This is a genomic window from uncultured Clostridium sp. (assembly GCF_963527835.1).
In the GTDB taxonomy this organism is placed as follows: domain Bacteria; phylum Bacillota; class Clostridia; order Clostridiales; family Clostridiaceae; genus Clostridium.
Genome location: NZ_CAURTC010000031.1, coordinates 1 through 47,697, shown reverse-complemented (window position 1 = coordinate 47,697; position 47,697 = coordinate 1). Strand labels below are relative to the sequence as shown.

General features: G+C 26.6%; 50 protein-coding genes, 1 tRNA gene, 1 other RNA gene and 1 riboswitch. Of the genes, 13 read left to right on the top strand and 39 right to left on the bottom strand.

The window, feature by feature from the left end; translation table 11 throughout:
• Nucleotides 1-429 precede the first annotated feature (429 nt).
• Together RYM86_RS13995 and RYM86_RS13990 are read right to left on the bottom strand one after the other, a co-directional pair.
• Complete coding sequence (locus tag RYM86_RS13995; protein ID WP_315081237.1) at nucleotides 430-1,131, bottom strand: XkdQ; 702 nt, start codon at nucleotides 1,129-1,131, stop codon at nucleotides 430-432.
• Between the two features lie 7 nt (nucleotides 1,132-1,138).
• Nucleotides 1,139-1,258, bottom strand: coding sequence for a hypothetical protein (locus RYM86_RS13990; protein ID WP_315081242.1), 120 nt, complete (start codon nucleotides 1,256-1,258; stop codon nucleotides 1,139-1,141).
• Between RYM86_RS13990 and RYM86_RS13985 the strand changes: the two genes are divergently transcribed.
• Nucleotides 1,242-1,382 carry a hypothetical protein gene (locus RYM86_RS13985; protein WP_315081235.1) on the top strand — a complete coding sequence of 47 codons (141 nt, stop codon included), beginning with the start codon at nucleotides 1,242-1,244 and terminating at the stop codon, nucleotides 1,380-1,382. The two genes, RYM86_RS13990 and RYM86_RS13985, sit on opposite strands and share 17 nt — an antisense overlap.
• A gap of 83 nt (nucleotides 1,383-1,465) precedes the next feature.
• Here RYM86_RS13985 and RYM86_RS13980 read toward each other — a convergent pair whose 3' ends face one another.
• The 5 genes from RYM86_RS13980 to RYM86_RS13960 all read right to left on the bottom strand — a co-directional run bounded on the left by RYM86_RS13980 (nucleotide 1,466) and on the right by RYM86_RS13960 (nucleotide 4,166).
• On the bottom strand, nucleotides 1,466-1,828 hold the full coding sequence (locus tag RYM86_RS13980) for a hypothetical protein (protein ID WP_315081233.1): 363 nt from the start codon (nucleotides 1,826-1,828) through the stop codon (nucleotides 1,466-1,468).
• A 133-nt stretch (nucleotides 1,829-1,961) separates the two neighbouring features.
• Nucleotides 1,962-2,783 carry a tetratricopeptide repeat protein gene (locus RYM86_RS13975; RefSeq protein WP_315081232.1) on the bottom strand — a complete coding sequence of 274 codons (822 nt, stop codon included), beginning with the start codon at nucleotides 2,781-2,783 and terminating at the stop codon, nucleotides 1,962-1,964.
• A gap of 39 nt (nucleotides 2,784-2,822) precedes the next feature.
• Nucleotides 2,823-3,062: a hypothetical protein gene (locus RYM86_RS13970; protein WP_315081230.1), complete on the bottom strand. Its 240-nt coding sequence runs from the start codon at nucleotides 3,060-3,062 to the stop codon at nucleotides 2,823-2,825.
• Between the two features lie 6 nt (nucleotides 3,063-3,068).
• Nucleotides 3,069-3,890 carry a hypothetical protein gene (locus RYM86_RS13965; RefSeq protein ID WP_315081229.1) on the bottom strand — a complete coding sequence of 274 codons (822 nt, stop codon included), beginning with the start codon at nucleotides 3,888-3,890 and terminating at the stop codon, nucleotides 3,069-3,071.
• A gap of 15 nt (nucleotides 3,891-3,905) precedes the next feature.
• On the bottom strand, nucleotides 3,906-4,166 hold the full coding sequence (locus tag RYM86_RS13960) for a hypothetical protein (protein ID WP_315081228.1): 261 nt from the start codon (nucleotides 4,164-4,166) through the stop codon (nucleotides 3,906-3,908).
• 7 nt (nucleotides 4,167-4,173) lie between these two features.
• Here RYM86_RS13960 and RYM86_RS13955 point away from each other — a divergent pair, with 7 nt between their 5' ends.
• Nucleotides 4,174-4,989, top strand: coding sequence for a site-specific integrase (locus RYM86_RS13955; protein WP_315081227.1), 816 nt, complete (start codon nucleotides 4,174-4,176; stop codon nucleotides 4,987-4,989).
• A gap of 149 nt (nucleotides 4,990-5,138) precedes the next feature.
• On the opposite strand, the gene RYM86_RS13950 is transcribed toward RYM86_RS13955, so the two are convergent.
• Nucleotides 5,139-6,140: a GGGtGRT protein gene (locus RYM86_RS13950; RefSeq protein WP_315081225.1), complete on the bottom strand. Its 1,002-nt coding sequence runs from the start codon at nucleotides 6,138-6,140 to the stop codon at nucleotides 5,139-5,141.
• A 25-nt stretch (nucleotides 6,141-6,165) separates the two neighbouring features.
• Complete coding sequence (locus RYM86_RS13945; RefSeq protein ID WP_017826199.1) at nucleotides 6,166-6,858, bottom strand: iron-sulfur cluster assembly scaffold protein; 693 nt, start codon at nucleotides 6,856-6,858, stop codon at nucleotides 6,166-6,168.
• Nucleotides 6,859-7,283: 425 nt separating this feature from the next.
• Here RYM86_RS13945 and RYM86_RS13940 point away from each other — a divergent pair.
• A tRNA-Leu gene (locus tag RYM86_RS13940) sits at nucleotides 7,284-7,370 on the top strand.
• A gap of 553 nt (nucleotides 7,371-7,923) precedes the next feature.
• Nucleotides 7,924-8,709, top strand: a complete 786-nt coding sequence (locus RYM86_RS13935; RefSeq protein ID WP_315081223.1) for a hypothetical protein — start codon at nucleotides 7,924-7,926, stop codon at nucleotides 8,707-8,709.
• Between the two features lie 685 nt (nucleotides 8,710-9,394).
• On the opposite strand, the gene RYM86_RS13930 is transcribed toward RYM86_RS13935, so the two are convergent.
• On the bottom strand, nucleotides 9,395-10,903 hold the full coding sequence (locus RYM86_RS13930) for a DUF1846 domain-containing protein (protein WP_315081222.1): 1,509 nt from the start codon (nucleotides 10,901-10,903) through the stop codon (nucleotides 9,395-9,397).
• A 392-nt stretch (nucleotides 10,904-11,295) separates the two neighbouring features.
• On the opposite strand from RYM86_RS13930, the gene RYM86_RS13925 reads away from it, so the two are divergent.
• On the top strand, nucleotides 11,296-11,457 hold the full coding sequence (locus RYM86_RS13925; protein WP_315081221.1) for a hypothetical protein: 162 nt from the start codon (nucleotides 11,296-11,298) through the stop codon (nucleotides 11,455-11,457).
• 98 nt (nucleotides 11,458-11,555) lie between these two features.
• Here the strand turns inward: RYM86_RS13925 and RYM86_RS13920 are convergent, their stop codons facing one another.
• Nucleotides 11,556-12,065: a metallophosphoesterase gene (locus RYM86_RS13920; protein WP_315081219.1), complete on the bottom strand. Its 510-nt coding sequence runs from the start codon at nucleotides 12,063-12,065 to the stop codon at nucleotides 11,556-11,558.
• A 222-nt stretch (nucleotides 12,066-12,287) separates the two neighbouring features.
• On the opposite strand from RYM86_RS13920, the gene RYM86_RS13915 reads away from it, so the two are divergent.
• Nucleotides 12,288-14,093, top strand: a complete 1,806-nt coding sequence (locus tag RYM86_RS13915; RefSeq protein WP_315081218.1) for a thiol-activated cytolysin family protein — start codon at nucleotides 12,288-12,290, stop codon at nucleotides 14,091-14,093.
• A 481-nt stretch (nucleotides 14,094-14,574) separates the two neighbouring features.
• Here the strand turns inward: RYM86_RS13915 and RYM86_RS13910 are convergent, their stop codons facing one another.
• The 5 genes from RYM86_RS13910 to RYM86_RS13890 form a co-directional block, all read right to left on the bottom strand.
• On the bottom strand, nucleotides 14,575-15,573 hold the full coding sequence (locus RYM86_RS13910) for a stalk domain-containing protein (protein WP_315081217.1): 999 nt from the start codon (nucleotides 15,571-15,573) through the stop codon (nucleotides 14,575-14,577).
• Between the two features lie 178 nt (nucleotides 15,574-15,751).
• Entirely contained in the window at nucleotides 15,752-15,916 is a 165-nt protein-coding gene (locus RYM86_RS13905; RefSeq protein ID WP_315081216.1) for an aspartyl-phosphate phosphatase Spo0E family protein, read from the bottom strand.
• A 121-nt stretch (nucleotides 15,917-16,037) separates the two neighbouring features.
• Nucleotides 16,038-16,847, bottom strand: coding sequence for an EcsC family protein (locus RYM86_RS13900; protein WP_315081214.1), 810 nt, complete (start codon nucleotides 16,845-16,847; stop codon nucleotides 16,038-16,040).
• Nucleotides 16,848-16,991: 144 nt separating this feature from the next.
• The gene (locus RYM86_RS13895; protein ID WP_315081213.1) at nucleotides 16,992-17,495 is read right to left on the bottom strand and encodes a GNAT family N-acetyltransferase; all 504 of its coding nucleotides are present in this window, start codon (nucleotides 17,493-17,495) and stop codon (nucleotides 16,992-16,994) included.
• Nucleotides 17,496-17,599: 104 nt separating this feature from the next.
• Entirely contained in the window at nucleotides 17,600-17,827 is a 228-nt protein-coding gene (locus tag RYM86_RS13890) for a hypothetical protein (RefSeq protein ID WP_315081211.1), read from the bottom strand.
• A 476-nt stretch (nucleotides 17,828-18,303) separates the two neighbouring features.
• On the opposite strand from RYM86_RS13890, the gene RYM86_RS13885 reads away from it, so the two are divergent.
• Nucleotides 18,304-18,780 carry a hypothetical protein gene (locus RYM86_RS13885; RefSeq protein WP_315081210.1) on the top strand — a complete coding sequence of 159 codons (477 nt, stop codon included), beginning with the start codon at nucleotides 18,304-18,306 and terminating at the stop codon, nucleotides 18,778-18,780.
• A 312-nt stretch (nucleotides 18,781-19,092) separates the two neighbouring features.
• On the opposite strand, the gene RYM86_RS13880 is transcribed toward RYM86_RS13885, so the two are convergent.
• Nucleotides 19,093-20,007 (bottom strand): DMT family transporter, encoded by a 915-nt coding sequence (locus RYM86_RS13880; protein ID WP_315081209.1) that lies wholly within the window; start codon nucleotides 20,005-20,007, stop codon nucleotides 19,093-19,095.
• 493 nt (nucleotides 20,008-20,500) lie between these two features.
• On the bottom strand, nucleotides 20,501-21,031 hold the full coding sequence (locus tag RYM86_RS13875; protein WP_315081208.1) for a hypothetical protein: 531 nt from the start codon (nucleotides 21,029-21,031) through the stop codon (nucleotides 20,501-20,503).
• A 351-nt stretch (nucleotides 21,032-21,382) separates the two neighbouring features.
• Here RYM86_RS13875 and lepB point away from each other — a divergent pair, with 351 nt between their 5' ends.
• Nucleotides 21,383-21,922 carry a signal peptidase I gene (gene lepB, locus RYM86_RS13870; protein ID WP_315081240.1) on the top strand — a complete coding sequence of 180 codons (540 nt, stop codon included), beginning with the start codon at nucleotides 21,383-21,385 and terminating at the stop codon, nucleotides 21,920-21,922.
• A gap of 278 nt (nucleotides 21,923-22,200) precedes the next feature.
• On the opposite strand, the gene RYM86_RS13865 is transcribed toward lepB, so the two are convergent.
• A complete protein-coding gene (locus RYM86_RS13865) occupies nucleotides 22,201-23,937 on the bottom strand; it encodes an oleate hydratase (protein ID WP_315081239.1) in 1,737 nt (578 codons plus the stop codon).
• Between the two features lie 312 nt (nucleotides 23,938-24,249).
• Nucleotides 24,250-24,468 carry a DEAD/DEAH box helicase gene (locus tag RYM86_RS13860; protein WP_315081207.1) on the bottom strand — a complete coding sequence of 73 codons (219 nt, stop codon included), beginning with the start codon at nucleotides 24,466-24,468 and terminating at the stop codon, nucleotides 24,250-24,252.
• Between the two features lie 219 nt (nucleotides 24,469-24,687).
• On the opposite strand from RYM86_RS13860, the gene RYM86_RS13855 reads away from it, so the two are divergent.
• Nucleotides 24,688-25,734, top strand: a complete 1,047-nt coding sequence (locus RYM86_RS13855; RefSeq protein ID WP_315081205.1) for a serine hydrolase — start codon at nucleotides 24,688-24,690, stop codon at nucleotides 25,732-25,734.
• Between the two features lie 333 nt (nucleotides 25,735-26,067).
• Here RYM86_RS13855 and RYM86_RS13850 read toward each other — a convergent pair whose 3' ends face one another.
• The 10 genes from RYM86_RS13850 to RYM86_RS13805 form a co-directional block, all read right to left on the bottom strand.
• Nucleotides 26,068-27,339, bottom strand: coding sequence for an ABC transporter permease (locus tag RYM86_RS13850; protein WP_315081203.1), 1,272 nt, complete (start codon nucleotides 27,337-27,339; stop codon nucleotides 26,068-26,070).
• Nucleotides 27,330-28,067: an ABC transporter ATP-binding protein gene (locus tag RYM86_RS13845; RefSeq protein WP_315081201.1), complete on the bottom strand. Its 738-nt coding sequence runs from the start codon at nucleotides 28,065-28,067 to the stop codon at nucleotides 27,330-27,332. The genes RYM86_RS13850 and RYM86_RS13845 overlap by 10 nt, the downstream gene beginning before the upstream one ends.
• Complete coding sequence (locus RYM86_RS13840) at nucleotides 28,060-29,484, bottom strand: efflux RND transporter periplasmic adaptor subunit (protein WP_315081199.1); 1,425 nt, start codon at nucleotides 29,482-29,484, stop codon at nucleotides 28,060-28,062. The genes RYM86_RS13845 and RYM86_RS13840 overlap by 8 nt, the downstream gene beginning before the upstream one ends.
• Before the next feature lie 18 nt (nucleotides 29,485-29,502).
• On the bottom strand, nucleotides 29,503-30,666 hold the full coding sequence (locus RYM86_RS13835) for a TolC family protein (RefSeq protein ID WP_315081197.1): 1,164 nt from the start codon (nucleotides 30,664-30,666) through the stop codon (nucleotides 29,503-29,505).
• A 379-nt stretch (nucleotides 30,667-31,045) separates the two neighbouring features.
• Nucleotides 31,046-31,561 carry a biotin transporter BioY gene (locus tag RYM86_RS13830; protein WP_315081196.1) on the bottom strand — a complete coding sequence of 172 codons (516 nt, stop codon included), beginning with the start codon at nucleotides 31,559-31,561 and terminating at the stop codon, nucleotides 31,046-31,048.
• Between the two features lie 476 nt (nucleotides 31,562-32,037).
• On the bottom strand, nucleotides 32,038-32,580 hold the full coding sequence (locus RYM86_RS13825) for an NADH peroxidase (RefSeq protein ID WP_315081189.1): 543 nt from the start codon (nucleotides 32,578-32,580) through the stop codon (nucleotides 32,038-32,040).
• Nucleotides 32,581-32,773: 193 nt separating this feature from the next.
• The gene (locus RYM86_RS13820) at nucleotides 32,774-33,469 is read right to left on the bottom strand and encodes a CbiQ family ECF transporter T component (protein ID WP_315081195.1); all 696 of its coding nucleotides are present in this window, start codon (nucleotides 33,467-33,469) and stop codon (nucleotides 32,774-32,776) included.
• Entirely contained in the window at nucleotides 33,453-33,728 is a 276-nt protein-coding gene (locus RYM86_RS13815) for an energy-coupling factor ABC transporter substrate-binding protein (RefSeq protein WP_315081193.1), read from the bottom strand. Before RYM86_RS13815 ends, RYM86_RS13820 begins: the two co-directional genes overlap by 17 nt.
• Before the next feature lie 3 nt (nucleotides 33,729-33,731).
• Nucleotides 33,732-34,451, bottom strand: coding sequence for an energy-coupling factor ABC transporter permease (locus RYM86_RS13810; protein ID WP_315081191.1), 720 nt, complete (start codon nucleotides 34,449-34,451; stop codon nucleotides 33,732-33,734).
• 152 nt (nucleotides 34,452-34,603) lie between these two features.
• A riboswitch (cobalamin riboswitch) is annotated at nucleotides 34,604-34,800 on the bottom strand.
• Nucleotides 34,801-34,941: 141 nt separating this feature from the next.
• Nucleotides 34,942-35,484, bottom strand: coding sequence for an NADH peroxidase (locus RYM86_RS13805; protein ID WP_315081189.1), 543 nt, complete (start codon nucleotides 35,482-35,484; stop codon nucleotides 34,942-34,944).
• Between the two features lie 318 nt (nucleotides 35,485-35,802).
• On the opposite strand from RYM86_RS13805, the gene RYM86_RS13800 reads away from it, so the two are divergent.
• The gene (locus tag RYM86_RS13800; RefSeq protein WP_315081187.1) at nucleotides 35,803-36,696 is read left to right on the top strand and encodes a DUF5685 family protein; all 894 of its coding nucleotides are present in this window, start codon (nucleotides 35,803-35,805) and stop codon (nucleotides 36,694-36,696) included.
• 548 nt (nucleotides 36,697-37,244) lie between these two features.
• Here the strand turns inward: RYM86_RS13800 and RYM86_RS13795 are convergent.
• On the bottom strand, nucleotides 37,245-37,367 hold the full coding sequence (locus RYM86_RS13795; RefSeq protein ID WP_315081185.1) for a hypothetical protein: 123 nt from the start codon (nucleotides 37,365-37,367) through the stop codon (nucleotides 37,245-37,247).
• Nucleotides 37,357-38,376, bottom strand: coding sequence for a pyruvate kinase (locus RYM86_RS13790; protein ID WP_315081183.1), 1,020 nt, complete (start codon nucleotides 38,374-38,376; stop codon nucleotides 37,357-37,359). Before RYM86_RS13790 ends, RYM86_RS13795 begins: the two co-directional genes overlap by 11 nt.
• Nucleotides 38,377-38,587: 211 nt before the next feature.
• Here RYM86_RS13790 and RYM86_RS13785 point away from each other — a divergent pair, with 211 nt between their 5' ends.
• Both RYM86_RS13785 and RYM86_RS13780 read left to right on the top strand, forming a co-directional pair.
• Nucleotides 38,588-39,073, top strand: a complete 486-nt coding sequence (locus RYM86_RS13785; RefSeq protein WP_315081181.1) for a DUF4883 family protein — start codon at nucleotides 38,588-38,590, stop codon at nucleotides 39,071-39,073.
• 217 nt (nucleotides 39,074-39,290) lie between these two features.
• The gene (locus RYM86_RS13780; RefSeq protein WP_315081179.1) at nucleotides 39,291-40,124 is read left to right on the top strand and encodes a PHP domain-containing protein; all 834 of its coding nucleotides are present in this window, start codon (nucleotides 39,291-39,293) and stop codon (nucleotides 40,122-40,124) included.
• A 269-nt stretch (nucleotides 40,125-40,393) separates the two neighbouring features.
• Here the strand turns inward: RYM86_RS13780 and RYM86_RS13775 are convergent, their stop codons facing one another.
• The 3 genes from RYM86_RS13775 to RYM86_RS13765 all read right to left on the bottom strand — a co-directional run bounded on the left by RYM86_RS13775 (nucleotide 40,394) and on the right by RYM86_RS13765 (nucleotide 43,080).
• The gene (locus RYM86_RS13775) at nucleotides 40,394-41,785 is read right to left on the bottom strand and encodes an aminopeptidase (RefSeq protein ID WP_315081178.1); all 1,392 of its coding nucleotides are present in this window, start codon (nucleotides 41,783-41,785) and stop codon (nucleotides 40,394-40,396) included.
• A 176-nt stretch (nucleotides 41,786-41,961) separates the two neighbouring features.
• The gene (hprK, locus tag RYM86_RS13770) at nucleotides 41,962-42,876 is read right to left on the bottom strand and encodes an HPr(Ser) kinase/phosphatase (protein ID WP_315081177.1); all 915 of its coding nucleotides are present in this window, start codon (nucleotides 42,874-42,876) and stop codon (nucleotides 41,962-41,964) included.
• 15 nt (nucleotides 42,877-42,891) lie between these two features.
• The gene (locus RYM86_RS13765) at nucleotides 42,892-43,080 is read right to left on the bottom strand and encodes a DUF896 domain-containing protein (RefSeq protein WP_315081175.1); all 189 of its coding nucleotides are present in this window, start codon (nucleotides 43,078-43,080) and stop codon (nucleotides 42,892-42,894) included.
• Nucleotides 43,081-43,514: 434 nt separating this feature from the next.
• Here RYM86_RS13765 and RYM86_RS13760 point away from each other — a divergent pair, with 434 nt between their 5' ends.
• Complete coding sequence (locus RYM86_RS13760) at nucleotides 43,515-43,730, top strand: hypothetical protein (RefSeq protein ID WP_315081173.1); 216 nt, start codon at nucleotides 43,515-43,517, stop codon at nucleotides 43,728-43,730.
• A gap of 424 nt (nucleotides 43,731-44,154) precedes the next feature.
• On the opposite strand, the gene ssrS is transcribed toward RYM86_RS13760, so the two are convergent.
• The 4 genes from ssrS to helD form a co-directional block, all read right to left on the bottom strand.
• Nucleotides 44,155-44,339, bottom strand: a non-coding RNA gene (gene ssrS / locus RYM86_RS13755) — 6S RNA.
• Nucleotides 44,340-44,406: 67 nt separating this feature from the next.
• The gene (locus RYM86_RS13750) at nucleotides 44,407-44,805 is read right to left on the bottom strand and encodes a hypothetical protein (RefSeq protein ID WP_315081172.1); all 399 of its coding nucleotides are present in this window, start codon (nucleotides 44,803-44,805) and stop codon (nucleotides 44,407-44,409) included.
• Between the two features lie 13 nt (nucleotides 44,806-44,818).
• Nucleotides 44,819-45,070 (bottom strand): DUF1292 domain-containing protein, encoded by a 252-nt coding sequence (locus RYM86_RS13745; RefSeq protein ID WP_315081170.1) that lies wholly within the window; start codon nucleotides 45,068-45,070, stop codon nucleotides 44,819-44,821.
• Nucleotides 45,071-45,173: 103 nt separating this feature from the next.
• Nucleotides 45,174-47,456 (bottom strand): RNA polymerase recycling motor HelD, encoded by a 2,283-nt coding sequence (helD, locus tag RYM86_RS13740; RefSeq protein ID WP_315081169.1) that lies wholly within the window; start codon nucleotides 47,454-47,456, stop codon nucleotides 45,174-45,176.
• Nucleotides 47,457-47,697 lie beyond the last annotated feature (241 nt).

Sequence of the window (47,697 nt, the reverse complement as noted above, 5' to 3'; positions counted from 1 at the left end):
TTTAAGTCCTGTAGTGGTTATTGTACCTAATACTAGACTATTAGAAAACATAGCTTCATTAATACCACTTTTAAAGTTATTATCCATTACTCTTTTTATATCTTCAAAAATATTATTCTCCATAAAACTTAGATTTCACCCCTTCCCAACTCATTAGTGTTAAATCCATTTTTCCACCTGTGCCTAACTCGTGTGTTATATCTGTAACGTAGTAAAAATCATTATACAAGCTTACTTTGTCACCTGGTCGTATAGTATTTATGTCTTTAATACAAGATACTGATATGCTATCTTCTCCACTGCTAAATAATGCATCAGCTTTACTTTTAGCTTTTGAATAATCGTCAATTTTTTCATCTTGAAATAACTTTTGTATAGTTTCATATCTCTCTGTATCTTTTTTAAATACACCAATTATAGGAGATAATATTAATTCTTTTTCTTCATTGCTGCCAGAAGTCTTATTTTTTTAGTACTTTTCTTTGTTTCTTCTTTGCCTAAAACTTTTACTTGTGTTACAGCTCCATTAAGACTTGATTTTGATTGAACGTCTTCTGCTATACTATCTAATTTATAAACCATACTATTACTTTCTAGCTCAACTAAATCTAAACTTTCTGACATTCTAAATTTATAAAGGCTTCCACCTTTTTGAGCTGTTTCTTTTAAATCTTTTTTCATCGTACTAAATAAAGATTCTTTTCTTAAATCTTTAGCTAGACCAATGCTTGTTTCACTAAAACTTCCTATTGGTATTCCCCAATCATTACAAATAATTTTAGCTCTTTGAGTAGCTGTTTGACCGTCTTTCCATAAATATTCATCTTCGCTTTCTTCTATAGTGACAGTTCTTTCTCTGCAAATAATAGATAGTTTTTTATTTTTTCTTGAACCATTTATATCTCTAACAGTACCATCGAATATTTTTTTATATTCATTACTATTAAGCATATAATCATATAACTGAATACTATCGCCTTTAACTAGTCCTATGTTTTTTAATTCATCAGTTTCAACCAAAGTTAAATTTAAAGTATATGCTATACTGTCTATGCTCTCTTTTAGTGTTCCTTGTTCTGAAAGTAGTTGTATTTTATATTTATTTTTTAAAACTAATTCTATAATAATCACCTACTTCTTAAACTTTTACTATATAATCCATATGAACATAACCACCATGATTACCATAATAAGTATGTAACCACTGTCCTTCAACTCTATAAGCTGTTACCATTTGTCCTTTGTATAATGTACCGATAATATTATGTTCAGTTCCTGGACCATTTCTAACATTTAATGCACTTGCAGTTACTTTTACTGTATCACCATCTTTAAATTTTGGTTCTTGTGAAGGTCTATTATCTTGTAAGCCACCACTATAACTATTTGTGCTAGTACTAGTTATAGTTTCTATCTTTGTTTCTCTATTAGTTCTAAAAGTTATACTAAAATAAATATCTTCTAATTATCCAGCAACAAATTCATAAGTAAATTTACTTATAAATACTAATTCATTTACATCTATATCCGTTATTATTAACCTTAATGGTTGTTCTATATCTTGCCAGTCTTCTATTAACTTTTTACTGTTCAAAGATGTATCTAAATACATTTCTCTGCAATAAGATTCATCATACTCTTTGGGAAATAAAGAATTAAATCTTATTCCTCTTATTTTTTCTCCTTTTTGAGTTATATCAACTTCCCCAAAGTCTAATATATCTGCTGTAATGTATCTTTTTTCTTTCGATAAAGATAAAGAATTTAAAGGATTAACAGGAAAATGAAATTTATAATTTTTAGCTTCATCTATTAGATAAATATCCATATAATCTGCTCCTTTTTCTACTTTTGAGCATATAAAAAGCACCTACAACTAATGTAAGTGCTTTAAAAATATTTCTATAATTATTATACTATATTTTAAACTTGTATTTTCTCAACTTTTTCTCAATTTTTTATCAAATTCCTAATGCAATCAATGTATTTACTCTTTGTAAATTTGTTTTTGCATATTGATTATTAGCATCCATTTCAATTGCTTTATTATAGCATTCAACTGCTTTAGAGTAATCTTTTTTTCCTTGATAATTTACACCTAAAACATTATAAGCATTTGATTTTTCAGAATTATCAATATCTTTATTTAAGAATATTTGAATATTTTCAATAGCTTCGTCATATCTTTCAAGCTGAGTTAATGAAGTCCCTAATAAATAATAACTTTGAGGAACATCTTTGCTGATATTAATCGCTTCATTCAATAGAGTAGCAGCTTGATTTATATCTTTATTTTTTCCAGCACCGTCATAATACATTCCCGCTAAGTTTGTCATAGATTCTGCTATATCTCTTTTTATATCAGTTTTTTCCTTATAAACTTTCCATTCGTTATTATCATTAACAACATACCTAGTATATTCTTCAGTTAAATCTTTATTATTATAATTATCGTGTAAATTTTGTTTAACATTAAACTCTACTACATTTTTATACTTTTCTCCATCTAACTCTTTTTCTTTATATTCTTTTACTTTTTCTACCTTTGCATCCTTTAATACACATGTTTCCATATGATAATTTTCCCATTTTATAAAATCATCTTTTTCAATATCTTCTTTATTTTTTGTTGATAATAACTCATATGAATTTTCTGAATCATTATTTTTTATACATTCATAAAAAGAGTTCAGAACCTCCGATGGTTCACCTTTTGGCGCACAGCCTATCAATAATACGCTTCCTACTACTAGTAAAATGGATAAAATAATATGTTTTTTCATTTATAATCACCCCTAGCTAAAATTATAACATATAATCCATTATTTTTTAATATTTGTAAGAACCTCTTTAAATTGAGATGCAAATTGATAAGTTGCTTCTTTAACTATTTCATCAATATTATCATTTCCACCTGCAATTATATCTCCCAAATTAAAGCTATATGAATTTCCACCGGTAGAGCCTTGTATTTGTGGTGTATAAACAGGTGCTTGACCTAAATTATTTAAGATTGATTTAGTTTCTGCATTATTAAGTACCTTTTCTCCACCTTTAAACAACCTAGTTTATTTACCGGCTAATATTTCTATTCCATTTTCAGCTACTTCATGATATCCTTGTGTAGCCGAATTAGTTCCACTAGCGTATCCTTTACCTAAAGTAGCTCTCTTAACTCCATTACTAGTAGATCCTAATAAATCTTTTTCTATTTCGCTTACAGGTTTTGTACTTTTTTTGCTGCTTGAATTATTTGTTTTTTGTCCTACCATTCCAACAATACCATTGGTTTGTATATCAGCAAATTTAGTACCAAAACTAGTATTATCCCACCATTGTTTTATTCTATCCCAAAAAGTTAAAATTTGTCCTGTGTTAATATCTACACTTGTTTCTAAATTCTCATAAGCTTGTTTTAACTTTCCTATTCCTTCTGACCTAGTCGCATCAGCTGCAGCTATTGTTTCATCTCTTTGCCTTTCTGCTTCTGTTATAATTTTATTTGCTGTTTCTTCTGCATATTCTCCCCTCATAGATTTTATTCGATCTGCAATATGCACTCTTTCAGCATATTCAGTATTAGCAGCATCAACTGTTTCTTGTCTTTGCGTATTCAATTGTTTTACTATTTCAGTAGCAGTTTCAGCTGTTATTCTTCTTGTTTGATCTTTAACCCTACCTAAAATAACAGCACTTTCTTTTTCAGTTTCAGATAAATTTGTAATAGCTGTAGTAGTCATTTGCGATCTTAGTTCATCTATTCTATTGTTTTCCTCTTCGGTTGTAGCTCTATTTGCTTGACTTGCCTCTCTCCAAATAGAACTTATTTCTTTTAAAGCATTTTCAGTTGTAGTTTTTTGTTTATTATAATGATTTTCTATTTGTGCCATAATATTATTTTGCTCTTATGTTGTTAACTTACTATTGTTATTAAACATTATCTGTATTTTACTTAAGTTTGATTTTAAATTCTCATCTAATTTGTTAGTAATAGTTTTATTCATATTGGTAAACTGTTCTATAACATTATTAGCAATATCACTTGTTATAGTAGTATTTTTATATTTTAAGTTCAACACTGTTCTTTGTACACTATTGTCCATTTCCATATAAGAACCTACAGCTTTTTTAGTGGCATCAGATATTTTAGTAATTTCTTGGCTCATTCCTCCCATGCCTGAAACATTTGTAGAATCTTTTAAATATTCTATTTTATCTGCAAATAAATCCACAGCCGGAACAACTTCTTTATTTAATTGTTTAGCTGCTACTACTCCAGCAATTTCTATTCTAGTTATAGCTAATCCTGTTGGAGATAATAAAGCTGGTATTATTTTAGATGCTAGTCCTAAGCCTTGCATTGCACGAGTAGTTTTCACAAATGCATCTGCGGTTGCAGCTGTTTTAAAGCCACCATATAGATGTGGCTTAAGACTAGGAGAAGCATTTTCTATTACATGGGATGATGTTGACTTAAAAAACGAAAAGCTAGATATAAATAAGCAAGTTCAGTATAAAAATAAGCAATGGTATTTTACTCCTCCCAAATATGATAGTTACAGAATAATAGATCTTGATAATACTATTATTAATATTCTAAAAAAATATAAACAACAGCAAAGAAAAGATAAAATTTATTATGAGGAATATTATGCTAAATTAAAAATTAATAATAAAAAACAAATAAATGAAACTGATGGCACTAAAATACATTTAATAAATGTACGAGAAAATGGCACTTATATTCAACCTCGTGTAATGCAACATTGCTTTCATATAATTCATCATAAGTTAGGAATTAAAAAATTAGACTATCACAGTTTAAGGCACACTCATGCTACTATGCTTTTAAGGGCGGGTGCAAATATAAAATCTGTGCAAGAAAGACTAGGACATAAAAAGATGGATATAACACTAGATGTATATGCTCATGTTACAGATGAAATGAGAAAAAAGACTTTAGAGATATTAAATAAAAAGAGCAACTAAAAAGTCACTCTTTTATCATTTGTCAACATAGACTGCCAACATGTAAAATACCGTTGACAATCCGTTGACAAAATACATTTTTCAATAGTTTTCATGATTATTTTATATAAATTAAAAACTTATATAAATCGCTGAAAGCATTGATATTACTATTTATTCATTCCTTCTTCAACAGCAACTGCAACAGCAACTGTACATCCTACCATTGGGTTGTTACCCATTCCGATAAGACCCATCATTTCAACGTGAGCTGGAACTGATGATGATCCTGCGAATTGTGCATCTGAATGCATTCTTCCCATAGTATCAGTCATACCGTAAGAAGCTGGACCTGCACCCATGTTATCTGGATGAAGTGTTCTTCCTGTACCACCACCTGATGCTACTGAGAAGTATTTCTTACCTTGTTCCATACATTCTTTTTTATATGTTCCTGCAACTGGATGTTGGAATCTAGTTGGGTTAGTTGAGTTACCAGTGATTGATACGTCAACGCCTTCCATATGCATGATAGCAACACCTTCTCTAACATCGTCAGAACCGTAACATCTTACTTTAGCTCTTTCTCCGTTTGAGTATGCTTTTTCTTGAACTACTTTAATTTCTCCAGTGTAGTAGTCAAATTTAGTTTGAACGTAAGTGAATCCATTAATTCTTGAAATTATAAATGCTGCATCTTTTCCAAGACCGTTTAATATAACTCTTAATGGTTCTTTTCTTACTCTGTTAGCTTTTTCAGCTATTTTGATAGCACCTTCAGCAGCAGCGAAACTTTCGTGTCCTGCTAAGAATGCGAAGCATTTAGTTTCTTCTCTTAAAAGCATAGCTCCTAAGTTTCCGTGTCCTAAACCAACTTTTCTATCGTCAGCAACTGATCCAGGGATACAGAATGCTTGTAATCCTTCTCCGATTGCCTCAGCAGCTTCAGCAGCTTTTTTGCAGCCTTTCTTTATAGCTATAGCAGCACCTAAAGTATAAGCCCATCCAGCATTTTCAAACGCGATTGGTTGAGTTTCTTTAGCTATTGTACATGGATCAATTCCTATTGATTCACAAACTGCTTTCGCATCTTCTATAGTTTTCATTCCGTACTTTTCTAGTACTGGAGTGATTTGATTAATTCTTCTTTCATAACTTTCAAATAGTGCCATAATAAAAATCCTCCTTTACAAATAATTATTTATGTCTTGGGTCCATTAATTCAGCAGCATCAGCAACTCTTCCGTATTGTCCCCTAGCTTCTTCTAATGCTTTATTAGCATCCATACCCTTGCCTATGTTCTCCATCATTTTTCCTAAATTAACGAATTTGTATCCGATAATTTCTTTGTCTTCGTCTAAAGCTACGTCTGTAACGTATCCTTCAGCCATTTCTAAGTATCTAGGTCCTTTAGCAAGAGTTCCGTACATAGTACCAACTTGTGATCTTAGACCTTTTCCTAAATCTTCAAGACCTGCTCCTACTGGTAGTCCACCTTCTGAGAATGCAGTTTGAGTTCTTCCATAAACTATTTGTAAGAATAATTCTCTCATAGCTGTGTTTATAGCGTCACAAACTAAATCTGTGTTTAATGCTTCTAATATAGTCTTTCCTGGTAATATTTCTGAAGCCATTGCAGCTGAATGAGTCATTCCTGAACATCCTATTGTTTCTACTAAAGCTTCTTCGATTATACCGTCCTTAACATTTAGAGTTAATTTACAAGCTCCTTGTTGTGGTGCACACCAACCTATTCCATGAGTTAATCCTGATATATCAGTTACTTCTTTAGATTGTACCCATTTTCCTTCTGCAGGAATTGGTGCTGGTCCGTGATTAGGACCCTTAGCAACTACACACATTTCTTCAACTTCTTTTGAATACATCATATAAATTTGCTCCTCTCCCTAATTAATAGATGATTACTATAATAAAACTTAAATTTCTTTTTTAATATAGTACCGGGCTTAAAATCATCCCGCCGGGATATCATTGCCCTATTCCTATTCTAGCAAATGATTTATTATGTAACAACCTTTATTTAAAAATTTTGATAAAAAAGTAATAAAAAAATCGCTAAGGCGACTGTGGAGCCGTCGATTTTTTTAGCCATGCACCCTTTCTAAATCCAATGCAGGAATAATGGTGCGGCATATGATTATTTTTTATTCTTTAGATGTACTTATCATGCCTCTAAAATACAGTATTCTATAAGTTATCCACAGATTTTCAGGCGATATAATTTCCTAAAGAATAAAAAATTCACTTGAATTATGTTTTATAATATGGTAGAATATAACTTGTTCAATAATATGCCGCTATGATGGAATTGGCAGACGTGGTGGACTCAAAATCCTCTGGTAGTGATATCGTGCCGGTTCGAATCCGGCTAGCGGCACCATTTAAAAACAGAAAACCCCTTGAAGTATTGAAACTACTAGGTTTCTTTATTTCAAGGGGTTTTGATTTTATTATGTTTTTTAGTAGTTTGTTGATATATACATAATCAAAGTGGACATTTCATATTTACTTACTTCCCCAGTCCCTAAATAATTCATTATTAGTTAACATATCCACATTATTAAGTTATCATTTCTTTTAAATTCTATTGATTCAATTTACATAACTTTGTTTATTGTGATTTTTTCAAATTAGCGTATGCAATAATTTCTTTTTACTTATTTGCCACACTCATAGACTTAAAATGGATTCTTCTTAAATTTTATTTTATAATTCTTCACCATTAGCTTCAATTACCCTCTTAGATATTTTGAACAATGTGATATTTACAAAATATGTTATAATCAATTAATCATAGTAAGATATTATTAAACAATAAAAAAGATATCTTTTATACAGATAAATCGATATACGGATAAATTGAGAAATAAACAATACCTAGTCTATCCTTGATAGCCATAAATCTATGAACAGAAATTTTTTAGGAGGAAAATATGTTTTATAAAGAAATAAAAGATTTATTAAATAAATTAAATAGTACAAATATTAAAGATTTAAAGCCAACTTTAACAAGAAAAGTTAATGAGCTTATTTTAAACATAAATGATGATAATATGTCTGATTGTGAGTTAGAAGAACTATGTGATTTCTTCATAACTAGAGAAACATTAAAAGAAGAAGCAAGACAGGAAGATTCCTTAAGTGAAGGATTACTTATAGAAAATTTCATTAAAGCATTTGATGCATTTATAGAAGAAATTAATACTAAAGAATATATTTCAGATGCTATTGACTTAACCAATACTGCCATAAGAAGTATTGGCGGAATCGCAAGAGGATTTAGATTACTAAAAAAATACGCTCCAAAAGAAGGCGTTATTAACAATGTTCAGTATTTAATAGAGTTAAAAGATGAGTTTTATAAGCAATTAAGAGCCTATGGTACTAAAGGAATTTATGAAGAACACTTTGTAATATGTGGTCTTATTAATACTATAAAATTTGAATTAGAAGAGCACTTACAAGAACATGGGCGATTTGTTATTTCCATGCTTACAGATTATAAGACACAAAAATTAAAGAGTTTTGAAGAATTTGAAAATGAACCTCATTTAGATGAATTAAAAGTTAAAATGAAAGGCGAGTTTGGAATAGAACTTCAAAGAAGAGTGTATTTATGGGATAACTTAACAAGAAAACTAACGGATCATTACTATTTAGAAAATTTATATGAAAAAGAATGTACTGATCAAATGCGCATTGCACAAGCAAATTCTTAAATTCTAAAATTTATTTATTCTAAAAATCTAAACTTCTTTTCTTCTTAAGAATTTTAGATTTTTAGAATTCAATACAATTACTACTATTTTAATATTTAATAAATTGAAGTGAAGTATATGATAAAAAAATTAAACACCTTAGTTTATCGTATCCTCTGAAAATGTAACTGTAACTGCATTCACTATATCATAATCTTTTAATTTATCAGTCTCATAAAAATTATTCATACTAACTCCTATTTCAGATATATTGGATATTATTTGGATTGCTAAAGGAATCTTCTTCTCACAAACTAGATCACACTCTTCATTCTACTCTATAACTCTTGCCATTTCTTTTGCATTTTCACATATAATTAATATAAAAATAAAAGACTGTAATAAGATTTATTTTTATACAAATCTCATTACAGTCTTTTGATATTTTAATTTTTAACTAAAGCTCTGTTTTAAATATGTGTTGATATCTGCAATAGGTGAAGTGGTATTGTAATTGGACTTTTAGAACTCTTAATAAGTATTGTCACATTTACTGCTTGTCTCAATTTTATATTGGGAGCAAGCTAAAATGGGACTATACTTATTTTAGTGTTCTTAAGTTCAATTACTCAGCCCACTTTGCTTATGCATATATCAACACTCCGATAAAACATAGCCTTAACTAAAATTACTTTAAATAAAGACTTTAGTTATTATAATAAAGACTTTCTGATGGATAATTAGGATCACATGTCACATCTATTCCTAATTTTCCTAAAGTTGTATCATCTACTCTTGATAGTATAGTTGTAGCGTGAGCTTGACAACCTCTTAATAAAGGTAATTTTTCCATAGCAACTTGTGCTGTTGGATTTGTTGCTGCTGAAATACTTAACGCTGTAAGAACTTCTTCACAATTTAATGATATATTCTTTTCATTAAAAGTCTTAGATTTTAAGTTCATTATTGGTTCTAATATAACAGGTGAAATTAAGTATATGTCATCTGAAATATTAGCTAAATATTTTATAGCATTGATTATTACAGCTGCAGCTCCATCCATTAAATCTGAACTCTTTCCTGTTAAAATTGTTCCATCATTTAATTCTAATGCTACTACTGGACAAATTTCATTTTCATCTGTAGCCATCTTTAATTTTGCAGATTTTTCTCTAGCTGGAAGAACAACTTTTCTATCAGCTTCTTTTAAGTCTACTTCTTCCATTATTAATTTGGATCTGTCAAAAGTTTCTTTATCTGCATATCCTTTTTTATAATCACAACCAGTTTTAAAATATCTTCTTATTATTTCTTGCTTTGATGCTTCTTTAACTGCATTATCATCAACTATTCCAAACCCAACTCTGTTAACACCCATATCAGTTGGTGATTTATAAATAGATTCTTTGCCTGTAATCTTTTCTATTATTCTCTTTAATACTGGAAAGCTTTCAATATCTCTGTTGTAATTTACAGTAACCTTATTATATGCATCCATATGGAATGAATCAAGCATATTAACGTCCTTTAAATCAACTGTTGCAGCTTCATATGCGATATTTAATGGATGTTTTAATGGAACATTCCATACTGGGAATGTTTCAAACTTAGAGTATCCTGCTGCATTTCCTCTTTTTGATTCATGGTATAATTGACTAAGACAAGTAGCAAGTTTTCCACTACCGGGACCTGGTGCTGTTACAACTACTATTGGTTTTGTAGTTTCTATATATGGATTTTGTCCGTAACCCTCATCACTAACTATTGTATCAACATCTGTTGGATATCCCTTTGTTGATTTATGCTTATAAACCTTGATGCCTCTTCTTTCAAGTTTATTTATAAATACTGTAGTCGCTGGTTGACCATTATATCTTGTAATAACTACACTATTAACTTCTAATTCATAAGTTCTTAAGTCATCAATAAGTCTTAAAACATCCATATCATATGTAATACCAAAGTCGCCTCTTATTTTATTTCTTTCTATATCTCCTGCATAAACACATATTACTACTTCAACTTTTTCTTTTAACTTATGTAGTAATTTAATCTTTGCATTTTCATCAAATCCTGGAAGCACTCTCATAGCATGTCTATCGTTGAAAAGTTTTCCACCGAATTCTAAATATAGCTTATCATAGCTATCAACTCTCTCTAAGATATACTTTGATTGTTCTTCTAAATATTTTTCGTGATCAAATCCTATTTTCATTATGTTACCTCACTCACTTCTTGCTTACTAAAAATTTATTATTACATAAAATAAGTTCCTTGTAAATTTAAATTTTTTAACTTTCTTAAATTTTTAACTAGTTCAATCTTACTCATATCACATTACCATAAATTTTCATTGACTATAAAAACACAATTCATCAAACAAAAGTAATAAATCTTTAATTTAATTACCGGTAAATTATTTTTTATATACAGTTTCTAGAATTTTTTATTTATAATCTTATATTCTCCTATAATTCTTCACATAATTTATAAAAATAAAAAAATATATTTAATATAAAGAAGGACCTAGAGTTGGTTTAATGAATATAAATGATATTCAGGATATTGAGATGTTTAAACAAATTAGATTAAATATTACAAATTCACATGACATTGAACTTAGATGATATAAATATTAGGCTTTGGACATGGTATATCTCTAATAATGGAGGTGATTCAAATTTGAATGATATGATGGGAAAATGGGGTTTACGTAACAATGATGAAGATGATGAAAAAATGGTTGAATATGCAAAAAAAATATTATAAAGAAAAAGTAAAAACTAGAGCTAAAGCTTATAAAATTTTATATCCAGAACTTACTTTTTAAATAAAGTATATGAATTTTCAACTATTTAGTATTTAAATTAAAAGAAAAGATTCATCTTTTCTTTTATTTGTTCCCAAGAAATAGGGGTATAATTTATACGTTCTACACATGCACAAAATGATTGTTTTGAATAATCAACATACATTTCATTTCCATGTACATGACCATAAATATTGGCATAAGGCATATTTTTATTTAAGTATAATGGTTTATGTGAAATCATCCAGAACTCATCCAAAATTATTGGATATTGATATACATTATTAAATCCACACTCATAATAATATTCTTCTGAATTACTGTCATGATTTCCAGCAATCAATATCTTTTGCCCTTTTAATTTATTACATATCTCTGTAGTCTTTTCCTTAGAATAAAGAGAAAAATCACCTATCATAAAAACCGTATCATCATCTGTTACAACAGAGTTCCATCTATTAACTAATTCTCTATCCATTTCTTCTACATTTTCAAATGGTCTTTGTTCATAATCAATAATATGACTATCCCCAAAATGAGTATCTCCTATAAAAAATATATTTTTCATTGTATCTCCTTATAAAATAAAACTAGTAATTATAATTTTATTATAGCATTTTTATAAAATGAATGTTATGGTGCAACAAAAAAGACTAATCATTCTATACCGCATAATAATTGGTATTTATATTCTATTTTTTCTTTTTTTTCTAAAGTTTCTTGATTTTTGTTCGTATAAATATAATAAGCACCAAATATTACAACTAAATTAAACAAGGGGGAAAATAAAATGAAAACTACAAAAAAACTTTTAATATCATTAGCACAAGGATTATTAGTTGTTATGCTTCTAAATGGATTTGCATACACTTACAATGTAAAAGCTGAAAATAATGTTTTTCTAGCAAATGTAAAAGATGCTAATTCAGATGAAGAATCTATAACTGAGGATATAGTTGCTGAAGAAATTGACACAAAAGATAGCATAAAAACAGATAATAATTTATCTGAAAAAACTATTGAAAAAAATGTATTAGATGAGGGCACACAAACAGATGATGACTTACTAAATACAGATATAGTCCAAGCTATCGACCCTATTGATATTAAACCTATAGTTGATCCTATTAAATCTATTGAAGAACCAATTATAGAAGATATACCTCTTATAAGAGATACTTTAAAAAATGACATTAATGATATAGATAAAAATATCTATAGCTTATCTTACGACCCTAATAAAATTTTATCTTCTAATGGAGAAAGTATTGAGAGCTTTGTACCTGCTGAAGGTTTTGACACTCCAAATAAATACATTGTAGTAAAAAGAGAAAAAAAACGTATTTCAGACTCTACTTCAGATATTTCAATAATAGATTCAATAAATGATAGAACCTACCCTGGTGCTATACAACTTGCTAATAGAAATCTTATTGAAAATAAACCTGATATAATTTCTTGTAAAAGAAAACCAATCACTATAAGTGTTGATTTACCTGGTATGAGTGATGATGGCAGTAAAGTTGTTAATTCACCAACATATTCTACTATTAATGCTTCAATAAATTCTTTACTAGATACATGGAATACTAAATATTCATCTGAATATACTATTCCTACAAGAATGAGTTATACTGATGCCATGGTATATAGTAAATCTCAACTTTCTACAATGTTTGGTTGCAATTTAAAAGTTTTAGATAAAGCATTAAATATAGATTTTAATTCTATATTTAAAGGGGAAAAACAAACTATGGTTGTTGCCTACAAACAAATCTTCTATACAGTAAGTGTAGATGCACCTGAAAAACCTTCAGATGTATTTGGTGATAATGTAAGTTTTGAGGAATTAGCTTTAAAAGGTGTAAATAATGAAAATCCACCTGCATATGTTTCAAACGTTGCATATGGTAGAACAATTTATGTAAAACTTGAAACAACTTCTAAGAGTGCAAATGTTAAAGCAGCATTTAAAGCCTTAATATCTAACCAAGATATTAGTGGTAATACAGAATATGAAGATATTCTCGATCAAAGTTCATTTACAGCTACAGTTCTTGGTGGTGGTGCTGAGGAGCATAACAAAGTAATTACTAAGGATTTTAATGAAATAAGAAATATTATACAAAATAACTCAGTATATAGTCCTAAAAATCCTGGATATCCTATTTCATATACAAGTACATTTTTAAAAGATAATAGAATTGCCACTGTAAATAATAAAACAGATTATATAGAGACAACTACAACAGAATATACAAATGGTAAAATAGTACTTGATCATAGTGGTGCTTATGTTGCTCAATTTGAAGTAACATGGGATGAAGTTAGCTATGATAAAGATGGCAATGAAATAATAGAACATAAAGCTTGGTCTGGAAATGATAGAGATAAAACGGCTCATTTTAACACAGAAATATATCTAAAAGGAAATACTAGAAATATATGTGTTAAGGCATGGGAATGCACAGGCCTTGCATGGGAATGGTGGAGACAAGTTATAGATGCTCAGAATATATCTCTAGTAAAAGAAAGAACATTCTCAATATGGGGTACAACATTATATCCTAAAAAATCTGTTGAACCAGAAATTTAAATTTTAGTAGCGTGGTGATATATGCATAAGCAAAGTGGACTGAGTAATTGAACTTAGGAATGCTAAAATGAGTATAGTCCTATTTTAGCTTGCTCCCAATATAAAATTGAGATAAGCAGTAAATATGACAATACTCATTGAGAATTCTCAAAGTCCAATTACAATGCCACTTTACCTATTGTATATATTAACACATATTTAAAACAGATCCAAATTTTAAAATCTAACAAAATCAAATAATCATACTTTTTATTAAACACTCATAAAAAGAAGGTTAAAAAACTATATTTTTTGTAAACTTAAATTCATGTTATATTTTTTAATGTTTATTTTTTAATGTTTATTTTTAATATTTAGTTTGAGAATTGTAAATTGTAATCTTATTATACTAAAATTTTATATAAGCTGTGTTTTAATTGCTCGTCCAATTTGCTTATGCATATATGATATGAGCAAACTACTAAAACACATCCTTAATAAACTATTCTATTACTATTTTTGCATTTTCAGCTAAATTAAATAATTCTGAACTTACAAAAATAGTGTTATTCTTTACCATTGTTTTATTGCGTAAATAATAGCTAGTATCTTCTGACTCTAACATATCACTATCAACAGCAATAGTATAAGTCTTAGTGCCTTCTTTGGTAATTCTAAGCATTGATGTTTTATTGAACGGTTTAACATCATATCCAAGCTTTTCTGAAACTAAATTTACAGGAAGCATTAATGTTTCCCCTTCCATGAAAGGAGCTTCATTTGCTTTTAAGTTAATCTCTTCGCCATTAATACTTAATTTATCAGCAGAAGCTTTAATTAAACCACTATATTCATAAGGCATAAGTAAACACTTTTCTACATTTACCTTTTCTGGAAGTTCTAAAGTTTGAGGTTCATTTGGATTATACTTTGTCCATAAAAATAATTTTGATCCAACTTTAACATCATCAATAGTTACAATATTTCTTGTTAAATAAGGAGATATATTAGTATCCTTATTTAATGTAGCTTGTAATAGACCATCATCACTTGTAACAGTTATACTTCCATCATCATTTTCCTTTATATCCTGAACTTCCATATAATTAGGAACTTTAAAATCCTGGGGTATATTCACAATGATAGCTTTTGCACTAGTCATAGGTGGCAAACTCATTGTCATTATTGGACTAGTATAAGCATAAACGCTCTCATTTACATCTATATCATCAAGAGAAACTGGTAATCCGCTAACTGCATCTATTATCTTAGTTTCATCTGATATATTTAATATAACATCATTATTTATATTACTTGAGTTTGTAATATGAATTTGTTTATCCCCCTTCTCCTTTACACTCCCCCATGATGATGAAAATTTAGGCATCTGAAATACTTCTTGGTTTGAAGTTGTTACTACATTTGCAGATACATATTGGGGTATTCCTATAATCATTGTTAATGCTATTGCACTTCCTACAATTCTTTTTGTTATTTTCATTTAAATCAACTCCTTCACTTATAAAACAATTCTACTTAGGAAAATGTTGCATTTATTAGAAATTTATTATTGAAAAATTATTTTTTATTAAATAATTTTCTAATCCACATATATTTTTAGCATAAATATGTTCTTAAATTAAAGGAGGAATATTAAAATTCCTCCTCATTTTTTTACATTACTTTTTTAGTTCTTTGAGTAACTTATTATACTCATTTAGAACTTCATCAAGTTCTTGACTAGCTGCAATAACTTTAGGGTCTAATAAATTGTTTTCTTCACTTATAAGTTTTTGCAAAGCTTGTCTTAATTTTAAAATTTTGTTATTCATTTTTTCAACCATTGTAATATTACACCTCCTTTCGCTATCTAATTATCCGCGTCTGAAGGCCTTTTAATTTAAAATATTTTAAAATAAAAAGAACCCTATTAAATCAATAGAGTTCTTATATAGAGATATTTAACTATTTAAGTTTTTGTAAATAGCGCTTCTTATACTTAACTTTAGCTATCTTACTAATATCTTTTATAGTTTTATAATTAGTAAAACTACCTATAACACCTACTATAGGTAATCCTTGTATAAATTTGCTCGTTAACATTGAAGTTGCCATTTTTTTAGATGTTTCATTTATTAGTTCATCTACATTTTGTTCTATTCTAATTCCGCTATTTATTTGTTCTCCTATCTTGTCAATCTTATCAATATATTTTCTTTTTTCTTCTCCTGTAGTCATAGCACTACAAACAATGTGTAAAATATATATTCTTTCATCATCATTATCATAAGAAAATCCATATCCTAAGCTTATTTCATAAATAGTTTTTAATATAACACCTATAAAAATAGGGATATCTGGTAATCCTATACCCAAAACTCCTAGGATTCCTCCCTCTAATACACCTATTGATTTATTTAAAAATACTTTTCTATTGGTTTTTTTGTCAATTTTATTTATATTCTTTTTATTAGTTTGTAAATTAACAGCATAATCATCTATATTAAAGTTTTCATTTATTTTCTCTTTATCAAAACTTTTCTCAATAATTTTTACACCTTTTTTAAAAACAACATTAAATCCTTTTTGAAATGCTAATTGTAATGTTTCTTCAAGTTTATCTGGAATTTTTTCTTCCAGCTTATTTTTATATGGCGATATTTTTTTATTTAAAAAGCTTTCTTTCTTTTCTATTAATAGCTTATCTTCTTTTTTACTAATTATTTTTAATTGCTTTGTCAAAACTTTTTCTTTTTTTGATACAATTTTTCTCATAATTCTAATGCTCCCAATCAATACTAAATTTTATTTTGTATAAACTTTTATTTATATAATACTATAATAATTACCCATATTATAGTAAATTTATATAAATAAAAAGAATGACCTTTACATACATATCATTCTTTTTATAAATTTCTATATTATTTTTTCAAAAGCTATTCTTTTGCTCTTATCTTCTAAATATATTATACCGCAATACTGAAAATTATTTTTTTTAAGTAAATTTTGCATAGCCTTATTTTCTACATGTGTATCTATTTTTATACTATGTACGTCTTTTTCTAAACAAATTTTTTCTGTATTTTTAATAATTTCAGAGGCTATTCCACTTCCTTTATACATTTTATTTACAGCCATTCTATGAATAACTGCATATTTATAATTACTTATCCATTTACCATCATAAATTATGTCATATGTTTTCTCTCCATCAAAAGAAAGTGCTACTGTAGCAACAATTTGTTTATCTTTTAAAAATACATATGAATACTCATTTTTAATATCTTCTTTTATTGTATCTATATTTGGATAGTTATTTTGCCATTGATTTATTTTTTGTTCTTTAAAATATATTTGTGCCTCATTAATAACTTTCATTATATTACTTATATCTTCTTCAGTTGATCTTTTAAAATCCATATACACCCTTCTTTCATAAATAAAAATACATTTAAGTCACTTTAATTACTTAAATGTATTTTAATTTTCTAATTATAAAATTATGTGATTATATTATAATATTTCTATTCTAAAAGTTCCAAAACTTTTTTACCATTAACATTGTGTTTACTGCAAAATCTCATAAATTCTTCATTATATTTTTCATCTGTCATATTAGCAGTCTTTGTAAATTTATCTATTTCTCCACTTTCTGATTTGAAAATACAATCTCCATAAGATGTTTTTCTAAATAATCCATTTTTCAAAATTACATCCACACATCCTAATTGTTTATTAACCATGTACTCCATTCTTCTTCCCCCTATTTTTATTGTAAATTTATCTTACAGCTAACATTTATTCATATCTTTTAATAAAGTATATACTAGTTCTAAAATCTTATTTACTAATAACGTATAATTATTTTTAATACATATTTATAATCTCTCTTTTAAATTTAAATATATTCACTTTAAAATCAATTCCCATTTATTGGTATAATGAAATATTTTAACACAACTAAATATTTTTACAAGTATAGTAATCTGTCAAGACTATAAACATTATTCTTTAATATATAATATCATTGAAATCTTTTCTCTATTTCTATTCTACACTATATAACCTAACAACAATATAGATTAATAAAATCTATGAATTTTTAAGGTAAATTATGTAATATATTCTAAAGTTTTCTTAAATAAATTCGATAATAAAAATACAATCTTATGTTATCTTCTAAAGCATAGCCAATATTAAAAACTATTTATAGAAAGAAAGTGTTTGTATGGAATTTATAAATATGAAAACTACCAATTCTAATATTGATAATTCTTTAAATATTAATACTAAATTGAATACGCATAAAGATTCCAATTTTGTTGACTTTATAAATAAATCAAATAAAATATTAAAGCAACTAAAAACTCAAGATAACATATCTGCTGAAGCCAGAATTGCTATATCTACTATAGAAAAAACTTTAAGTATGAATATAAGTAGCTGTGACTATAAAGATAATGGTAAATTAGATATTATGGGTGTTATAAGAAAACATGGTGATAAACTTTCTACTAGAGATACTAAAGATTTTAGAGATAGTTTAACCACTTTATTAAATCAAGGTTTAATTGAAAGTCATGATTATTTTGAAGCTATAAAATGGATTTCCTTAAGATCAAGCTTCAAAAAAACAAATGATAAATGTGAAGATGAATTAATTAAAAGTGTTGGGGAAATAGATAAAAAATCTGAATATAAATAATCATTAACTAACTTATTTATAAAAAAATAGTAGCTTCTAACTATTAGAAACTACTATTTTTATTTAATTTAAAATTATGTTTTAGCAGAGTGTTGATATATGCATAAGCAAAGTGGGCTGAGTAATTGAACTTAAGAACACTAAAATAAGTATAGTCCCATTTTAGCTTGCTCCCAATATAAAATTGAGACAAGCAGTAAATGTGACAATACTTATTAAGAGTTCTAAAAGTCCAATTACAATGCCACTTCACCTATTGTATATATCAACACACATTTAAAACAGAGCCTCATTTTAAATTAGTATTATATTTTATGACAAATTAGTATTAGATTCTCGAGAAAATTTTATTAAATTGTTATTTTTTAAATTTACTAACTGTGGTAATGCAACCCCTATTAAAATTATAATAACTCCTACCCACTTTATCATAGAAACCTCTTCTTTTAGAATAACAATAGACGCTATAATAGCTACTGGCAATTCTCCTGCTCCAAGAATAGTTGATAGGCCTGTACTTAATTTAGGTGTTCCTATTGCAAAGAATAATACTGGTAACACAGCACCAAATACGCCTAGTATAATTCCATATTTCCATATTCCTTGTGATAAGCATCCATTAGAGAAATAGTTTGGGCAAATAGCAAATGCAACTAATAGTGCTCCTGTTGTTACACAAAAACTTCTATTAACTGATGGTATTTGAGTTTCTACTCTTCCACTAAAAAATACAAATAGGGAATATGAAAGCGCTGCCATAAGTCCAAATAATATTCCGCTAAAACTCCACTTAAAGTCATTACTATTAATTACTCCACTAGCTAATATAGTTCCCATAAATAATATCATAATAGATAATATTTTTATTTTTGATGGGAATTTTTTATCTACTACGGATTCAATTAATACTCCAATCCATGTAAATTGAAATAATAGTACAACAGCAAATGATGCTGGAATACTTTCAAGAGATAAGTAATAAAAAACAGTTGTTGCACATGTACTTATTCCAATTAATGCAAGTGAAATGAACTGTTTTATCGTAATATTTTTTCTAGAGAAGATTAGCATTATGATTAACATAGTTAACCATCCAAATAAAAATTGACTCATAACAACATCTTTAAATACAAACCCATCATTATATGCTAATTTTACTAGTGTCGATAATACGCCATAACAACAAGCCCCTAAAAATACAAATAAAGAACTTTTAAATAAATTCATAATAAACTCCTTTTTTAATTTCAGTAATATAAAATAATTACTTTAAATTTTTATCATTAAGTATAACTAATTATGTAAATATGTATATTCATCTCCTTTCATAAATAATAAAAAAATCGCTAAGTGACTGTGGATCGTCGATTTTTTTTAGCTATGCACCCTTTCCAAACGTAGTGCAGGAATAATGGTGCGGCATATGATTATTTTTTATTCTTTAGGGGACCTCATCATACTTTTAAAATACAGTATTCTAGAAGTTATCCACAGATTATTTAGTAATACAAATTCCTAAATAATAAAAAAAGCCATATATTCTCCCGTTTTGAAACCAAAAAACTGAAAAATATATGGCCATTAGGCAATGATTATTTAATTACTTAAATTATAATATTAATATATATTTTTTTCAAGTATTTATGTTAATGCTCTTCCATCATTTTTGTAACCATTTACAGAAATAGTTATAATATTAAACACACATTTAATGTCATAACTATTCATCATAACTTAAATTAGTATGAATAAGCGATACTACTTTAAATATTCTATACTTTTCTTTTATAGTAAACTCTTGAACTTTTTCTTCTCCTCCCCATAGCTTTACGTTAATTTTTAACTCATTGTTATTATTGCTATAAATAATAACTTCACCAATTATATTGTTAAATTTCATTAAATCTATTACTTTTTTATTAAATTCTTCATATGAATTCTTAACAAATTCTGCTTTTACATCCTTCGGTAAATTATGTGCAAGTATTTCTACAACTGTATCCATATTATCCTTAATTTCATTTGTTACTATATTATTTACCTTATTTTCTATATCTTCAGTTTTAACTTTTTCCTCATTTATATTTTCTTCTAATGCCATCATATCTTGCTTTATGGAATTCATTTCACCAATCACCATATTGATTCTTTTTGTTAATTCACCACTTACCTTGATTATTTTACTAAATTTCTCTATATTATCTTTTTCTTGTTTCAAAATTGAATAGAAATCAGAAACCTTTTTATCCATCACTCTACACCCTAACTTTACTTATTTTTAAGATCATATTTTAAAGATAAGCTATGTCTTAAATATGTATTGATATATTAAATTACTATATCTGGCTTTACTGATGCATATCTATCACTACTGTGCTAAAACATTAACTAAAGATATTATTAATTCACAATAACTATTATCAAATGTAAAATCTACTTTAAACTATACTTTTACATTACATTATTAAAATATATGATTACAAAACATAATTTAGCACAGTAACATAAACAATTTGACAATAACATTATGTAATGATATATTTTAGTTAAAATATGGAAAAATATTTAGAGCACTATACATAAAAATACGGGGGTACTTATGGTGGAAGAAACAAAAAAAGAAACTATATCGAGTAAAATTATTTTTTTAAAAGATTGGCTTATACCTATACTTATAGCTCTTATACTTGGAATTTTAATAAATAAATTTATGTTTTTTAGTGTTTTTGTTCCAACTGGTTCTATGATTCCAACTATAAATGAAGATAACAAGGCACTTGTAACTAGAGTTAATAATCTATCTAGTATTACAAGAGGAGATATAATAGTATTTCAATCTGATGAGCTTAATTTAACATTAGTAAAAAGATTAATTGGTTTACCTGGTGATAAAATAAAAATTAAAAATGGAGTTGTATTTATTAACGGTGAAGAATTAGTTGAAGATTATGTAAAGAATAAAGATTATTCCTATTCTGGTGAATTTGATGTTCCTGAGGGCAAGTATTTCTTTTTAGGTGATAATCGTCCTGATTCAAATGATGCTAGACTTTGGAAAAATCCTTATATTGACGGTTCTCATATAAAAGGAAAATTTAAATTCATTTTCTATCCTTTTGAAGATTTTGGATTTGCAAAATAGTTTTTAATAAAAAGCTATGTTTTAGCAAAGTGTGGATATATGTATACGCAAAGTGAACTGAATAATTGAACTTAGGAATACTAAAAATGAGTATAGTCCCATTTTAGCTTGCTCCTAATATAAAATTGAGACAAGCAGTAAATGTGACAATACTCATTAAGTATTCTCAAAGCTCAATTACAATGCCACTTTGCCTATTACATATATCCACACATATTTAAAACATATCTTAATATTTTATCATTTAAATATATAATTATTTTAAAGCAGAGCTAAATTTAACTATAAGATTTTTTCAATGCTTGCTTTAATATTCTAGGATCCTTTTTATATTGTGTTACCGGACAAATCTTTTTATGCTTTATATTAAATAAAGTATATACTGCCATCCTAGCTGCACGTACAGAATACTCTTCTGTAAACACCATATCTTCTGGTATTTCAACAAATTGACTAATCATTGCAAAATTTGTTGATCCATCTGGAACAACCTTAGGGCGATCACTCATCTTACGTGGTTGAAATTGTGAATCTATATATGGCATCATGCATGGAATAACATTAACTATAGATTCTTTTATTTCATCAAATTCATCTTCAAAATGTAGATGATGTAATAATTCTATTAAAATTTCTTCTCCGGTACAATCACGCATAGGCTTCTTTACATAGTCTCCTTCTCTGTCAGTGTATAAGCCATACCCCCAGAAAATAGTAGTATCTAATGGTTGATTTTTAAAGTGTGGTTGAGCCGCTATAACTATGCTCATTAACCAACTTGAGTTTTTAAAAGTCATTAGTGCTCCACTGCCAGGAATATTTCCTGAAAAACGTTCTATAAGCTTTAATAATTTATTTCCTTTACAAGTTACAGTAAAGCTTTCCCAATTTGTTTGCTCTGGGTGTTTAAAGAATGGTTCTGGATTTCCAAGACCAATTTTCTTTTTAGCTACCTTTTCCCAAAGTTCACTTGACATTGGGCTACCTGGTTTATACTCTGCAGGTGTATTATAATCCCCTAATGTTGCATTATCAGTCATACAACCATTGGTCATAATACATACATCATCATCTTTTAATTCAATTGTTTTTTCTCCTTCTGAATCTTTTATGTGTATTGCAGTAACTGTAATTTTTTCTCCTTCTTTAAAATCTAAATCTGTTACAGTTGCATTAATGCTAAAATCCACTCCAAATCCTTCTAGATAAGACTTTAATGGCATAATAACTGATTCATATTGATTATATGTTGTACGAGTTACTCCTTCTAAGGTTTCAATACGTGAAAATTCAAATATCATACGTTCCATATAACGTTTAAATTCAAATAAACTAGACCACTTTTGAAATGCAAATGTTGTTTGCCACATATACCAAAAATTAGTTTCAAAAAAATGTGGTGTATGTTTAAACCATTCTTCAATAGTCATATCATCTAGCTTTTCCTCTGGAGTTGCCATTAGTTTTCCAAGTGCTAATCGATCGGCATTATTAAACCCCATACTTTTTACATCTTGTATTACACCATCTTTATCAACTAACCTAGCTTGTGCATGTGTAGGATGTAAATGATCAAAATTTAAAATTTCCTCAGTAACGCTTTTTCCTGGAAACTCTAATGATGGAATACTAGAAAATAGTTCCCAGAAGTTTTCATATGTTTCTTCATTCAACATTCTTCCACCACGGCATATAAATCCATTAACTGGATTACCACCACCATCATTGCTACCTCCAAGTATTCTCATACCCTCTATAACATGAATATTTTCACCTTTAAAATTGCAATCTCTTATAAGATAAGCTGCACCGGCTAATGAACCTAAGCCTCCACCTACAAAATACACCTGTTTGTCTTCATTGCTCATATATTCAAATGATTCTGTAAAAATTTTATTTTTAGCTTTATTTCTAACTTTATTTAACCCTAATGTTGCTACTGTTGCTACTCCTGTTATTGCACCTAAAGTAAGTAATATATTGACATTATTATTTTTTTTCATCTTCTTACCCATATAGCATTCCTCAACTTTCATTTTTAACTTATTCATTTTTATCAATATTATATTTTAATCCAATTAAATTACAATTATACAAATTCTATTATAATTTAATTATAAATTATCTGTATAAAAAATACCATTGATTATAATTTTATTATTAAATAAAAGACTCTATTTAAAATATGTTTTAACTACTATCTCCACTTTAATTATACATATATAAATACGTTACTAAAGCATGGACAAATAAAAAATTTAAGCTATAAAAAATTTAAGTATTTTTATAGCTTAAATAAACTTTAGCATTTATTACATTATATTTTTTTAAACACCCTCAAAAATTATCATACCATCTTCTTGGGTTACTAATCCTTTTTGTTCTAACTTTTCTAATTCTATATCCAAATCAAATTTCTTGTTCATTTTATCATCTTTTTCATTCTCATATTTAGAAAAAATCTTTTTAAGTTCATAATAACTTATTTCTTTTGCCTCACTTATCTTATTAATTAATTTTAAAGAATAACTAGAATATTTATTCACAATATCACTCCTTATTATAAATTTAGTATATAATTTATGTAATTAAGTGAGATTACCGAAAATTTCCTTTTGTTGTTATATTATACTAAATATGGTGAGTCAATTATTACTATATTATTAATATTACTTACTATATTAATAATATATAAAAATTTATTGACATCATTTTATATATTTCATACAATTTTTACAACAAACATTTTTAATAGGAGATAAAATATGAGGATTTTAAAGGATTATTTTGTAACATTTTTAATTTTAACTGTATTAATTATCACATTGTTTTTTTGCGTTTATTATTTTCCACAACAATCCGAGGATATAGTACAAGCTAAAAACATTGAATCAAATGAAAATTATGATAAAGTTCATGTTGATGATGATAGTTCTCATAGCTCCGATACAGAAAATATTGAAAATGTTAAAACAGTGGAACCTACAAAACTAATTACTGGCACTAAAATAAGTGAAGATTTATTTAAATCAACTTTAAGTTATAATGAAAAATTAAAAATTTTAAATGATAGTAGATACAATCTTGAAGATAGAATACTTTGTTACTTAGGATATGATAGCGATGGTGTTGGTTTTATATACTATGATTTAAACTCTAATAAATATATTAATCTTAATAAAAATAATACTTTTGTTGCTGCAAGCACTTATAAAGTTAAATTAAATGTACTAACATATGAAAAAAATAAAACAGACAAAAATTTGCTTACTAAAAAATTAGAGTATAAAGATTCTGATTATGAGGAAGGTACTGGAGTACTTCAAAATTTATGTGATATTCCCCCTACTCCAATTAGTGAATTATTAGATTTATCTATAATTAATTCCGATAATATTGCCACTAATATGATTGGTTCATATTTAGGAGGACATGATCAAGTCAGAAAAGAAATTAATGAAATGTTTAATATTTCAATGTCATGCAATGAAAATATAACTACTCCAGAAACTGAATTCAGAATTTTAAAGCATATTTATGATAACAAAAGCGATGTAAATTATTCTCATTTAATTAATGTTTTAAAATCTACTGATTACCATGATAGGATAGATAAATATCTCCCTCATAGCATAGTTGCTCATAAAGTAGGTTCTAGTAATGAATACATACATGATATAGGAATAGTATTTCCAGACAACCCTTACATATTTATAATTTACACAAAAGATTTAGAAAATGCTGAAGAAAAAATAGCTCAAATTTCAAAGGCAATTTATAATTATCAAATCAACCAATATACTAAAAATTAAAATAAAGAGCATATTTCATATTTTAACTAAAAATATATTAGTTATAAGTAGGAAGTTATGCATATTTTTAAGATTAAAATCCAATAAAAATAAAGTAGATAAATCATTTAATTTTGATATACCTACTTTATTTTTTATCTCCATTTTAAGATAATGTTCATATATGTAATAGGTAAAGTGGCATTGTAATTGGACTATACTCATTTTTAGTATTCTTAAGTTCAATTACTATGTTCACTTTGCTTATACATATATCAACAGTCTGCCAAAGCATAACCTATTTTTAAAAATTAATATTCATTATGAACTTTAAAAAGTTATCTTTTTATCAAATTATTCGTATCTTAGAGCTTCAATTGGATCAAGTTTTGCGGCTTTATTAGCAGGATAATATCCAAAGAATACTCCAATGCACATAGAAAATGTAAAACTAATTAATATTGTCGGAATAGATATTGAAACTGGCGATTTTAAAACTAAAGATGTGATAACACCCATACCTATACCTAGTATTATTCCTATTGCACCACCTATTGCACATATTATAGCTGACTCCACTATAAATTGCATTTTAATATGTGAACTCTTAGCTCCCAATGCTTTTCTAGTACCTATTTCTTTAGTTCTTTCAGTAACAGAAACAAGCATTATATTCATTACTCCTATACCACCAACAAGTAATGATATAGCTGCTATTACAGAAATAGCTACAGATACTTTTCCAAGAACAGAAGTCATTTCTTTCAAATTATCTTCCATATTATATGCATCTACTTGCCAGTTTTTATTATTCTTATATAACTTCTTAAAGTGTTCAGTAAGATCTTCTGTTAATTTCATTACATCAACACCTGATGCAGGCTTTACCGTAAAATATGAGTAATTTTTATTTTTATCCGACTCCTTTGCAGTTGTTATTGGAATATATAAGTTCGTTTGCATATCCTTTTCTGATGATCTACTAGATCCATCAAATGGTGATGCCTCAAATTTATATACTCCTACAACTATATAAGTTTGTATATCATCTCCTATATATACTTTAATCTCTTTTCCTAAAGGATCGATATTCTTTTTAAACATATTATTTACAAATTTATCAGATACAACAGCAAGTTTTCTCTTACCCTTAACATCTTTATCACTTATAAATCTACCCTTTAATAAATTTACATTTCTAGTATTCTTATAGCCATCATTTACCCCAACAATATTTACATTGGCATATAAATATCCGTCTTTTGCTTTTCCTGCTCCACTATTCTCTGATAAACTTATTTCATCAATTTCTCCATTAAATTTTCTTTTGCATTCTTCTATTTGTTCCATTGAAAAGCAGTCTTCTTCTTTCAAGTTATCCCATGCATTAGAATCATAACTCATTCCATTTTGGTCATCAGTTTTAGGAGAAACTTCAACATTTATATTAGTAGCCCCACTATTAGCTAAGGTACTTGTTATTGATGAAGTTATAGCATTTCCAATTGATACTATTCCTATAACTGAAGATATTCCAATAATTATTCCAAGCATCGTAAGAACAGAACGCATTTTATTTGATTTAATTCCAGCTATAGCAAGCATTATATTTTCTTTTATAAACATATCTTTTCACCATCTGGAAATTTTCTAGAATAATTTTCATTATATTCTTCTGATATTATTTTCCCGTCCTTTAATGTTATAATTCTTTCAGTTTCTAATGCTAATTCATAATTATGAGTTATAAATACAATTGTTTTCCCTTCTGTTTCATGTACCTTATGAAACAAATCCATAACTAATCTTCCTGTTTCTGAATCTAATGCTCCTGTTGGCTCATCAGCAAGTATTATACTTGGATTATTAGCTAATGCTCGTGCAATTGCTACTCTTTGTTTTTGACCACCTGAAAGCTCATTTGGAAGATGATTTATTCTATCTTCCATTCCAACAAGTTCTAAAAGTCTTTTAGCTTTCTCTATCCTAGTCTTTTTATCTGCGCCTGCATAAAGCATTGGTAATTCAACATTCTTTAATGCAGTACTTCTAGGTATTAAATTAAAAGTTTGAAATACAAATCCTATTTTTTTATTACGTATTTCTGACAATCCGTTATCAGATACCTCATTAACATCTGTATCATCTAATACATAGCGTCCAGATGTTGGTCTATCAAGTGCTCCTATAATGTTCATTAGAGTACTCTTACCTGAGCCAGATGCCCCTACTATTGATACAAATTCACCTTTTCTTATATTTATACTAATATCCTTTAAAATATCTAATTGATTTTGAGTTCCTATATAAAAGCTTTTTATAATATTATTCATTTCAATTATATTATCACTCAATACCTTCACCTCCACTTATTTCAACCACACTTCCAACTGTATAATTGCTTGGTTCAGAAAGTACTTTCATTCCATCCTTTAGTTCATCTCCATAGATTTCAACATTAAAATCTGATTCCATGCCTTTATTTATAGATACTTCTTTAACAATATATTTATTGTCTTCTTGTGCTTCAGCTACATATATGCTAAGACCATTTTCATTTTCAACTATGCTTTCATGAGGAATTGCATAAACATCATTTTTTTCTTCCAAAATAATATTTAATCTTGCTTTCATTCCTATCTTTATCTTTTCATTCATCTCATTAAATTTCACTTTAGCTTCGAAAGTAACATCTCCACTATTTGATATAGAATTACCAGTAGCCATAGTAGGTTCATCAACTTTAGCTGTAGGACTAATTTCACTTATTTCTCCTAAAAGTTCTAAATCATCCGTTGCATCTGTTTTTATTGTAGTTTTTTGACCGACTTTTATATTAGCAATGTCGACTTCCTTAATAGATGCTTTTATGATTAAATTATTTAAATCTTCTATTTTAAATAATGTTCCTGTGCTTGGACTTCCTACAGTTGCATTAACAGTAGTGATAGTTCCATCTACTGGTGCTTTAATTGTACATTCATCTAATTCTTTCTTTTTATTTTCAAGTGCAACACGTTCACTTTTATTTTCATAAGCTATTTTAGCACTTTCATAGCTATTTTGTGCATTTTTTAAATCTTCTTGTATTTTTAGTTTCGCATTTTCCAACTCAACATTAGCTTTGTTATAATCATCTTTAGCTTTATTATAATCATTTTCTGATTTTTTAAATTCCTGACTAGATATCTCTCCATATCCTAAAATTGTCTTGTTATATTGATATAATCTTTCTGCATCTTCTAAATTCATTTTGGCTGTTTCTAACGTTGAGTTTGCATTTATAAGATCTGTATTAAGATTATTCTCATTTATGTAAACTATATTGTCATACGCTCTTTTTTTACTATCAAGATCTAACTTACTATTTGACTCAGAAGCATTTAAAGTTTCTGTTAATTGCTCTATTTCCTTTGTTAAATTTTCAGTATCTAATACAGCTAAAACGTCTCCAATCTTAACTTCATCTCCAACTTTAACCTTAACTTCTTTGACTATATTACTTGAATTTGTATAAACATTTGTAGAATTTTCACTTTTCACTTCACCTAAAACATTAATACTATTAACTATATTAGTTTTGTTAAGAACAGTATTTTGAGCTTGCATATTAGGAGTCTTAGATGAAAACATCTTAAATGCAATTCCTACAATAACCAGCATAGTTACAACTAACACAACTATCTTTTTTTTACTCATACGTTTTTTAGAATTTTTTACTTTTGAAATAATGTTTTTAGGACTCAAATTTTTTATTTGTATCTTATTCATAATTTATATCACTCCACTCTAATATCCATCTTTCATTTTTATATAACTTAAATAATCCATATATAGATTGTTTACTTGTGATATAAAATCTTGATTTTTATTATTTAAATTTACTTCTAATTCATCTACTTGCTTTTTTGAGGCAAATCCATAATTATATTTAGTTTGCATGATTAAAGCATCATTTTGACTTTTATCTAATTTTTCATCGCTGGTTTTTACTAAATCCCTTGAAAGAATAAGATTATTATATCTTTTTTGAAATTCTGTCTTAACTTTTTCTTCTTCCTGCCTTAATGAAATTTTATTATTTTTAATTTCATAATCACTTATGTCTGAGTCGTCTTTCACTTTATCATTTTCCATATCTTTTATTTTTAGATCTATATTATTTAATAGCATATCATCTAAATCTTCTTCAAGATTTATTTTAGAAATTTTATTAAGATCCGTCTTTATATTAGTATCAACTTTTATATCTGTATTACTTGGCACTCCTAAAGAAAATAATAAATCTTTTAACTCATTTTTTTCTTTAATCTCTATTTCTTTTAGCTCATTGTTAAAGTCAGTAATATCGTCTAAATTCTTATCATACTCTTTTTTAGATATAAATCCATTGCCATACTTTATATTATTTATTTCTACTTGTTTATTTTTAAAATTAGTCTCATATTGCTTTAATTCTTTTTTTAATAAGGTATCTACATATTGTATATATTGTCTTTGTGTTGATTCAATTAAACCTTGTAAATCCTTTTCATATCTTATATTAGATACTTTTAAATTGTGTTTTGCAGTGACTTTATCATCTTTTAATGAATCTAATTCTTTCTTTGCATTCTTTAAATCATTCTTTAAACCCTCTAACGTATTATCTTCTTTGTCATTGGAAGATTTAAGTTGTTCTTCTGGCTTAACTTCAGGTTTATAATTATTGACTTGATTTTCTAAACTACTTACTTCACTTTCTGCCTCATCAATTTCATCTAAAAGATCTTTATACTTTTCTTTATCTTTTTTTAAATTGTTTTTCATTATTTTTAAATTAGGACTATACTCAGTTATAATTTCTTCTATATTTTCCATAGAAAGTTGTATATTTTCTCTTGTTGCTGCTTGTACACTTATTTGATTCATGAACACAAACAATAATAGTAAAATTCCAGTTATTCGTTTCAAAATTTTATTCCTCCTAAAAATAAATTAAAATATTTTCCATTCAAGCTTTTCTTATATAAAGTAAAAACTTATATTTTTACACATAATTTAGTATATATTCAATCTATTAAATAAATCTTTAAATAAACCTTAAGATAATATTATTTTTTAGTTTTTATTGACTTTTTTTAATATAACAGTGTTATAAATTTATAATTTAAAAAAGATGATTTCTGCTTATTCAGAAATCATCTTTATATTTGCCTATGTTTTTAATGTGTGTTCATATATACAATATAAACAATGAGTTACAGGAAGTTGTTCACATCCTACTAGAACTGGAATTGGTGCGATAATCATATATCATTACGCTTTTAAAATATATTCTTATGTCTTTATATTATATAAAAATTCTCTTTTTTATATTAAGCCCTAAAAATACTCCTAAAAATATCTTTGCTAAATCAAAAATAACGAAAGGTAAAACACCTATTTTTAAAGCACCTGAAAATGTTATATTTAAAGCAAATGCTAATTGAGCTGTGCCTATAATATAACAAACTATAATTCCTAATATAGCCGAAAAACCAATAATGAAATAATTACTATAATACTTTTCTGAAAAATATCCAATAATTAATACCATTAATAAAAATGAGGTGATATATCCACCTGTTGGCCCTAAAAGTGTTTGAATACCACCTTTAAATCCTGCAAAAACAGGTAATCCTACTGCTCCTAATAATATGTATATTATTTGTGATATAAATGCTTTTCTATATCCAAGAGTAACTGCTAATAAAACTACGGCAAATACCTGCATGGTAAATGGTACTTGAAAAAATGGAATTGAAATTTGAGCACATATAGCTGTAATAACAGCAAATATTGCACATATAATTTGATCCTTTAACATTAATTTACTAGATATAACTTTCTCCCCCTTAAGAAATTCTTATATTATTTAAGAATTTCTTATATTATATAATTAGGACTTTTCAATTGTCAACTATAATTATAATATCAGTTGACAATAATTTTATAAAAGAACAAATTCTATGTGCTACTCTTTATTAGTTGAAAGCGTATTAGTGAAAACTTCAGTGTTAAATTCCATAATTTCTAAAAAACATATATTCTAAAATTATAATTAAAATTTTCCCCTTAGCTCTTCGCTTTTTCCCTCTCAATTCTCAACTAAATTTCTCTAATTTTAGATTTAGTAAACTTCTAAACTTTATAATTACTATAAATTAAAAATCTAAATATAAAAAATAGGCATATGGATAAATTACCATATGCCTATTTTCTCGTAAATAAATAATATTATAATATTGGATTTAGGAATAATTTAAGTTGAATTTTAAACATTAATACAACTTAATAGTTCTATTATGCAAAGTATCTATCTAATAATCCTTTAAATGCTTTTCCGTGTCTAGCTTCGTCTTTACACATTTCATGTACTGTGTCATGGATTGCATCTAAATTCAATTGTTTAGCTAATGTTGCTAAGTCTTTCTTTCCTTGACATGCTCCGTGTTCTGCATCTACTCTTAATTGTAAGTTTTTCTTTGTATCTGCATTTACTACTTCACCTAATAATTCAGCGAATTTTGCAGCATGTTCTGCTTCTTCAAATGCTATTCTCTTATATGCTTCTGCTACTTCTGGGAAGCCTTCTCTATCTGCTTGTCTTGACATTGCAAGATACATTCCTACTTCTGTACATTCTCCAGTAAAGTTAGCTTGTAATCCTTCTACTATTCTTGGATCAACATCTTTTCCTGTTCCAATTACGTGTTCATCTGCAAATGCTAAATCTCCGCTTTGTTCTGCAAATTTTTCTGCACCTACTCCACATACTGGACATTTTTCTGGAGCTACTTCTCCTTCATATACATAACCACATACTGTACAAACAAATTTTTTCATAATTTAATTCCCCCTGTTTTCTTTAATTTATATACACACTCTTTAAATTTTACATTTAATCTATTTATTGATCTTTTGTTTTTTTATTTTATCTCTTCTACAGTTATTATTATATAATAACTATTATTATTTGTAAAGAGTTTTTTATAAAAAAATAAGACAAATGGAATTTTTATATTCCACTTATCTTTAATTATAAAATCTTTATTAAAATTATATACACAATAAAATATATAACTATAAAAATATAATTTTTATAGTTAGTTTTAAATTCAAAGCAATAATAGTATTTTCCACGATAACATCTATTTTTTAACCCTTGATTAATTTCTTTCCATCTATATATTAAATTTTTAAATACAACTGCACATACTTTTCCAAAGCACTTTAATTTATTTACACACCTAGAGTCAACCCCTCTAGAATCCATTGCTTTAAATGTAACCTCAAAATCTTTTTCAATTATTATTAAAAAAGTTTCTAATGCTTTCGCTATATCTGCTACATCTGATATATATTTGTTTTTATTTAATATATATACTAGATGATTTATTGGAGTAGTTAATGCAAAAAATCCAATACAGATTGCACCATTAACACTTCTTAAAAATAACAACAATATAAGATCATATTGTTTTTCAAAAATAAATGATATAGATGTTAGAATTGAAAAAACTATAGTTATTTTTAAAAATTTTACTAATACTTTAAATTCTACCTTTGTTAAAAAACATAAACATAAAAATATTATTATATTAAATATAATAATGCTGTTTTTATTTACATAACTACACAAAATTAAAGACATTAAAGTTATTGTTAATTTTTCATATGGATGAACATATTTGAACTTATTTATATTGGCATAAAGATTAACATCTCTTACCATTACTCTTTTTACCTATAAAATATCCTATAAAGCCTGCTCCTAATGCAGCTTGCGAGCAGAACAATAGAGATTCAATTTCTCCAGATGGCGGTTCCCAAATACTTTCAAACCAAGGTTCATAATCTTCATTCATTTCTGCTATTACATCTCCTGCTTGATCATCTGCACCTGCAAACTCACTGCTTGGATTAAACACTAAAGGCAGTACTACTAAAAGTAAGCTTATTATTAATAATAAAATTATGCTTTTCTTTTTCACTTGCTATTCCTCCATAATTCCTAATATTTCTTTTTCACAATGTTTTTTAATAAAATCATAGATTATTACAGATATAATTCCCTCAACTATTGCAAGTGGAATTTGTGTAATTGCAAAAATCCCCATAAATTTTCCAATAGCAAGAGCTACACCGCCTGTTGTTGATGGAAATGCTAATCCCAACTGAATAGACGTTATTATATAGGTAGTTAAATCACCTAAAGCTGCTGCAAGTCCAACTGCTAACAACTCATTTTTATTTTTTAATATCTTATAAATACCAAATGCAACAAAAGGTCCTACAATTCCCATAGAAAATAAATTTGCACCTAAAGTTGTTATTCCTCCATGAACTAATAGTAATGCTTGAAATAATAAGACAACTAATGAAATAACACTCATTATTATTGGTCCAAATATTATTGCACCAATTCCAGTTCCAGTAGGATGTGAACAACTGCCTGTAACTGATGGTATCTTAAGTGCTGACATCATAAATACAAAAGCTGCTATAAGTCCTAGTAACATTTTTATTTCTTTATTTTTTTTACTTAGCTTATTTAATTTTCTAACTCCAAAAAACAAAAAAGGTAATACTAATAAACCATAAAATGCTGACCAATTTAAAGGTAAATATCCTTCTGATATATGCATTGCATAAACATTTTGTGGTATTGATAATGAAAGTAACAAAGTATACGTTAAAAATAATAATTTTTTCATAATTCCTCCTCTTGTATAAATAAATTTTAAAATATTGATAAAAAAACACCTTAGCTATTCTTTTAAGCTAAGGTGTAAAAATTACATAAAAACAAGAGGCTCTATAGATATAAATTATAGAACTTTCTTGCTATTTTACCTTCCCTCCGAAGAATAGCAATAAATCAATAGGCAGGTCTCCTGACTTTAAGTTCATCCTCATCTCTTCCTTCCCAATCTTTCAATCAGTGGATTATTAGAGAGTTGTCCCTTATTACAGTAGCGGGGGCTGTAATGGTCTTTCACCATTTTCCCTTTTAATCTCCATAAATATATATTATTACAGAGAACCTAGATTTAGGTATCGCTTTTTCATATCAATGATATAATTTTATTTTACACTTGTCAATAAAATAAAACAAAACAGGTACTAGAAATCAGTTTTCTAGTACCTGTTTATATTAGAGTTTTTGGTTTGATGGGTAATTTTTAATATATTCAAATTTAAGTATTACGCAAAGTATCTATCTAATAATCCTTTAAATGCTTTTCCATGTCTAGCTTCATCTTTACACATTTCATGTACTGTGTCATGGATTGCATCTAAATTTAATTGTTTAGCTAATGTTGCTAAGTCTTTCTTTCCTTGACATGCGCCGTGTTCTGCATCTACTCTTAATTGTAAGTTTTTCTTTGTATCTGCATTTACTACTTCACCTAATAATTCAGCGAATTTTGCAGCATGTTCTGCTTCTTCAAATGCTATTCTCTTATATGCTTCTGCTACTTCTGGGAAGCCTTCTCTATCTGCTTGTCTTGACATTGCAAGATACATTCCTACTTCTGTACATTCTCCAGTAAAGTTAGCTTGTAATCCTTCTACTATTCTTGGATCAACATCTTTTCCTGTTCCAATTACGTGTTCATCTGCAAATGCTAAATCTCCGCTTTGTTCTGCAAATTTTTCTGCACCTACTCCACATACTGGACATTTTTCTGGAGCTACTTCTCCTTCATATACATAACCACATACTGTACAAACAAATTTTTTCATAATTTAATTCCCCCTGTTTTCTTTAATTTATATACACACTCTTTAAATTTTTTATTTAATCTATTTATTTATCTTTTGTTTTATCTTTTCTACAGTTATTATTATATAATAGTAATTATTATTTGTAAAGAGTTTTTATTAAAAAATCTAATTATTTTAATTTTAGCACTCTTAAGTTTAATTACTCTGTCTAGCTTTACTTATATATTAACACTGAGCTAAAACATAGAGTAATTTTATTTAATAATACTCATTTTATGGAAATTTATTACAATAGTGATATAATAAAATTATATTAATTTATTAAGGAGCATTTTTTTGTTTGGTTATGTTACTCCATTAAAAAATGAATTAAAAGTAAAAGATTTTGATATATTTAAATCTTACTATTGTGGACTCTGCCATGAAATCAAAAAAAATTTTGGAAATATCCCTAGAATAACATTAAATTACGATATGACGTTTTTAGCAATATTACTTGATTCATTAAATGATAATGATCTAAATCTAAATGAAATTAGATGTTTATTTCATCCCATTTATAAAAGAACTATATTATATGATAGTAATGCTCTATCTTATGCTTCTTTTATGAACATATCTTTAACTTATTACAAATTATTAGATGATTCTGAAGATGACTGTTCATTAAAAAGCAAATTAGAAGCTTTTTTTCTATTACAATATAAAAAGAAATTTCCAAAATCAATAAATTCAATTAACACAAAAATTAAAATAAATCTAAACACTTTAAGTTCATTAGAAAAAAATAAAAGCTTTAATTCTATAGATGAAATATGTGATCCATTTAGCACATTAGTAGGATATATTTTTAAAGATTATCCCTATACTTTAAAAGATGATTCTTATAATTTAAGAAATACACTATATACTTTTGGATACTCTCTTGGTAAATGGATTTATCTAATAGATGCCTTAGATGATTTAAAAGATGATATGAAAAAAAATAAATTTAACCCTATAGATTTTTTATATAATAAAAATAATCTTACTTATACGGATCTTATTAAACTTATTAAACCTAAAATTGAATTTTTAATTTTAAGTTGTGCCTGTTGTTGCAAAGATAATTTATCTAAACTTACTTTATATAAAAATCAAGATATTTTAAAAAATACATTAGAGCTGGGTTTAATTCACAAATATAATCTAATAATAAGCAACTTAGATGATATATTAAATAAAGGTTAATACTCTACTATAACAGCACATATATAACAATTCACATTAATACTTATATGGTGCTAACTTAAAATAACTCTTAAGTTAGCACATTTAAATTATTAATTCTGCTTAAATATGTATTTATCTAGGAACTAAGTGAATTTGCACATATGAGTACCCTACTAAAACGTAAAATATTCTATTTTTAAGCTTAAATTAAATATAAAAAGAACTTTCTCCTTGTAAAAACATAATAAATATATTAAAAACAATTATGTTATAGTTATCACAATATACAGCTACATAAATATTTTATAATCATTATACTAGTTAATATTTAGAACTTATCAATATTTAAAATTTTAATCTTAATATTTAATAATTCTACAAAAAAATTATTATTTTATTATCTAAATCCACTATATTACCAACTTTAATTTAATTATATTATATATTATCTTAGAATATACTATTAAATTTTATTCCTTTTAATAACATATAATAATTAAGTTTACATATAAAAAGATAAACAGTTCTATAAATTGATAAAACTGTTTACCTAACTTCTTAATTATTTATCTTAAAACAAACATTTTATAAACTATCTTCAATAGTTGAAAAGTAACTATCATTATAATTGCCCATGTTATAGACATTAATCCATCTTTTAATATACTATATATTTTCTTATCCATCATACTTTTCTACTAGGTCTTTTAAAAATTTAACTGTTTTTATAGGTGCTCTACCAATAGAAGTTTCTCCTGCTAATAAAAAACCATCTACTCCATTTTTAATAAAATTATATATACTTTCTACTTCACTTATACATGGCATTTTTCCATTTTTCATATTATCTAAAATGTGTGTCGCTATTATAATTTCCTTATTAGTATATTCTTTTACTCTTTTTATTATAAATTCTTCATATATAGGTGTATCTTCTATAGAAGTTTCAGCTATTAGATCACCTCTCCCTATCATAATTCCATCTACTTTAGCTACTATATTATCTATATTTTTTATTCCCTCTAAAGTTTCAATTTTAGCCCATATTTTAGGATTGTAATCTTCTTTTTTATTTAAATTTACAAATTCTATTACTTCATTTATACAGTCATCACTTTCAACAAAGGATTGACATATTATATCCACCTTATGTTCTATTCCAAATTTGATGTCCTCTTTATCTTTTAAGTTAAGCTTTATTTTACTTCTATCAAAACCTTTTATATTGCATCCTTTGCCAGCTCTTATAACTCCACCTCTTACAGTATCTGCTTTTAAAAAACCATCTTCTTTTCCTAATATATTAAATATCATAGTATTATCTTTAATGCTTATTTCATCATAATTATTTTCCATAAGAATATTATTGCTTATATTTAAAGGAACTATTTTATTGTTATTTTTTAATTTTTGATTTACTTTTTTATATTTATCTTCCCCACAAAAATAAACTTTTTCTTCATCATATATTCTGTATACACTAAAAAGCTTATTAGAAACTCTTATTTTGCTTCCACACAAATCTAATATTATAACTACATCTTCTTTTATTGCCTTGGCCATTTCAATATATTCTAAAAATTCCTTACTATTGCCATGTGAAAAGTTAAATCTTAATGAATTTGCACCGCTATAAAATATATCTTTTAATATTTTTTTATCCATTATGTTAGGTCCTACTGTAGCAGTAATATACATATACCCTCCTTTAAAAACTATTATCTCTCTTTATAATTCATACTCATTAAAATCATAAATATCACAATAATATATTTATTTAAGGCTATGTTTTAAATATGTATTGATATATATCCTTACTTTAAATTTCATAATATAATAACTGGAGTTCTAAACATGATTAATTTGAATAAATTTATTAAATAAAAGTAACTTTTAGGAGGTTTATTCATTGAAAAAATTTATTGCTATCTTACTAATTTTATTAAACCCTATAATTATGATGGGCTGTAGTTTATCAGATGCGAAATACATAAGTTTTTCTAAGAAACCTAACAATCATTATTATACTGATCTACTTACAAAGAAAGTATTAAATAATGAAGAATTTTCACTTTATGTATTTGATAAAAATTTATATAAAGAAATTAAAGTTAACGATGATGAAAAAATCATGATTGAAAACTTTTTAAATAGTTTAATTACTGATAACTATTTAAACAATTCTGACTTAATTAATGAAAAAGAACCTTTTAGAATTAAAGTAGTATTTAAAGATAATATTTTTTTAATAAAAGTTTTTAATTCAAATCTTATAACTTTATCACCTTGGGATGGTAATTATACAGAAGATGTAATATCAATGGAAAATTTACCTATTGGTTATAATTTATTTAATTTCTGCGTTCACATTGAGTCTAAACCTATTGAAAAATAAAATAAAAGGATATTTCAAAATAAGACATTTAATTTGAAATATCCTTTTATTTTATAAAAATGATTTCAAAATCTTCATAACTATTGTATAGTATTCTTATATTAATGGTATTATATTGTTAATTCTAATTACATTTTAGAACAAAATAATTAATGTTAATTTTATAAAGAATAAAAAATAATTAATTTTAAATTATACAACAGAAGGGAGTTTATATATGTGTAAAATAGATTTTCATGTACATACTTCATGTTCAGATGGATTATTATCTCCTATTGAAGTGGTAAAAAGAGCTAAACAAAATTCTGTTTCTTATTTAGCCATCACAGATCATGATACTTTTTCAGGATTAGATGATGGAATAAAATGTGGCAATGAATTAGATGTTAAAATTATTCCTGGAATAGAATTGTCCACTCAATGTAATAATGAAAGCATACACTTACTTGGATTTTTTAAAGATAATAGCTATAATAATCCTGAATTAATAAATGAACTTGATAAAATTAAAAATCATAGAATTATAAGAGCTAAAGAAATTATCAAAAAACTAAAAACTGAATTTAACATAATAATTAATTTTGATGATGTATTATCTAATGGTAAAGATACTATTGCTAGACCTCATATTGCTAGAGCAATAATAAATGCAGGATATCCTTACGATAATGAATATATATTCCAAAACTTTATAGGAAAAGACTGTAAAGCTTATGTTCCTACTCTAAAGTTATCAACTGAAGATGGTATATCTCTTTTAAAATCATATAATGCATTAGTATTTTTAGCTCATCCAAAGCTTATTACTAATTCTCCGATTGATAAGTTTTTAAAAATGAACTTAGATGGACTAGAAGCAGTTTATTTTCAAAATACAAAAGACGAAGAAGAAAAATTCATAAATATAGCTGTAGAAAATAATTTATTAATTTCTTGTGGTTCAGATTTTCATGGTAATTTAAAAGACGATAAAAAACATGGAGATATTGGAAGCATGAATATGCCTTCAATTTATTTAGACAACTTTTTAAAAGCTTTGGCTATGTTTTAGCAGTGTGTTGATATATTCATAAGCGAAGTGGACGGAGTAATTGCATATATCAACACATATTCAAAACATACCCCAATCTTTAAACATTTTATAATTTATATCAAAAAAACTTATATGAAGTAAATCACTTCATATAAGTTTTTTTCTGCTATATTTTAAAATAATATTAATATTACGTAGATAAAATTCTAGAAGGTACTTTCTAATGCACCACTGCCTTATACTAAAATATTAACATTCATTTTAAATTCAATGTTATTTCTATTTCTTTATGCTTCTATTAAAAAGGCTCTGTAACCTCTCATAGTTTCATATATATCTGCTTTGCTTGCTAATTCCCATGGTGCATGCATATTTAAAAGTGCTACTCCACAATCTATAACTTCCATATTGTATTGAGCTAAAATATATGCGATAGTTCCACCACCACCAGCATCAACTTTTCCAAGTTCTGCTGTTTGGATAGAAACATCATGCTTTTCCATTATTCTTCTAAGTTCAGCCATATATTCTGCATTTGCATCATTACATCCTGATTTTCCTCTAGCACCAGTATACTTATTAAATACCATACCTCTACCAAAGAATGCTGAATTTTTCTTTTCCATTACTGATGGATAATTTGGATCAAATGCTGCACTTACATCAGAAGATAACATTTTAGAATTACTAAGGCATCTTCTTAATTTAATATCAGAGAATCCTTCAACTTTATCAAGAACTTCAGCAACTATATTTTCAAAGAATTTAGATTGCATTCCTGTTGCACCTATGCTACCAACTTCTTCTTTATCAACTAAAAGACAGCAACAAGTCTTATCACATTCATTAATATCAAACATAGCCATTAATGAAGTATATGAGCACACTCTGTCATCATGACCATAAGCCATAACCATACTTCTGTCTAAACCGTAATCTCTTGCTTTTCCTGCTGGAACTATTTCAATTTCAGCTGATAAAAAGTCTTCTTCTTCAAAATCATATTTTTCTTTTAATATTTTTAATATATTAGCTTTTACACTATCCTTTTCTTCACCTTTTAAAGGCATGCTACCAACTAATACGTTTAAATCTTCTCCTTCAACTACTTTATTTCCTTTTTTAAGTAATTGATCTCCAGATAAATGTACTAATAAATCTGATACTCCCACAACTGGATCATTTTCATCTTCACCAATGCAGATATCAATTATTGAACTATCTTTTTTCACCACTACTCCATGTAAAGCTAACGGTAATGTAACCCATTGATATTTTTTAATTCCACCATAATAATGAGTGTCTAATAACACCATTTCATTATCTTCATAAAGTGGATTTTGTTTTGCATCTAATCTAGGTGAATCTATATGAGCGCCTAAAATCTTAAGACCCTTTTCCATAGATTCTTTACCAATAATAAATAATGCAATTGTTTTTCCTTTATTATTAGCATATACCTTATCTCCTGCTTTTAAAGGCTCTCCATTTTTTATTATGTCATATATATTTTTATAGCCATTACTTTCTGCCATCTTAATAACTTCTTTTACACATTCTCTTTCAGTCTTACATATAGACATAAAATTTTTGTATCCATCACAAAAATCAAAGATTTCTTTTACTCCATTTTCCTCATACTTATTCCATACATTTTTATTATTTTTTTCTGATTTCATATTTAATCCTCTCTTCTCTCTTTTTAATAAGCTTTGTTTTGAAAAAATGTTGATATTTTAATATAGTTGCACAATGGTGTCACAATTTACCTTTTAAACTCTTAGTGTAAGCTCCTTTGTCCACAAGCTATATATTACAATATCAACACTATATTTAAATAAACTTAGTTTAAATTCTAAACTTCATCACTTACTGCACTCATTCTAGTTTCTATTATGTCAACTGGAGATACTTTAGACATTAATGAATATCTATAGTTAACTGCTGCTGCTTCTATTATTACTGCAATATTTCGTCCTGGTCTAACAGGAACAGTTAATTTTTTAACTGGTACACCTAATATATTCATATATTGATTGTCTATACCTAATCTATCATAATCATTGTCATCTTTCCAGTGTTCAAAGTGCATTATTAATTTTATTTCTTTTTCTTCTAATACAGAGCTTAATCCATAAAGTTGAGTAACATCAATAATTCCAATTCCTCTTACTTCTAACATACCTATTGTTATCTTTGGTGAACTTCCTATCAATGTTCCATCGCTTTCTCTAATATCAACTGCATCATCAGTGATTAATCTATGGCCTCTTTTTATAAGTTCTAGAGCTGTTTCACTTTTTCCTATACCACTTTCTCCAGTTATCAATATTCCAATTCCTGAAACATCAACTAATACCCCATGCAATCTAGTTTCTGGAGCTAATTTATCTGCTAGATATAATGTTATTTTACTTATAAGTTTTGTTGTTACAGACCTACTTCTTAATACCCATATATTATTTTTTCTTGCCTCTTTAATAAATTCTTCATGTGGCTCTAAACCTCTGCTTATTATTAAACAAGTTATATTAAATCTTAAATATTTTTTAACTCTTTTCTTTCTTACTTCAATTTGCATATCTTGTAAGAAGCTCCATTCAGCTTTACCTATAATTTGTATTCTTTCTGGAGCAAAGTAGTTATAAAATCCTGCTAATTGCAAGCCTGGTCTATTCACATCATTTACTTCGATTTTTACATCTTCATTTCCTTCAACTAATACTTCTAAATCAAAATCATTTATTAATCTTTTAACCGAAACCGCCACTCTCCATCATTCCTTTTATTTATTTTTCAGTTCTACACCCTCTAATTGTGCTCTAAAATTTTTCTTGACATTATCTATGTATCTCTTTCTTAATTTTTGTTGGAACTCTTTTTCCTCTTCTGTTAAACTTGCCTCTTTACTTTTCTTATATAATAAATTAATTTGTTCTATTACTTCTTCTATTTTCATATTTTCAATATTCACTTTAAAATACATCCTTTCTCTTTCTATATCAATAATTTTACCTATTTTTAAAAATATAATCAACAAAAAAACTTACGACATTATTTTTTATTTTATTGTGTAATTTTAAACATATTTATTATACTAATCATTCTAAGTTGTTTTAAAAATATACATTTTATAGCTCTTTTTGTAAATTTTTAAGATATCGCTTTTATTGAATTTATTTCTTTTTATGTATTTTATTTCTAAATTTGTAATATTGTGTATTTAAACCTCATTTTATTGGTAATTAATGTCGGTAATTGTATAGCGAAATCTTTTTACAAAAGGCTACATTTTGTTTATAATTAATTTACATAAATTACTTAATTGACCTAAAATTCAATTTCTTGTTTGTCAAAATACATGTGTGTTATTAATTTAATAATAAAAAGGTATAAGAGGTGATATAATTGAAAATTAAAAATTTGCTAAAATTAAAAAGAAAAATTATTATTAGAAAGAGATTACTTAATTCCTTATTAGTTTGGTTTAATCCAAGAAACACTTTGATGATTATTTTATCTAAAAATTTAGACAAGCATATTGCAAAATATCAAAAAATACTCTCTCTACAACATAAACATGAAAAATGTCAATTAGATATGATTAAATTAGCAATTGCTTAATTTAACTTTAAAACTTATTTCTACTCTCTTTAATAATTAACTTTTATATTAAATTAATAAGTCATTGATATTTAATATTTAGGATGTCAATTCCAATATAATAATCAATGACTTATTAGTTCACGCTTTATTTATAAATTAAGATCTATTTTAAATTATTTATAAATAAGTTTTACATTTTATAATTTTTTACATAGAACAAAATTGCTAAGGCCACTTTAGAGCCGTCGATTTTTTAGCCATGCACCCTTTCCAAGCACAATGCTGGAATAATGGTGCGGCATATGATCATTTTTTATTCTTTAGGGGTACTCATCATACTTTAAAACACGGTATTCTAAATGTTATTCACAGATTTAAGATTTTTATAATTTCCTAAAGAATAAAAAAACACCTCATAATGAGGTGTTTTAATTCATAAATAATAGCTCCCAACATGCCGTTTACTTACATATTCATACCTGCGCCTCGCAGGTGGGTTAAGTTCAACTTAATTTTGTCTTCTTCTGTAAATTAATTAGAAAAGCCTGACAGACATAAGTATGTCACAAATCCCGAAAATGTCATGTAGGTTGAATATAATAAGCTATGCGAACATCTTAGGAAAACTACACTTTTATTATATCATAACTTTGTTTTAATTCAATAGAATTATCATACTTATTATTTATTTTTTTCAATCATTATAATCAATTAAAACTTCGTCTAAATCTACTTCACTATCACTTTTAGCGAATGCTGCTATAAACTTTACGTATCCTAAATTTCTTGTTTCATTTTCTATCTGTCTATACTTTCCTTCGATTTCTAAGTCTTCCATAGATTCCTCTATTATGCTCTCTATATTATCCATTGCAATGTCCTTTAAGTAAGGCATATAAAAGTCATTGTACCATTCATCACTCTCGTCATCAAAATCGCAGTCTTCATTAGCATAACTTTCAGCTGCATCTATTTCTTCTTTATCAAAATCATAAAAGAATTTAATTAGTACATATTCATCTGTCATATTTATCTCTTCAACTTCAGATAATCCGTTTTTCTCTAGATACTCTATTATCTCAGAACTTTTCATTTAATATCCTCTCCTAATATAATAATTTTTTATATTCTTTTTTTATTGCTTCAAATTCTTTTTCATCTTCAACAATATTTAATTCTTCTTTATCATCCTTGTTTCTGTCTACTCTAAATGCAAAAATATTAGCATCTTCTGATGATTCATCAACTGGTGATAATAATAAATATTCTGTTTTATCCAAATAAATTCTAGCTATTGCTTCAAAATCAACCTTATTCCCAGCTTCATCTTTAAAAGACATTATCTCTTTTTCTTCCATTTTGTTCACCTCTTAATTTTTTATGAAACATAGAACAATATCAACTTCCAATAGTTGATATTATTATATGCACTTTTTATTTTTAATGAATATATTTTTAAAATTATTTTTCCTCAATCAAATGAGTTAATGAATCAAGTTTTAAAATATATTCATAATGTAAAGCTCTAGTTAACATAACATATAATAGTCTTTGATCTAATATGTTATTTTGATAATTTTCCTTACTCGGATTATATATAATTGTACAATCGAATTCTAATCCCTTAGTTAAGTAAGATGGTATTATAACATTATCCTCTAAAAAGCAAGTTTCTTTTCCTTTTATACGTTGAAACTTATATACACTGTTATTTTTTAGAAGCTTTTCTACTTTTTGTGCTTGTTTAGAATCTTTAGTTATTATAGCTATACTAATTTTACCTAATTCTCTGATTTTTTCAATTATTTTATCAATAATTTTATAAATATTTTTTTCACTTTCATCAAATTTAATGATTTTCGGCTCTTCTCCATGCCTTAACACAGCTTTAGCATCTTTAAGACCCAACTTTTGAGCCTTCAAAGTATGCTTTGCAAAATCAATTATTTCTACTGTAGATCTATAGCTTTGAGTTAATTGAACATAAGTTGCTTTGTCTTTAAACAAGTCTTTAGTTATGTCTTCCCAACATTCCAACCCTTTATAATAATAAATTCCTTGAGCTAAGTCACCAACCAGAGTCAATGAGTTACCTTTAGAAAATGAATTTATTAAATGTATTTGAAACGGACTATAATCTTGCGCTTCATCTACCACTATATGTTTAAACTTTTCTTTTTCATCAATTCCTTCTAATAAATTTCTTATATATAAAAGCGGTGCTAAATCATCTTCATCAATAATCTTATTTTCATAATTAATTAAAAAATCCTCTTTCATAAAATCCAATAATTCACTAGAAATATTTTCCGGTCCTATAAAATCAAAAAGATCGTCAGTAAAAAATTTATAATATATATCACTAACGCCTATACCTTTCCAATTTTTAAAATACTCATTAAATTGTTTCTTATAGTTTTTTAATATATGATTTTTAATTTCATCTCTCTTATCATATTCTTCTACTAATAGTTTTCTTCTTTCAACCAAATCTTCACAAGTATTTTTTATATTTTTTATTTTGCTTTCCCATCTAAAATCAATAGAATACAACAAAACCTCTATTTTTTCTTTTATTTTTAAAGATAAATATCTTTTAATCTCATCTTTTCTTTTATTTATAGCATAAGATTTTAAATCTTTTAGATATAATTTAACCAGTTCTTTTTTTTCAAAAATAATATATCCATCTATAGTTATATCTTCTATCTCTCTTGTGCTGCTATCCACTAATGCAATATATTTATCTATCATATTTTTAAATTCAATAGAACCTTTAAAACCTGCAGATTTTATTATAAGATTTCTTTTCTTATCATCCTCTTCTTCCATTATGGCTCTAAGCTTATCATCCTTACTATAAATTTTCCCTTTAAGCTTAAATTTAGATTTTACAAGCTCTTCAAATGTGTTTTGCTGTACTTCTTCAGCACCTAAATTAGGCAATGTTTCTGATATATAGTCTAAAAATAATTTATTTGGTGCTAATACTAATATATCTTGTCCATTCATACTTTCTTTATATCTGTAAATAAGATATGCTAATCTATGAAGAGCTATTGTAGTTTTTCCTGATCCAGCTGACCCCTGAACTATTATTGGAAAATTCTTAGGCCATCTTATGATTTCATTTTGTTCTTTTTGTATAGTAGAAACAACTTCTTTTAGCTTTTTTCCTCTACTCTCTTCAAGATTAATTTTCAAAAATTCATCTACTAATTCTGTTCCTTCTTCTCCATTTATCATTAATTCATTTAATGAATCATCAAATATATCTTTAATTTTTCCATCATCAAATAAAAATTTTCTTTTAAGTAACAATCTTCCTTCAATTAATCCTGCCGGAGCTTTGTAATAAGCTTCCCCACCAGTTCCACTATAATACAAGTCAGCTATAGGTGCTCTCCAGTCCACTACAACTTCTTCGCCTCTCATATTATTAGTGATTCCTTTCTTTCCAATATATATATTTTCTTCAAATCCAAACTTTTCTGCGAAATCAACTCTACCAAAATAAGGTGTTTCAAGTGCTTCTTCATATCCATCTATATCTTTTTGTAGTACACCATATATCTTCTCAGTAGTTTCCTTTTCTTCATTATAACTTCCCTTGGACTCTTTAGATAAATATCTAATCTTTGCATTTACTTTTTCTCTATTAATTCTTTTTTCATTTAATTCTTCTAAAATTAAACTTCTTTTTTCTTCTAATACTTCTTCTTCATATAATAATTCATTTTTCATACTTTACCTCTTATAAAAATAACTTAACATATCAATTATATCCAAATATTAATCATAATAATATAGTATATTTAGTAAATTATAAAAACATTTCCTTTAATACAAAGTAAATAAGCCAACTTTGTTAGTTAAAACATAACCTTATGTAACATATATTTATAATAGGTTGTTGAATAAACAGAATTTATAAAATCGAGTAGGAGCTAAATAATTATTTTATTTAGCGTCCTCTCACACCACC

What these genes read in the sequence shown, in the direction of transcription:
- RYM86_RS13980 (WP_315081233.1), bottom strand. Translation starts at nt 1,828, where the DNA reads ATGGATATTTATCTAATAGATGAAGCTAAAAATTATAAATTTCATTTT.
- RYM86_RS13975 (WP_315081232.1), bottom strand. Translation starts at nt 2,783, where the DNA reads ATGAAAAAACATATTATTTTATCCATTTTACTAGTAGTAGGAAGCGTA.
- RYM86_RS13965 (WP_315081229.1), bottom strand. Translation starts at nt 3,890, where the DNA reads ATGGCACAAATAGAAAATCATTATAATAAACAAAAAACTACAACTGAA.
- RYM86_RS13960 (WP_315081228.1), bottom strand. Translation starts at nt 4,166, where the DNA reads ATGAGCCAAGAAATTACTAAAATATCTGATGCCACTAAAAAAGCTGTA.
- RYM86_RS13955 (WP_315081227.1), top strand. Translation starts at nt 4,174, where the DNA reads ATGCCTGAAACATTTGTAGAATCTTTTAAATATTCTATTTTATCTGCA.
- RYM86_RS13950 (WP_315081225.1), bottom strand. Translation starts at nt 6,140, where the DNA reads ATGGCACTATTTGAAAGTTATGAAAGAAGAATTAATCAAATCACTCCA.
- RYM86_RS13945 (WP_017826199.1), bottom strand. Translation starts at nt 6,858, where the DNA reads ATGATGTATTCAAAAGAAGTTGAAGAAATGTGTGTAGTTGCTAAGGGT.
- RYM86_RS13935 (WP_315081223.1), top strand. Translation starts at nt 7,924, where the DNA reads ATGTTTTATAAAGAAATAAAAGATTTATTAAATAAATTAAATAGTACA.
- RYM86_RS13930 (WP_315081222.1), bottom strand. Translation starts at nt 10,903, where the DNA reads ATGAAAATAGGATTTGATCACGAAAAATATTTAGAAGAACAATCAAAG.
- RYM86_RS13925 (WP_315081221.1), top strand. Translation starts at nt 11,296, where the DNA reads ATGACATTGAACTTAGATGATATAAATATTAGGCTTTGGACATGGTAT.
- RYM86_RS13920 (WP_315081219.1), bottom strand. Translation starts at nt 12,065, where the DNA reads ATGAAAAATATATTTTTTATAGGAGATACTCATTTTGGGGATAGTCAT.
- RYM86_RS13915 (WP_315081218.1), top strand. Translation starts at nt 12,288, where the DNA reads ATGAAAACTACAAAAAAACTTTTAATATCATTAGCACAAGGATTATTA.
- RYM86_RS13910 (WP_315081217.1), bottom strand. Translation starts at nt 15,573, where the DNA reads ATGAAAATAACAAAAAGAATTGTAGGAAGTGCAATAGCATTAACAATG.
- RYM86_RS13905 (WP_315081216.1), bottom strand. Translation starts at nt 15,916, where the DNA reads ATGGTTGAAAAAATGAATAACAAAATTTTAAAATTAAGACAAGCTTTG.
- RYM86_RS13900 (WP_315081214.1), bottom strand. Translation starts at nt 16,847, where the DNA reads ATGAGAAAAATTGTATCAAAAAAAGAAAAAGTTTTGACAAAGCAATTA.
- RYM86_RS13895 (WP_315081213.1), bottom strand. Translation starts at nt 17,495, where the DNA reads ATGGATTTTAAAAGATCAACTGAAGAAGATATAAGTAATATAATGAAA.
- RYM86_RS13890 (WP_315081211.1), bottom strand. Translation starts at nt 17,827, where the DNA reads ATGGAGTACATGGTTAATAAACAATTAGGATGTGTGGATGTAATTTTG.
- RYM86_RS13885 (WP_315081210.1), top strand. Translation starts at nt 18,304, where the DNA reads ATGGAATTTATAAATATGAAAACTACCAATTCTAATATTGATAATTCT.
- RYM86_RS13880 (WP_315081209.1), bottom strand. Translation starts at nt 20,007, where the DNA reads ATGAATTTATTTAAAAGTTCTTTATTTGTATTTTTAGGGGCTTGTTGT.
- RYM86_RS13875 (WP_315081208.1), bottom strand. Translation starts at nt 21,031, where the DNA reads ATGGATAAAAAGGTTTCTGATTTCTATTCAATTTTGAAACAAGAAAAA.
- RYM86_RS13865 (WP_315081239.1), bottom strand. Translation starts at nt 23,937, where the DNA reads ATGGGTAAGAAGATGAAAAAAAATAATAATGTCAATATATTACTTACT.
- RYM86_RS13855 (WP_315081205.1), top strand. Translation starts at nt 24,688, where the DNA reads ATGAGGATTTTAAAGGATTATTTTGTAACATTTTTAATTTTAACTGTA.
- RYM86_RS13850 (WP_315081203.1), bottom strand. Translation starts at nt 27,339, where the DNA reads ATGTTTATAAAAGAAAATATAATGCTTGCTATAGCTGGAATTAAATCA.
- RYM86_RS13840 (WP_315081199.1), bottom strand. Translation starts at nt 29,484, where the DNA reads ATGAATAAGATACAAATAAAAAATTTGAGTCCTAAAAACATTATTTCA.
- RYM86_RS13830 (WP_315081196.1), bottom strand. Translation starts at nt 31,561, where the DNA reads ATGTTAAAGGATCAAATTATATGTGCAATATTTGCTGTTATTACAGCT.
- RYM86_RS13825 (WP_315081189.1), bottom strand. Translation starts at nt 32,580, where the DNA reads ATGAAAAAATTTGTTTGTACAGTATGTGGTTATGTATATGAAGGAGAA.
- RYM86_RS13820 (WP_315081195.1), bottom strand. Translation starts at nt 33,469, where the DNA reads ATGGTAAGAGATGTTAATCTTTATGCCAATATAAATAAGTTCAAATAT.
- RYM86_RS13810 (WP_315081191.1), bottom strand. Translation starts at nt 34,451, where the DNA reads ATGAAAAAATTATTATTTTTAACGTATACTTTGTTACTTTCATTATCA.
- RYM86_RS13805 (WP_315081189.1), bottom strand. Translation starts at nt 35,484, where the DNA reads ATGAAAAAATTTGTTTGTACAGTATGTGGTTATGTATATGAAGGAGAA.
- RYM86_RS13795 (WP_315081185.1), bottom strand. Translation starts at nt 37,367, where the DNA reads ATGATGGATAAGAAAATATATAGTATATTAAAAGATGGATTAATGTCT.
- RYM86_RS13790 (WP_315081183.1), bottom strand. Translation starts at nt 38,376, where the DNA reads ATGTATATTACTGCTACAGTAGGACCTAACATAATGGATAAAAAAATA.
- RYM86_RS13780 (WP_315081179.1), top strand. Translation starts at nt 39,291, where the DNA reads ATGTGTAAAATAGATTTTCATGTACATACTTCATGTTCAGATGGATTA.
- RYM86_RS13775 (WP_315081178.1), bottom strand. Translation starts at nt 41,785, where the DNA reads ATGAAATCAGAAAAAAATAATAAAAATGTATGGAATAAGTATGAGGAA.
- RYM86_RS13750 (WP_315081172.1), bottom strand. Translation starts at nt 44,805, where the DNA reads ATGAAAAGTTCTGAGATAATAGAGTATCTAGAGAAAAACGGATTATCT.
- RYM86_RS13745 (WP_315081170.1), bottom strand. Translation starts at nt 45,070, where the DNA reads ATGGAAGAAAAAGAGATAATGTCTTTTAAAGATGAAGCTGGGAATAAG.
- helD (WP_315081169.1), bottom strand. Translation starts at nt 47,456, where the DNA reads ATGAAAAATGAATTATTATATGAAGAAGAAGTATTAGAAGAAAAAAGA.